Raw genomic sequence first — 55778 nt, 5'->3', positions numbered from 1 at the left:
ATTTCGACGGCGTGCACCGGGGGCATCAGCATCTTCTGAGCATGGCTCTGGCCTCGGGCCGGCCTGCGGCCGTCGTCACCTTCGAGCCGCATCCCCGCACCTTCTTTCAGCCCGACAGGCCGCTGTTTCGCCTCACCCCTGAACCCGTCAAGCTGGCGATCTTCGCGCGGCTCGGCCTCGCCGGCGTCTTCCTCAGACGCTTCGATGGGGATCTCGCCAGGCTGACGGCGGCCGGCTTCGTCGATCTTCTGGCGCGGGAGCTGCAGCTCTCCGGCGTCGTCATCGGCCACGACTTCCATTTCGGCCGCGGCCGCGAGGGCAACCCCGAGCGCATGGCGGAGCTGTGCCGGGGGCGGGGGCTCGATTGCCTCGTTGCCCCGGCGGTCGTGGAGGGCACGGAGCCGGTATCCTCCAGCGCCATCAGGGCGGCCCTGGAAGCAGGCGAGATCGGCACCGCCAACAGGCTTCTCGGCTACTGCTGGTTCGTTCGCTCGCCCGTTCTCCACGGGGACAAGCGCGGCCGGGTGCTGGGCTATCCCACGGCCAACATGCGCCTGCCCGACGACAGCCGGCTCCGGCACGGCATCTATGCGGTTCGGGCATCGGTCGGCGGCAGGCTCGTCGACGGCGTCGCCAGCTTCGGCCGCCGGCCGACCTTCGACAACGGGGCTCCGCTGCTCGAGGTGCATCTCTTCGATTTTGCGGGCGATCTCTACGGCCGGACCCTCGACGTGGAGTTCGTCGGCTGGATCCGGGGTGAGGAGCGCTTCGACGGAATCGAGGCGCTGGTCGCCCAGATGGACCGAGATTCTTTGGAAGCGAAGCTGATGCTAAGCGAGGATCGCACGGTTTCGATGATCGGTTAACGCGTTGGTGTCATTCCAGGGCCGCGAAGCGGAGCCCGACCCGAAGGGCCGCGCCGAAGGCGTGGAAATCCATAACCACGACGATGCTTCATCCTGGCGCTGTCAGCGGTTATGGATTCCCGCCTGCGCGGGAATGACACTGTGGAGGATCTTCGGCTCTAGCCTGCACACGATCCCGGATCTAAGCCGCGCTTCATCCGGGATGACGTCAATCCTAGACAACCGGCTTCAACGACCGCGCCGCCATGGCATAGCCGCCCATGGCGCCGTCGACGAAGTGGATGTGGTCGCTCCGGGTCGGCGAGGGCACGAAGCAGGTCATGAGCGCGGCTTCCTGCCGGTGCAGGCCGAAGCGGGCGACGCCTGTTTTCTCCGCGTCCGACAGCAGGGCTTCCAGCCGGCCGGCGAGGGCGGGGGTGCAGTCCAGGGTCATCCGCAGGCCGTCGTCGAACTTGCGGAAGTCGGTGTTCTCCACAAGCTGGTGCCGGTACTTTCCCGGATCGAAGCTGCCGATGGGCCGTCCGAGCCGGAAGATCAGGAAGGCAGCAAGGCGGTTTCCCGCCAGGCGCGCCAGCGCCGTCAGGCCCCCGCGGTCGCGCTTCAAGGTTTTCGCCTCGATCCCGAAGCCCTTGAAAGGAGATGCCAGCGCAGGTCCGCCTTCGGGCAAGGGGCGCCCGGCCTCCGGACCCTCCGCAAGGGCGAGCACCCGGCCCACGAGGGCGTTGAAGGATTCCGCACTCGTCTCAGGATCCGGAAGGACGATCAGGGAGAGGATGACGCCCCGCTGCGGGGTGATCTCGTCGAAGCGGCAGCTGAGGCCCGTCAGGTCGGGCAGGGTACCGGGCGGTGCCGGCTGAAGGGTAAAGGCTCCGGCCTTCATCTGCCGCTCCGCATAGGCCAGGCCCCCGCCCGAGAACATGGCATAGGCCACGTCCGGCGAGGCCGCGAAGCGGGCGATGCGCACGTCGTAGCCATGCGCCCGGATCTGCGCGACCGGCACGAGCGCGATGCGAAGCTCGAAGCCGAACGCGTCCCGCACCCAGGCGGCGACGGCGGCCAGCGCTTCCCGGGCAAGGTCCGCCTGCGAGGCCGGCAGGGCGAAGCTGGCCCCGTCGCCGCCGAACACGAAGGGAAAATCGCTCGTCCCCAGGGTGTTGGCGATGGCGGCGATCACGGAAGCCGCCGCCGTGTTGACCTCCTTGTACCGCCCCGCCTCGATGGCCGAGGTGGAGCGCACGATGTCGCTGAGGCCGAGAACCCAGTCCTCGGGAAGCGGAGCATAGAGCCCCGGATCCGTCAGCTGGGAAAAACGGCTGAAGACCGGCAGACGGGCGTAGAAATCCGCCTCGGCCTCCCTGGCCGGTTCATCTCGGCCCGCCATGGGCCTTCAGCCCGCCATCTCGCCCTCGGGCGCGCCCCGGCCCAGGTCGTCGGGCAGCGGATCGCCGTCGGCCACGAAGCGCATGGAGACGGAGTTCATGCAGTAGCGCTCCCCCGTGGGCGGCGGGCCGTCATTGAACACATGGCCGAGATGGCCCTCGCAGCGGGCGCAGCGGATCTCCGTGCGGACCATGCCGTAGCTGGTGTCGCGCACGAAGGCGATGTGCGAGCGGTCGATGGGATCGAAGAAGCTCGGCCAGCCGGTGCCGGATTCGAACTTGGTGCCCGCATGGAACAGGGGCAGGCCGCAAAGGCGGCAGCAATAGGTGCCCTTGTCCTTGGCCTCGTTGAAGATGCCGCAGAAGGGACGCTCCGTGCCGTGTTCGAGGAGAACGCGGCGCTCCTCGTCGTCGAGATCGGCGACGAGCCTGCGCATCTCCTCCGGGTTCGGGGGGGTGAGGTCGAAGCCTGCGCGGGAGCGTTGTCCTGCCGTGATGGTCGAGTCTGCCATGGTGCGATCCTTCCTGCCCGTCCGTGCCGGTGCGGGACTATAAGGCTGGTTCCTGGCGTTTAAATAGGGAGCGGCCGTTGGAAGCGGTAGTGACCCGGGTTGCCGTTCGCTGTCATCCCCTGCGCACGAAGTGCGGGAAGGGCGCCATGGGTTAGGTGCCTGTATGGATTCCCTTCCCCTCCGCTGTGGCTCGCCGGGAATGACACCCAGGGCAGCGCCACCGCTGTCATCCCCGGCGAGCCGCAGGCGAGGGAAGGGGATCCACTCACAGCCTCAGCCCTATGGATTCCCTCCTCCGCGATGGCTTGCGCCGTCTCCGGCCGGGAATGGACACCGGGGGCAGGGATCGCCCAAATTGAGTCGATGCCCCGGTATCACCACGCTTTATTATCCGGCCCGGCGCTGCTAAAAGGCTCCCCATGTCCAAGGTTTTTCAGGCTTGCCGTGCTGCCCGCATAGGCGCGGCGCGAATTATCGGCCCGGCTTTCGCATAGCCTGCGAAGGTCCGGGATCTTAGCCGTTCGCCCCTGAGACAAGCCTGATGCGCCTGCCTGCCCGCGGGCCACACAAGACCGATTGACCCACATGACCGACAAGACCCAGAGCGCCGCCCGCGACTATTCCGAAACCCTGTTCCTGCCCCAGACCGAGTTCCCCATGCGGGCCGGCCTGCCGCAGCGGGAGCCGCAGTTCCTGCAGCGCTGGAACGAGCACAGGCTCTACGAGCGCCTGCGCGAGGTCCAGAAGGGGCGTCCGCGCTTCGTGCTACACGACGGCCCTCCCTATGCCAACGGCAACATCCATATCGGCCATGCCCTCAACAAGATCCTGAAGGACATGGTGGTCCGCTCGCAGGGCATGCTGGGCTTCGACTCCAACTACGTTCCGGGCTGGGACTGCCACGGCCTGCCGATCGAGTGGAAGATCGAGGAGGAGTACCGCGCCAAGGGCAAGAACAAGGACGACGTGGACATCGTCGAGTTCCGCCGCGAGTGCCGGGCCTTTGCCGAGAAGTGGATCGACGTCCAGCGCGAGGAGTTCAAGCGCCTCGGCGTCGAAGGCGACTGGGCGAATCCGTACCAGACCATGAGCTACGACGCGGAAGCGCAGATCGCCCGCGAAATCATGAAGTTCGCGGTGAGCGACCAGCTTTATCGCGGCTCCAAGCCCGTCATGTGGTCCGCCGTCGAGAAGACGGCGCTGGCCGAGGCCGAGGTCGAATATCACGAGAAGACCTCAACCACGATCTGGGTGAAGTTCAAGGTCACCGACACCCTCGACGGCGATCTCGACGGCGCGTCCGTGGTGATCTGGACCACCACCCCCTGGACGATCCCCGCCAACCGCGCCATCGCCTATGGCGAGACCATCGCCTACGGCCTCTACAAGGTCACGGACGCCGCCGACGACAACTGGGCCAAGGTGGGCGACCGGCTCGTCATCGCCGACAAGCTGGCGGCCGACGTGTTCGCCGCCGCGCGCGTGGCCGGTTACGAGCGCGTGAAGGACGTGCTGCCGGTGATGCTCGAGCGCTGCGCGCATCCGTTCCGCGGCCTCGAGGGCGCGAACGGTTACTGGGATTTCGGCGTTCCGGTGCTGCCGGCCGACTACGTCACCGACGATGCCGGCACGGGCTTCGTGCACACGGCGCCGGGCCACGGCGCGGACGACTACAACACTTACGTGAAGCACCGCGACGTGTTCGCCGCCTGCGGCACGAAAGAGGTGCCGCACACCGTATCGCCGGACTCGTCCTACTTCCCCGACGTGCCGTTCTTCGCGGGCGAGCGCATCTATGACGACAAGGGCAAGGATGCGGGCGCCAACGAGGCGGTGATCAAGAAGCTTGTCGAGGTCGGCGCGCTCATCGCGCGCGGCCGCCTCAAGCACCAGTATCCGCACTCCTGGCGCTCCAAGGGCCCGCTGATCTTCCGCAACACGCCGCAATGGTTCATCTCCATGGACAAGCCGCTCGGCGGCAAGGGCGGCGCTCAAGGGGCGGCTCCCCTGGTGCTTCAGCCGCAGCCTGACGAGACCGCGCGCGATACGCTGCGCACCCGTGCGCTCGATGCCATCAAGACCGTCGAGTGGGTGCCGCAGGCGGGCGAGAACCGCATCAACGGCATGATCGAGAACCGGCCCGACTGGGTGGTGTCGCGCCAGCGCGCCTGGGGCGTGCCGATCGCGGTGTTCGTGCGCAAGGGCAGCAACGAGATCCTCAAGGACGAACGCGTGAACAACGCCATCGCGCAGGCCTTCGAGCAGGAGGGCGCGGATGCGTGGTATGCCGATGACGGCTCGCGCTTCCTGAAAGCGGGCGGCTACGATCTCGGCGATTTCGACAAGGTCAATGACATCCTCGACGTGTGGTTCGATTCAGGCTGCACGCATGCCTTCGCGCTTGAAAAGCGCGAGGACCTGCAGGTTCGGCGCAAGGTGGACGGCGGGCCCGATCAGGTGATGTATCTGGAAGGGTCGGACCAGCATCGCGGCTGGTTCCACTCGTCGCTCTTGGAGAGCTGCGGCACCCGTGGGCGCGCGCCCTACGACATCGTCGTCACCCACGGCTTCACGCTCGACGAGCAGGGCCGCAAGATGTCGAAGTCGCTCGGCAACACGGTCGCGCCTCAGACCATCATCAAGGAATACGGCGCCGACATCCTGCGCCTCTGGACGGCTTCCGTGGATTACTGGGACGATCAGCGCATCGGTCCGGAGATCATCAAGACCACGGCCGAAACCTATCGCAAGCTGCGCAACACGATCCGCTGGATGCTGGGCTCGCTGGCGCATTTCCGCGAGGCCGACAAGGTAGCCTTCGGCGAGATGCCGGAGCTGGAGCGCTTCGTGCTGCACCGCCTCGTGGAGCTCGACGGCGAGATGCGCGAGGCCTATGGCAGCTACGACTACAAGCGGGTGGTGGCGCTCCTCAACTCGTTCATGACCACGGACCTGTCGGCCTTCTATTTCGACGTCCGCAAGGATGCGCTCTACTGCGATCCGATCTCCGGCAAGGTGCGCAAAAGCGCGCTCACCGTTATCGATCAGGTCTTCCGCTGCGTGGCCACCTGGATCGCGCCGATCCTCGCCTTCACGGCCGAGGAAGCCTGGCTCGCGCGTTACCCGCAGGCCGAGTCGGTGCATCTGGAAACCTTCCCGCAGGTGCCGGCGGAGTGGCGCGACAATGCCTTGGCCGAGCGCTGGTCGAAGGTTCGCCGCGTCCGCCGCGCGGTGACCGGCGCCCTGGAGATCGAGCGCGCGCAAAAGCGCATCGGCGCGAGCCTGGAGGCTGCTCCCGTCGTGCACATCTCAGACGAGAGCCTGCTGAAGGCCGTGCAGGGCCTCGACCTCGCGGAGATCTGCATCACGTCCGCCATCCAGGTGGTGCCCGGCGAAGGACCGGCCGAGGCGTTCCGGCTCGAGGACGTGAAGGGCGTGTCCGTGGTGCCGGCGCTCGCGCAAGGCCGCAAATGCGCCCGCTCGTGGAAGGTGACGCCGGACGTCGGCACCGATCCCGATTACCCGGACGTGACGCCCCGCGATGCGGCGGCCTTGCGTGAGTGGGACCAGCTGAAGGCAGCCGCCGAATGAGCAACGCTGACGAGCCGGGAGCGCCGATGACGGGCGCTTCTCCTCAAAACGGTTCGCCGCGCCCGCGTGCCGCGAACCGCCCTCGAGCCGCCAAGGCGGCGGGAAAGCCCCGCGCCCGGCACACGGGCCTGTCGACGGCGGCGATCCTCGGCTTCTCCGCCGCTCTGATCACGCTCGTCCTCGATCAGGCGTCGAAGCTCTACACCCTGTTCGTTTATGACCTGCCGGTAAAGGAGCCGGCGGAGATCGGGCCCTTCATCAACCTGATCGTGGTCTGGAACCGAGGCATATCCTATGGGCTGTTCCAGCAGAACTCGGAGCTCGGCCGCTGGGCGCTGGTGGCGATCTCCATCCTCGCCTCGATCTGCCTGGGTATCTGGATCCGCCGCACCACGGCCAAGCTTCTGGCGACATCCCTGGGCCTGATCGTCGGCGGGGCCATCGGCAACGCCATCGACCGGATGGCCTATGGGGCCGTGTTCGATTTCATCCAGTTCCACGTGGGGTCGTGGTCCTGGTACGTGTTCAACGTGGCGGATGCGGCCATCGTTGCGGGGGTGGCCGGTTTGCTTTATGACTCCTTCGTCCTGGAGGGACGGCGGGCCAAGTCATAGTTATCGGACGATAGATATCATGTAGCGCCCGGCTGCCATATGTTCGCCAGAATGAGCGATCAGGCCTTCCGGCTACAACGAGAAACAATGGTGGGTGCCATGAAGGGAATGAACATCTTAGGCTGCGCGGGGGCTTTGGCTCTTCTGGTCGCCGCCACCGGCGCTTCGGCGCAGGAGGGCGAAGCGGTGAAGAGCCTTCTCGGCAGCATCGGCATCATTCCCAAGGAAAAGGCGCCCATCGTCTATAACGAGCGCGCGCCGCTCGTGCTCCCGCCCAAGATGGAGCTGCGCGCTCCTGCCGCGGGCGGCGGCCAAGCCCGCAACGGCAACTGGCCCAAGGACCCGGACGCGGAGGCCCGCCGCAAGGCCGCCGTCGAGGCGCGTACGCCCTGGACCAGCTCCGAGCTCTACAAGACCTCCGAGGGCAAGCGGCTCTCCATCGAAGAGATGCGGGCTGGGCGCAACCCGAACAACATCGCCACGACCGCTCCGGCGCGCGTGGGCTCGCAGGCGGACATGAGCCGCATGACCCCCGACGAGCTGCGCTCCTATGGCCGGGACGAGAAGGTGGAGCTGGCAGGCGACGGCATCGAGCGCCGCTATCTCAGCGATCCTCCGGGCCCCTTGCTCAAGGCCCAGGGCGGCGGCCGCATCAAGGCCTCCGTCGATCCGGTGCCGCTGGGCAACGATCCGGACAACCCGCAGGTCTATCTCCGCCAGCAACAAGAGCGCAGGCAGTAAGGCTTGCCCTTCTCTTCCTTCTTCAGGCGAACGGGATCCCCCGCTTCGCCTGAAAACGTTATAGGGGCCTCGAAAGGCCAAGCATGGACCCGCCCTCCGGCGCAGACCATGCCGCATCGGAAAGATGCGCCGCCTCGCTTGCATGCCCTCCCGATTTGACTATCCCCGTAGGAAATCTCCTGCGAAACGCATTCGATGTCGCCAAGGTTGAAACGTCATGGACACTGCCTCAAAGCCCATTCTTCGCGCCGATGCCGCCTCCTTCGGGCGGACGGAGGGCAGTGGCCCGAACCTGTCCGCGTTCACCCTCGACAACGGCCTCGATGTGGTGGTGATCCCGGATCGCCGGGTTCCCGTCGCCACCCACATGATGTGGTACCGCAACGGGTCGGCGGATGACCCGATCGGCCAGTCCGGCATCGCGCACTTCCTCGAGCACCTGATGTTCAAGGGCACCGAGAAGCACCCGGCCGGCGAGTTCTCGAAGGTGGTCTCAGGGTTGGGCGGCCAGGAGAACGCCTTCACGTCCTTCGACTACACGGCCTATTTCCAGCGCGTCGCCCGCGAAAACCTCAAGACCATGATGGAGTTCGAGGCCGACCGCATGACGAACCTCCTCCTGGAGGAATCCGTCATCGGCCCGGAGCGGGACGTGGTGCTGGAGGAGCGCCGCATGCGCGTCGAGACCGACCCGTCGGCCCAGCTCTCCGAGGCTATGGCCGCATCGCTGTTCGTGCATCACCCCTACGGCATCCCGATCATCGGCTGGATGCATGAGATCGAGACCCTCAACCGCGAGCACGCCCTCGACTACTACCGCCGCTTCTACACCCCTGAGAACGGCATCCTGGTGGTGGCCGGCGACGTCTCCGAGGACGAGGTGCGCCGCCTCGCCGATGCCACCTACGGCCGCATCGCCCCGCAGGGCAAGCGCCCGGTGCGCGTCCGCCCGCGCGAGCCGGAGCCCGTGGCCGCCCGCCACATCACGGTCGCCGACCCCAAGGTCGAGCAGCCGACCATGCAGCGGCTCTACCTGGTGCCCTCCTGCCGCACGGCCACGGAGCGCGACTGCTACGCGCTCGAGCTGCTCGCCGAGGTGATCGGCGGCGGCCCGACCTCCTACCTCTACCGCAAGCTCGTCATGGAGCGCGGCATCGCCGTGAACGCCGGCGCCTGGTACATGTCCTCCGCCATGGAGGATACCCGCTTCTGCGTTTATGCGGTGCCCGCCGAAGGCGTCTCGCTCCAGGCGCTTGAGGAGGCGGTCGACGGCGTGCTCAAGACCATCGCGGCCGAGGCGCTGGATGCGGATTCCATCGAACGCGCCAAGACGCGCCTCATGGCCGAGACGATCTATTCCACCGACAGCCAATCCTCGCTCGCCCGCATCTACGGCTCGGCGCTCGCCATCGGCGAGACCATCGAGGAGGTGCGCCGCTGGCCGACCGAGATCGAGACCGTTCTCAAGGACGACCTGGCCTCCGCCGCCGAGCGCTATCTTGTCACCCGTCGTTCCGTGACGGGCTATCTGCAGAAGTCGGCATCCTGACCGCCTGCTCAAATCCTGAGGTAAAGATGACCGCTTCCGTCGAAACCCTGTCCTCGTCCCCCACCCAGGTAAAGGCGCTGACCTCGGCCGGCGGGGTCGAGGCCTGGCACGTGGAGTCCGACGTGGTGCCGCTGATCGCCGTCTCGTTCATCTTCGAGGGCGGCTCGGCGCATGATCCCGAGGCCAAGCCCGGCGTGGCGCAGATGCTCGCCCGCCTGCTCGACGAGGGCGCGGGGGACTACGATTCCGATGCGTTTCAGGAGCGTCTCGCGGCCCGAGCCATCGAGCTGTCCTTCAATGCGGGCAACGATGCCCTAGGCGGCTCGCTGAAGACGCTGGTCAAGCACGCGGACGAAGCCTTCGACCTGCTGCGCCTGGCGCTCGCCGAGCCGCGCTTCGATCAGGACTCCATCGAGCGCGTGCGCGCCCAGACCATCGCGGGCCTGAAGTACCAGCAAAACGATCCGGGCGTCATGGCCACCCGCCGCTTCTTCGAGGAGGGTTTTGCGGGCCACGCTTACGGCCGTCCGACCTCCGGCACCCCCGAGAGCGTGGCGGCGATCACGCGGGACGATCTCGTGGCCATGCACCGGGCGATCATCGCCCGCGGCCGCGTCAAGGTCGCGGTGGTGGGCGCCATCGGGTCCGACAGCCTTGCGGGCTTGCTCGACAAGGTGTTCGGCTCCCTGCCGGAGGCCAAGGCTCTGGGCATCGTCGAGCCGGCCTCGCTCCAGAAGATCGGATCGCGCATCGTGGTCGATATCGACGTGCCGCAATCGGTGATCCGCTTCGGCACGCCGGGCATCGCCTGGCGCGACCCGGGCTTCATCCCGGCCTACGTGCTCAACCACATCCTGGGCGGCGGCGCCTTCACGTCGCGCCTGTTCCAGGAGGTTCGCGAGAAGCGCGGCCTTGCCTACAGCGTCGGCACGTCGCTCGTGAGCTACCGCTCGGCGGCCATGACCTGGGGCTACACCGCCACCAAGAACGAGCGCGTGGTCGAGGCCCTCGACGTGATCGCCGAGGAGATGGCGAAGCTGACGAGCGAAGGACCGAGCGACGAGGAGCTGCAGAAGGCCAAGGACTACCTGGTCGGCTCCTATGCGCTGGGCTTCGACACCTCGACGAAGATCGCCCACACCCTGGCGCAGATCGCCTTCGAAGGCCTTGGCATCGACTATATCGGCCGCCGCAACGCGCTTGTGGGCGCGGTCACCCAGGCCGACATCCGCAAGGCCGCGGAGCGCATCTTCGGCGACGGCAAAATGCTCACCGTGATCGCAGGACGCCCGACGGGCGTGTGACGCCGCGTCGATGGCAGGAAACGCTCCCGCCATCGACCACAATAACCAATGTCCGGCGCAGGCTTAACAACCGTGGCATCGCGCGCGACCCTAGCCTCGGACCCCGCTCTGTCCTAATCTTGGCTCCCTCTTTGACCGAGTCGGAGTACAGTGATGGCCCTGCAGCAATCGATCGATCTTGCCCTTGAGTCCAATATCGGGGGAGGTGGTCTGCCGCAGGCGGCGCTGGATGCAGCACTTGGACTGGTGGGCGATGCCATGAAGCGGCTCGCCGAGGACGATGCCTCGGGCCGCCTGCCGCTGCTCCACATGCCCCGCACCTCGGACGATCTGGCGAGCACCCGCGAGGCGGCGGCCTTCCTGCGCGACGATGCCACCGACGTGGTGTTTCTCGGCACCGGCGGATCGAGCCTCGGCGGGCAGACCCTGGCCCAGCTCAAGGATTTCGCTGTGCCCGGCGCCGGCCGCTTCACCGAGAGCCCGCGCGTCCACTTCCTCGACAATCTCGATCCGGTCACCTTCGACCGCGTCCTGCACAAGCTGCCGCTCTCCTCGACGCGGTTCGTGTCGATCTCGAAATCGGGCGGCACCGGCGAGACCCTGATGCAGACCATCGCGGTGCTCTCCGCCCTCGACAAGGCCGGCCTCAAGGCCCTCCCGAAAGACATGTTCCTCGGCCTGTCGGAGCCGCGAAAGGAGGGCGGCCGAAATGCCCTGCGCGATCTCCTGGAGCCGGAGGGCGTGCGCTTCCTCGATCATCACACCGGCATCGGCGGGCGCTATTCGGTGCTCACCGATGTGGGCCTGCTGCCGGCGGCCGTGCTCGGGCTCGACATCGCGGCCATCCGTCAGGGCGCGGCGGACGCCTATGAGCCGTTCCGCAGCGGCGCCGCCACCAAGGACGCGCCGGCCGCGCTGGGCGCCGCGCTCAATGTCGCCATGGCCAGGGAGGGCAAGGGCATCACCGTTGCCATGGCCTATGCGGACCGGCTGGAGCGCTTCACCCGCTGGTGGGTGCAGCTCTGGGCCGAGAGCGTGGGCAAGGACGGGCACGGCACCCAGCCCGTGGCCGCCATCGGCCCGGTCGATCAGCACAGCCAGCTTCAGCTTTATCTCGCAGGCCCTAACGACAAGCTCTTCACCGTCATGACCACGGGCGTCGAAGGGCAGGGGCCGCTCATGGACGAGAAGCTCGCCAAGCGGGCCGGCGAGCCCGGCTTTGCCGGCAAGCGCATCGGCGATCTTGTGGCGGCCCAGGGCCGCGCTACCGCCGACACGCTCGCCAAGAACGGCCGCCCGACCCGGCAGATCCATGTGGAGAAGCTCAACGAGCGCGCGGTGGGCGAGCTGCTGATGCATTTCATGCTGGAGACGATCCTGGCCGGCTACGCGCTCGGCGTCGACCCGTTCGACCAGCCCGCGGTGGAAGAGGGCAAGATCCTGGCCAAGCAGTATCTGGCGCAGGGATAGCTCCCTAGGCCATCCTAGGCCTGCGGAACAGCACCCAAGAACGCTGGGCGAGCGTGGCGCAACTAACTCTCCTCCCCCTTGTGGGGAGGAGTTGGAGGTGGGGGTGTTGGCGCCAGTGCCTCACAGGCTATCGCTCACACCCCCACCCTGGCCCTCCCCACAAGGGGGAGGGGAACCAGCGTTCTACGCGTCAGGCGATCCCGCATCGACTTACGCTGCCCAGGATGACGAATCGAGTACGGGAACAACGTCGCGCATTCTGGTTTCCGTCGCCTTGAACCCCTATCTTCCTTTCATCGAATCCTGAACAGAAGGCCCGCATGCACGTTCGCCGCCTCGATCCCATCCTCGTCGACCGCATCGCTGCGGGCGAGGTTGTCGAGCGCCCGGCGGCGGCCGTGAAGGAGCTGGTGGAGAACGCGGTCGATGCGGGCGCCACCTCCATCGAGATCGCGGTCGAGGCGGGGGGGCGCCGCCTGATCCGCATCGTCGATGACGGCCGGGGCATGACGCCCGAGGATCTGGAGCTGGCGGTGGAGCGCCATGCCACCTCGAAGCTGCCGGACGGGGATCTGTTTTCCATCAACACCCTGGGCTTTCGCGGCGAGGCCCTGCCGTCCATCGGGGCGGTCGCGCGTCTGTCCATCGTCACGCGCACGGCAGAGGCCGAGACCGGCTCCTCCATCGTGGTCGAGGCGGGGGTGAAAGGCCCGGTGCGGCCCGCGCCTGCGCCGAAGGGAACGCGCGTCGAGGTGACGAATCTGTTTGCCGCCACGCCCGCGCGCCTGAAGTTCCTGAAGAGCGACCGCTCGGAGGCGCAGGCCGTGGCCGAGATCGTCAAGCGGCTTGCCATCGCGCACCCGACGATCCGCTTCACCCTGTCGGGCGAGCACATCACCGCCTTCACCTATCCGCGGGAGGAGCCCGGCGAGCACGGCTTCCTGCGCCGCCTGTCGCGGGTGCTGGGGCCTGAGTTCCACGAGAACGCCATGTCCATCGGCGTCGAACGCGAGGGCGTGCGGCTTGCCGGTTTCGCCAGCCTGCCCACCTTCCATCGCGGCACCGGAGCCTCGATCCATTTCGTGGTCAACGGCCGTCCCGTGCGCGACAAGCTGCTGCTCGGCGCCGTGCGCGGCGCCTATGCGGACGTGATGGCCTCCGACCGGCATCCGGTGCTCGCCGTCATGATCGATCTCGATCCCCGCGCCGTCGACGTGAACGTGCATCCGGCCAAAACCGAGGTGCGCTTTCGCGACCCCGCCTTCATGCGCGGCTTCGTGGTGGCGGCCCTGAAGGAGGCGATCACCCGCCACGCCTTCCGGGCCTCATCCACCGGCGGCACCCGCACGCTCGAGAGCCTGCGCCCGCAAGGCGCGTTGCCCTCCCGCCCGGCCTATCCGCACCGCGCGCACGCGATCAGGCCCACGAGCGCCTTTGCGGGCTGGCAGGCGCCTCTCGATCCGCCGGAGCGCGCTTACGCGTCAGGTCTTTCCGAGATGCAGGCGAGCCTGCCGGATCTTGCACATCCCTCCGCCGACAGCCGCGCGGCGCTCCACGAGGGCGAGCCTGAAGCCGACGAGGCGCCCCTGGGGGCCGCCCGCGCACAGCTCCACGGCACCTACATCGTCGCGCAGACCACAGACGGCATCGTCATCGTCGATCAGCATGCGGCGCACGAGCGCCTCGTCTATGAGCGCCTGAAACGCGAGCGAAATGCATCCGGCATCGCGCGGCAACTGCTGCTGATCCCCGAGGTGGTGGAGCTCGATCCCGTGGATGCGGACCGCGTGCTGGCGGAGGCGTCGGCGCTCGAGAGCCTCGGCCTTGCGGTCGAGCCCTTCGGCCATGGCGCGCTGCTCGTGCGCGAGGTGCCGTCGGCGCTGGCGGGCGGGCGCATCAAGGCGCTGGTGCAGGATGTGGCCGATGCGCTCGCCGAATGGGAGCAGGGGGCTGCCCATCCGCTGGAGGAGCGCCTCGACGCGGTGCTCTCCCGCATGTCCTGCCACGGCTCGATCCGCGCCGGGCGGCGCATGCGGCCGGAGGAGATGAATGCGTTGCTGCGAGAAATGGAAGCGACGCCGCTTTCCGGCCAGTGCAATCACGGGCGGCCCACTTACGTGGAGCTCAAGCTCACGGATATCGAGCGGCTGTTCGGACGGCGCTGATTTTCTGTCGAGTGAGGCGCCGGCTCAGGCGCTGTTGCGCAGCGCCGATCCCCGCCGGCCCCAACCATGACGGTCCACTTCCACCGCAACTTTCGCGGCCTCGTCCGACGCCGGAGCCTCGCGGCTCGCCACGAGGCGCACATGCGATTGATGATCCGCGATCAGGAATGGCTGCGCCGCGCCTTCGCCGGCCGTGTCCACGTCGAATGCTACGCCGGCGCAATCGCCCTTGCGCCAGCATACGCGGGCGCGGCGGACCTGGAGGTCGTGGGCTGCGATGAACAGCTCGAAGTTCTCGGGCAGGGGCATGTGCGGCGTGACCGCGATCCTTGCCCCGCCCGTCGAAATGTCCCTGACCATGCAGGAGATCATCGACTCCGGCCCGAACACGATCTTCGCCGGATGATGGGCGCGAAAGCGCCTGGCGTTGCGGCGATTGTCGGTGGCGATGACGGGGAGCATGACGTCGGCCTAGGTCAAATGGTCTATGAACCTTAGCATTAACCATTTGTTAACCGGCTTCTCAAGGGCCCCGAAGAGGTATTCACCGAAAAGGATGAAACCGTGGAAGGGCGCTCAGCGCCCCGGCCCCTTCCGCTCCGCCGAGGCCGCCCAGATGTTCAGGTTGCCTTCGCCGGCAAACCGGTCGATCTCGGCGAGCTCGTCCGCCGTGAAGGAGGGGTTCTTGAGGGCGCCCACGCAGTCGATCACCTGTTCGGGGCGGCTTGCGCCGATGAGCGCCGAGGTGACGCGCCCGCCGCGCAGAACCCAGGCCAGCGCCATCTGCGCCAGGGTCTGGCCACGGCTCTCCGCGATGCCGTTGAGGCCGCGGATGCGGGACAGGTTGTCCTCGGTGAGGAAGGAGGTGCGCAGGGACTTGCCTTGCGCGGCGCGGCTCTCCTCGGGGATGCCGTTCAGGTATTTCGTCGTCAGCATGCCCTGGGCGAGCGGCGAGAACACGATGGAGCCCATGCCGACATCGTCGAGGGTGTCGAGCAGGCCGTCATCCTCGATCCAGCGGTTGAGCATGGAATAGCTCGGCTGATGGATGATGCAGGGGGTCTTGAGCTCGCGCAGGATCGCGACGGCCTCGCGGGTGCGTTGGCTGTTGTAGGAGGAGAGGCCCACATACAGCGCCTTGCCCTGCCGCACCGCCGAATCCAGGGCCAGCATGGTCTCCTCCAGCGGCGTGTCGGGATCGAAGCGGTGGGAATAGAAGATGTCCACATAGTCGAGCCCCATGCGCTTGAGGCTCTGGTCGAGGCTGGAGAGCACATATTTGCGGCTGCCCCACTCGCCGTAAGGGCCCGGCCACATGCGGTAGCCCGCCTTGGTGGAGATCACCAGCTCGTCGCGCAGGCCGTGGAACTCGCTGCGCAGGATCTCGCCGAACAGGGTTTCGGCCGAGCCCGGGGGAGGGCCGTAGTTGTTGGCGAGATCGAAATGCGTGATGCCGAGATCGAAGGCCGTGCGGCAGATCTCCCGCGCGGTCGCGGCCGACTTGTCCTCGCCGAAATTGTGCCAGAGCCCGAGGGAGATCGCCGGGAGCATCAGCCCGCTGCGGCCGCACCGATTGTAGATCATCTCGTCATAGCGGTTCTCGGCGGGCAGGTAGGCCATTGTCGTCTCCCGGGCATGCTTTTGCAGAACGCTTACATAGCGCCTCTCGACCGTTCAGCAACGGCGAATGCGGAGCGGTCCCGGGTCGTTCCCGGGAGGGCGCGAAAGCGGGGTAGAATCCGTATGCCGAGGGTGAACATGGATCCCCATCCCGCACTTCGTGCGCCGGGGATGACAGGGGCGTGCTGCCCCCGGTGTCATTCCCGGACGGAGCGGAAGCGGAGGGGAATCCATAGCGCCAAGCCTGGAACCAAGCGCGTCAGAACCGCGTGACGACGCTGATGCCGAGTCCTTCGAATCGGTCCATGGCCATGAGGGCGGCGGGCGCCTCGTCGAGGCTCAGATGCTTGCCGACCAGCTTCTCGGGCGTGAGCTTGCCCGTGCGGATCATGTTCATCATGTCCCGGTAGCGGAAGGCCTGCATGCCGTGGCTGCCGTAGATCTCCAGCTCATGGGCGATCACCTGAGCCATCGGCACGGGCGCGTGGGCATGTTCCCCCACCATCAGGCCGATCTGCACGTGCCGTCCGCGGCGGCGCAGGTTGGCGATGGAGTTGAAGCAGGTGGCAGGATGCCCCAGCGCGTCGACCGACACATGCGCGCCGCCCCCGGTGATTTCCTTCACCGCGCCCACCACGTCGGCGGCGGCCCGCGCATTGACGGTCGCCACCGCGCCCATCTGCCTGGCAAAGGCAAGCTTCTCGTCCGTGAGATCGACGGCGATCACGTTCGCCCCCATGGCGCTTGCGATCATGATGGCGGACAGGCCGACGCCGCCGCAGCCGTGCACCGCCACCCACTCGCCGGGCTTCACCCGGCCCTGATCGACGATGGCGCGAAACGACGTGACGAAGCGGCAGCCGAGGCTGGCGGCCGTGGCGAAATCGAGCTCTTCCGGCAGCGCCACGAGGTTGGTGTCCGCATAGTCGACCGCCACATATTCGGCGAACGATCCCCAGGCCGTGAAGCCCGGCTGGAACTGCTGCTCGCATACCTGATGGTTGCCGGAGTTGCATTCATGGCAATGCCCGCATCCGCCGACGAACGGCACCGTGACGCGATCACCCTTCTTCCAGCGCGTGACCTGGCTCCCGGTGGCGAGAACCGTGCCGGCCAGCTCGTGTCCGGGCACATGCGGCAGCACCACGTCGGGATCATGCCCCATCCAGCCATGCCAGTCGCTCCGGCAGAGCCCCGTCGCCTCCACCTTGATCACGACGCCCTCGGTCGAGGGTGCCGGATCCGGCACGTTCTGCACCCGGGGCGGCTGGCCGAACTGCTCGAAGAGAACCGCTTTCATGATGAGCCTTTCCTCCGCAACAGGTGACGGGGAGCGGTATACCGGTTGGGGAAGGAGAGGGCAAACGCGAGAGCTGCCGGCACCGTGCGCAGGCTCAGCCGGTGAACCGCCCGAACACCACCTTGGTCTCCCCATAGTCACGCCGCTCGATCTCGTCGAAGCGCTCCGGCAGCGTGACCTCGACGCCCTGCGCCTCTTCCACGATCACCAGGGCATCCGGCACGAGCCAGCCGCCTTCGGCGCAGGAGCGCAGGGCCTTGGGCGCGAGGTCCTTGCCGTAGGGAGGGTCGCAGAACACCACGGAGAAAGGCGCGTTGGGCGCGGCCTCGCCCATCCGGGTCGCGTCGCGGCGGAAGAGGCGGGTGGCGCCGCCGGCGCCGAGCGCTTCCACGTTCTCGCGGATGATGCCGCGGGCCTGCGCGCCGTCGTCGACGAAGAGCGCGAAGGCGGCGCCCCGCGAGAGCGCCTCCAGCCCCAGGGCGCCGGTGCCGGCGAACAGGTCGAGCACGCGCGCGCCTTCGAGGGGGTCGTCGTAGGAATGCTGGAGGATGTTGAAGAGCGTCTCGCGCAGGCGGTCCGAGGTCGGGCGGATGGCGTCCGAGCTCGGCCCCTTGAGCGAGCGGCCGCGCCAGCGCCCGCCCACGATTCTCATGGCTTAACCCCTATCAGCGGCGGCCGCGGGGGCCGCCCTTGGCACCGCCCTTCGGGGCGCCGCCCTTGGACGCGCCACGGGGGCCGCTCTTGAAGCCGCCGCCGGCACCGCCTCTCGGCCCGCCGCGCGAGGGTCCATCGCCTCGCGGAGGGCCGCGACGGGGACGCTCGTCGTCGCCACGGGTGCGGAACGGCCGGTCCCCCTCGGCGCGGCGAGGGCGATCGTCGCCTCCCTCGCGGGCGCGGAACGGGCGATCGCCTTGGCTAGCGCGCGGACGGTCATCGCCTCCTTCGCGGGACCGGAAGGGACGATCCCCTTGCGGCCTGCGCGGACGATCCTCGGCTCCTTCGTCCCTGGAGCGGAACGGCCTGTCGCCAGCCGGGCGGCGGGGACGATCCTCGCCTTCGCTGCTACGGGCACGGAATGGCTTGTCGCCAGCGGAGCGGCGCGAACGGTCGTCGTCGCGGCCTGGACGGGCTGCACCCTCACGCCCGCGACGGGCGGGGGCGGCATCGCGGTCGTCGCGGCGGCGGGGGCGATCTTCGCCCGAGGCGGCGCCGCGGCTCCTGCGCGGCGGGGCCGCTTCCTCTTCCTGGGGCTGACGCACCAGGCGTTCCACCACCACCTTGCGGCCTTCGCCGGACGAAATGGCGCCGACGCGCTCGCGGGCGCGGGCGCCGGTCGCCGCGCGGGCTTCCTTCGGGTCTGCGCCACGGCGGGGCGCCCGCTTGCGCGGCGCGTCCTCGTCGGTCTCGCCGGCGCGCCAGACGCTCGTCTTCGCTTCGAGGCGCGAGGGGCGCTTCTTGGGCTCCTCCTCCTCGTCGCGGCCCCGGCGTTCGCCATCGCGGCCGCGCATGGGCCTGTCGTCGTCCCGGCCGCGCCGCGGGCGCTCGTCGTCCCGGTCCCGGCCAAAGCGCGAGGGGCGCTCGCCGCGCTCTTCACGCTCCTGCTTCTTCGGGGAGCCGAAGGGGGCGATGGGCTCGCGCACGGGGCTTTCGAAATCGACGCCCGCTTCCGCCGCAAGGGCCGCGCCGAGCTGATCCTTGAGCACCTTGGTCTTTACCTCTTCCACGAGGCCGACCTCGAGGTCTCCGAGCTGGAAGGGGCCGAAGGACATGCGGATCAGGCGGTTCACCTGCAGGCCCATATGCTCCAGGATGCGCTTGATCTCGCGGTTCTTGCCCTCGCGCAGGCCCATGGTGATCCAGGCGTTGTCGCCCTGCAGCCGGTCGAGGCGCGCCTCGATGGGGCCGTAGTCGATGCCGTCGATGGAGATGCCGTCGCGCAACTTGTCCAGATCGGCCTGGTTCACCTCACCGTGGGCGCGCACCTTGTAGCGGCGCAGCCAGCCCGTGTCCGGATGGGCGATGACGCGGGCGAGGCCGCCGTCATTGGTGAGGAGCAGGAGCCCTTCCGTGTTGATGTCGAGCCGTCCGATGGCCACCACGCGGGGCAGGTCTTCCGGCAGGTTCTCGAACACGGTGGGGCGCCCTTCCGGGTCCTTGGCCGTAGTCACGAGGCCGCGGGGCTTATGGAAGAGCCACAGGCGGGTGCGCTCCTTGGTGGGCAGGGGCTCGCCGTCCACGGTGATCGCATCGGCCGCCGTCACGTTGACGGCCGGGGATTCCAGAACCTTGCCGTTGAGGGTGACGCGGCCTTCCGCGATCATCGCCTCCACGTCGCGGCGGGAGGCGATGCCGGCGCGGGCGATCACCTTGGCGATGCGATCCTCCACCGGCTCCTGGGGCTCGGCCTGGACAGTGGGCTGCTCCTCGCGGGCGCGGCGGGGGCGATCCTCAGCCGTTTGGTCGAAGCGGCGCGGGCGGTCGTCGCCGCTCCGGCCCCGGAAGGGCCGGTCGCCCTCGTCGCGGCGGGGGCGGAAAGGCTTGTCGCCGCCTTCGCCACGGGGGCGGAACGGCTTGTCCCCGGTGCTGCGCGCACGGAACGGCTTGTCGCCTTCGGAACGGCGCGGGCGGTCGTCGCTGTCACGGCTGCGGAAAGGCCGGTCGCCTCCCTCGGCCCGGGGGCGGAACGGCTTGTCCCCGTCGCGGCTGCGGAAGGGCTTGTCTCCGGCGTCGCGGGGCTTGCGCGGCCTGTCGTCGTCGCCACGGGCCCGGAAGGGGCGCTCGCCGCCTTCGCGTGGCTTGCGGGGGCGGTCACTGGCGGAGGGGCGGCCACGGTCGGAGCGTCCCGGCGGACGGCCCTTGCGATTATCGTCGTTGCTGTCGGTCATGGGAGCCTGATAGCAGAGGTGCTCAAGAGAAGCGAGGGCCAAGGGAACTGCGATAAAGATGGACAACGCCGATCACAACCCGCTTGATCCGGTAAAGGCCGATCCCATGAGCGCGGCCTTCGACGAGGCCCGCGCCGCCGCAGCCCGAGGGGAGGTGCCTGTGGGCGCGGCAATCGTCAAGGACGGGCGCATCGTTGCCGCCGCCGGCAACCGCCCGCGCGAGCTGCGCGATCCGTCGGCCCATGCGGAGATGCTCGCCATCCGCCGGGCCTGCGAGGCGCTGGACGACGAGCGGCTCTCCGGCTGCGATCTCTACGTGACGCTCGAGCCCTGCACCATGTGCGCGGCCGCCATTTCGTTTGCCCGCATCCGGCGCGTCTATTACGCGGCCCACGATCCGAAGGGCGGCGCGGTGGACAGCGGCGTCCGCTTCTTCCAGCAGCCCACCTGCCACCACGCGCCGGAAGTCTATGGCGGCATCAGGGAAAGCGAGGCGGCCGCATTGCTGCGGGCGTTTTTCGAGGGGCGGCGGTGAGGCACGCCCCTCCCTTTAGATGACGAAGAAATCCCAGTGGGCGAGCATGCTGCCTTTTTTCACCGTGGCGATCTCCACGGCCTTCTTCGATCCGGAGCCGTCGGCATCGTAATAGATCGTGGCCTTCTTCTTGCTGTAGATGATGTAGTCGTCCTTGTCCTTGGCCTTCTCGGAGGCGAAGAAGGACTTCTTGATCATCGCGGGCTTTTTCTCGGAGCCCTTCTTGCCGAGCTTGGTGAACACCTTGTTGTCGAGCCAGATGCTGTCGAACAGATTGCTGAAATCGACAATGGTGTCCTTGTTCGTGCTCTTGTTCGGCTTGGTGTCGAGGACGAAGACGTCGAACCCGTCGCGGCCCATCAGAACGTCGTTGCCCGTGCCGCCCCAGATCTTGTCGTTGCCGCTACCGCCATCGATTGTGTCGTTCCCGCCGAGGCCACGGATGCTGTCCCGGCCGCCAAGGCCGTTGAAGGCTTCGGACGCGGCACTGCCGGTGTGAACGTCATTGCCCTCCGTGCCGGTCCAGGTGGTGGCGGGTGGACGATGCGGCTCGCCGGGTCTCCCAGGATCGCCGGGGCCAGTTGGCCCGCCGCCAGCGGGCGTGATCGGCGTCGTGACATCCGTTCCTTCCCGGCCGATCACCTCAACGATATATTGCGGGCCGCCAGCTTCACCCGAACTCTGCCAACTCACCGCATAATCAGTGCCGGAAAGGTTTGAGATAGACGGGTCCCACTGGTCGCCGCTCGAGCTGATCCCGACAAGGGTCCTGCTGACAAGAGGCTGACCTGTTGAGGTCACGGCCTCCGTATACAAGTTGTAGTCGCCACCTGCATCCACGACGTAAGCGATGGCGAGGCCGCCGCTATCAAGCTGCTCGATGACAGGATTCCCTACAATCGATCCATTCGCCTTCGTGAAAGTGATTGGCGTGGTGGTGGTCGGTTCGCCGCTGCTATCGAATGTTTGCGCGCGGATTACATGAACGTCATTCTCAGCAACGTCCTCCCAGGCCACGACAAATCCGCCATTCGCCAGCGCACTGATCGCGGGCTTGATCCCGCTGGAAACGCCCGGAACGCCATCGGTGAAGACCGTGATCCAGGTTCCGTTAGGTCCTAGAATGGCAACGCCAACATTGGTGCCACCCTGAGCCGCAACGGAAAAAGCAACTACGCATGTTCCATCTTTCAGTACCGTTGTGGAATTGCTTCCGTCATTAGGAAGATCATTCAAACCACCGTGATAGTCCGATTGCCAGCCTGCTCCTTGGGGGCTGAAGGAATTTGCGATCACTCCTGTAAAGGCCTCACCGTCGAAAGTGCCCGATCCTCTGTAGAGCACCGCGAATTCTCCATCCGCCATGGCATGAATCTGAGGTGCTTCCTCTGCTTGCGCGCCGGGGCTGAATGTCAGAAGTGCATTGGGGGGCACGAAGCTGGTGCTCAAGACCTTGCCGACGACCGAAGCACCCGAGCCATCGCTCTTGACCCAGGCCACAACGGTCCTTCCATCGGTCAAGGTTTCGGCCGTGATCTCGCGGTAGCTTGCCTTTGCCGAGTAGTCGATCAGGAAGTGGCTGCCTGCGGCTGTGCCATCAGCATTGAAGACCTTGCCATAGACATAAGCCCCGCCGCTTCGGTCGAAGTCCGTCCAGACTGACAGGAAGCGACCATCGTCATAATGGGTAAGATAGCCGCTGTTTCCCGTAGATCTGAGATTGATGAAACTTGGAGCCGTCGATGCCATTGCCGTAAACCCATACTAGCTTCATTTTATATAATTACATTTCGTATGGGTTTTTTGAAGCTATCACAAGGGAAAAGCTGTGCGGCAACGCACCAATCAAGCGTGATCTTGGCTTGGAACGAGTCTCCGATTTCCGTTGCGGAATAGGCGATCCCGCTGGTTCCCGAAAATCCATACAAAAAGCCCGGAGCGAAGCGCTCCGGGCTTTGTTTTGAGCTTATGCGGCCAAGTTTAGCGGTTGGTGTCCGTGGTGCCGGTGCGGGAGACGGTGCTGCCGCGCTCGTCGTCCACCTCGACCTCGGTCTTGCGCACCGTGTCGGAGATTGTCTCCGTGCGCTGGTCGGCTTCCTTGCGCACGACCACTTCCTCGACTACGCGGGCCTCCTTGGACACGACCGCTTCCTCGGAGCGCTCCTCCATCTCCACGGTGCGCTCGCGGAAGAGGTCGCCATCGTTGACGGAGCCGGTGCGCATGGTGCCGTCCACGGGACGGCGCTCGACGGATACATGCTCCTCACGCAGGGTGACCTGCTCCTGAACCGGGCGCTCCACCACGTGCGAGCGGATGCGAACGCGGCCGCCGCCAACTTCGCGCTTGCCCACATGCAGCTCTTCCTCGGCCACGGGGATGACCTCATCGCCCTGAGCTGTGGTGCTGCCCTGAGCATGCATGCGGTCGCCCTGCATGCTGGTGCGCTCGGTCATGTCGCTGCCGGTAAGAGCGCTGCCGCTCGCCCCGCCCATCATGCCGGCCGAGGTGGTTGCCGTGCCGCCGAGATCCGCAACGCCCGAGCCCTGGTGGCTCCAGCCCTCGGAGCGCCAGGTATCCTGCTGCTCGTCGAGATCCAGCACATCGTCATCGTCGAGAATGTCGACCACGCGATCCACCTCGTCGTCATCGCAGCGAACCGCGATGAGAGCGTGGCCGCGGCGCACGCCTTCCGCATAAGCGCGAGCGTCGTCATGGGGCACGCCGTTGTTGGTCAGGTAGTGCTCGACGCGATCGTGATGCGAGCCGCTCGAGCTCTCGTCGAAGCTGCTGGTGCCTTCCCAGAAGCGATTGTTGCCCGAGTTGCTGAACAGGCAGATCTTTCCCTGCGAAATGCCGGACTGCTCCAGCTCGCGAACGATCGAGGACGCTTGAGAGTCGCTGCCGAAGAGGCAGGTCACGGTTTTGGCCATTGCTGTAATCTCCAAAGTACCGCCCACGCATGACGGCGGTGTTTTCAAGTGTTCGGATGTCTCAAGAAAGACCGTTGCCCATTGTTCGAATATCCCTGCGACAACGGGCACACTGACCTACCAATTGTTGCTCGGCGACTTCGTTCCCAAAACCATTGGAAACAACGGCAGGAATTCACTCGTGGCCGTTTGTTCCATTCTCGTCGGCGGGAATGCGCTCGACAACAGCGCTCTGCTTGCGAAGCTGAACGGGAGCTTCGAACTCCTGCGCTGTGGTTCGCTTGCGCACATGCAGTTCTTCCTTGAGGACGAGGCGCTTCTCGACCACAAGAACTTCTTCCAGAATGGGAATGATCGTCACGTCGTTCTCGGTGCGGATGCTTGGCGCTTCATCCACCATCCTGTCGACGGGAACGCGCATAACCTCGACGGTTTCCGTATCGAGCGTGGCCCTGGCCAGTTCCTCGACGACATCGACCTTCGTGCTGACGCGAACCTTGCCCGTCGTGATCTGCCGCTTGCCGACGCGCAGCTCCTCCTCCGCAAGCGGAATGACCTCCGTCTCGGCAATGGCGTCCTGCGCGGCTGGCGAGTCTGGGCTGTGCTTTGTCATGAAAGGAAATCCCGTCTGCAGCTGTGAACGTGCCGCTTGCAACACGGGTTCCTCCCGGGCGCGGGCGGAAGCGTGAATGCTTCGACCCGGCGGGCCTTTGCGGCCAATGCTTCAGGCGCGCAGAAACGCCTGCAGCGCTTCAAGCGTTGCGCTGGGGTTCTCCTCAGCCACGAAATGTCCGGACGCCACTCCAAGTCCTCTTGCGTCCGGTGCGAAACTTTGGCGCCAGACTTCAAGGGGCTGCTTGCTCTCGCCGGCGGGCCCGCTGACGAGATAGAAATCGCTCCAGATCAGATAGGTGGGGCACCCGATCGTCTTGGCTGCGGCGAGATCCGCCTCGTCGGCTTCGATGTCGCGCGTGGCGCCTGCGCGGTAATCTTCGCAGAAGGCGTGAATGCGCGTCGGCTCGTTGCAGCTCTGCCAATAAGCCTCCAACGCGCGGCGGTCGAAGGCGTCGAGGTTTCCCGCCGCCGACCACTTCCTCATCAGGCCCTCGAAATAAGGGATCGGATCGCGCACGATCTCCTCCTCGGGCATGGGATGGGCTTGTGAAAGATAACCCCAGTGAGCCTCGGGGATCCGGCCGGACCTCATCTGCTCCCACACATGGTAGGTGGGGAGAATGTCGAGAAGCGCGAGGCGCTCCACCCGACCCGGATGGTCGAGCGCCAGCCGATAGGCGACCCGCGCGCCCCGGTCATGTCCCGCCACGGCGAAGTGAACATGGCCCAGGGCCTCCATGACGCGGATCACGTCCCGTCCCATGGCGCGCTTGGAATAGGTCTCGTGCTTCGGGTCCCCCTTGGGGGCGGTGGACCAGCCGTAGCCGCGCAGGTCCATGCACACCACCCTGTGGGTCTCGGCAAGCGCCGGGGCGAGGTGGTGCCACATGGCGTGGGTCTGCGGAAAGCCGTGCAGCAGAACCAACGGCGGGCCGTTGCCCTTCGAGCGCGCGAAGATGCGCCCGACCTCCGTATCGATCCAGTGGCTCTGGAAACCGGGAAAGAGATCGTCGCTCATGGGTAGCCGCTCGCTGGTTGTAACAGAGGCCTTCTCATAAGCTAGAGCGTCCTCAGGTAAAGAGGATCAGGAGTTTATAGGAAAATAAGTTGCAACCCTAAGGAGAGTCATTCCCCTGCGTCATCACCCTGTAGGGTTAACCGGGTTCAGGCCTGCTCCCGCTCCACGGCGCGCCAGCCGATATCCCGGCGGCAGAAGCCTTCGGGCCAGTCGATCCGGGAGACGGCCTCGTAGGCCTTGGCCTGGGCGTCGGAGATCGTGGGCCCGAGCGCCGTGACGTTGAGCACGCGCCCGCCATTGGCGAGGATGCGGTCGCCGTCCTGCTTCGTGCCCGCATGGAACACGATCACGTCGTCCGGCCTCTCGGCTTCCCCGATGCCCCGGATCTGCGAGCCTTTCTCGACCGCGCCGGGATAGCCCTGCGCCGCCATCACGACGGTAAGCGCCGCCTCGTCCGACCATTGCAGGGAGACGCCGTTCAGGGCGCCGTCGCAGGCGGCGAGCAGGGCGGTCACGAGATCGGATCTCAGGCGCGGCAGGAGCGCCTGGGTTTCCGGATCTCCGAGCCTCGCGTTGTATTCGATGAGCTGCGGCCCGTCCTTTGTCAGCATCAGGCCCGCGTAGAGGATGCCCGTATAGGGCGTGCCCCGCGCCCTCATGCCGGCGAGCGTGGGCTCGATGATCTCCCGCATGGCGCGTGCCTGGAGTTCCGGCGTCAGCACGGCTGCGGGCGAGTAGGCCCCCATGCCGCCGGTGTTCGGGCCCTTGTCGCCGTCGAACACGCGCTTGTGATCCTGCGCGGTGCCGAAGGGGATCGCATGGGTGCCGTCGCACAGGGCAAAAAAGCTTGCCTCCTCGCCTTCGAGAAAAGCCTCGATCACCACCTCGGCACCGGCAGCGCCCAAGCCCCCGCCGATCATCATGTCGATGGCCTCTTCCGCCTCCTCGAAGGAGGCGGCCACCACCACGCCCTTGCCGGCCGCAAGGCCATCGGCCTTCACGACGATGGGCACGCCGTAGCTGCGCAGGTAGGTTTTCGCGCTTTCCGCATCCGTGAAGCGCCGATAGGCGGCGGTGGGGATGCCGAACTCGGCGCAAAGGTCCTTGGTGAAGGCTTTCGAGCCTTCGAGCTGGGCCGCCGCCTTGCTCGGCCCGAAGGCCTTGATGCCGGCCGCCGTCAGGTCGTCCACGAGGCCCGCCACAAGGGGCGCCTCCGGCCCGACCACCACGAAATCGACCTTCATGACCCGGCAGAAATCGATCACCGCCCGATGATCGGTGACGTCGAGCACCACATTGGTGCCGTGCTGCGCCGTCCCGGGGTTGCCGGGGGCGATCAGAAGCTTGCTGCACAAGGCGCTCGCCGAGAGACTCCGGGCCAGGGCATGCTCCCGTCCGCCGGAACCGATGAGAAGAATGTTCATGGCAAGGCCCTCCTGTGCTGGCTGCGCTCTTAGCGGCTGAGGGCTCTCTCGCCTACCCTGAAATTGCGCGGCTGAGGCTTTGGCCGAGGGCGCGGCGAAATGCACAGGGGATAGCTTGCGCGATCCCGGGCTTCTGTTGCGCCGCTGCCCTTGGCAGGCCTGGGGTGGGCGGATTAGGTTCACCTCATGTTCGCAGACAAAGCCCCCTCGAATGCTCCCGAATGGTCGGTGTCCGATCTGGCGGGCGCTCTCAAGCGCACCCTCGAGGATGCGTTCGGTCATGTGCGCCTGCGCGGCGAGGTGTCGGGCTATCGCGGGCCGCATTCGTCGGGCCATGCCTATTTCTGCATCAAGGACCAGAACGCCCGCATCGACGCGGTGATCTGGAAGGGCGCCTTCGCCAAGCTGAGGATCCGCCCCGAGGAGGGGATGGAGGTCATCGCCACCGGGCGCATCACCACCTTTCCGGGCTCGTCCAAATACCAGATCGTGGTCGAGACCCTGGAGCCTGCCGGCATCGGCGCGCTCATGGCGCTTCTCGAGGAGCGCCGCCGCAAGCTGAACGCGGAGGGGCTGTTCGCGCCCGAGCGCAAGCGGCGGCTGCCTTTCCTGCCCCGCGTCATCGGCGTCGTCACTTCGCCCACGGGCGCGGTGATCCGTGACATCCTCCACCGGCTGGAGGACCGTTTCCCGCGTCAGGTGCTGGTATGGCCCGTGCGCGTGCAGGGCGACACCTGCGCGGCGGAGGTGGCGGCGGCCATCCGGGGCTTCAACGCGCTCGAGCCCGGCGGCAGGATCCCCCGTCCCGACGTGCTCATCGTCGCCCGCGGCGGCGGGTCCATCGAGGATCTGTGGGGCTTCAACGAGGAGGCCGTGGTGCGCGCCGCCGCCGAGAGCGGCATCCCGCTCGTCTCGGCGGTCGGCCACGAGACCGACTGGACCCTGATCGATCATGCGGCGGACGTTCGCGCGCCGACGCCCACGGGCGCGGCCGAGATGGTGGTGCCGGTGCGCGTCGAGCTCATGGCCGGCGTGAACGACCTGTCCCGCCGCCATGTGGAGGCGACCTTGCGGCTCGTGGAGCGGCGGCGCTCCGACCTGCGCGCCACGGCCCGCGCCCTGCCGAGCCCCGAGGCCCTGTTCTCGCCCAAGCGGCAGCGGCTCGATCTTGCGGCCACCAAGCTTTATCCGGCGCTGGCCCGCAACGCTCGCGGCCACGAGGAGCGCCTGCTCAAGGTGTCCCGCCAGCTCGCCCTCGTGTCGCCGGTGGCCAATGTGGCCCGCATGCGCGCCCGGCTCGATGCCGTGGGGCCGCGCCCCTACAATGCGGCATGCCGCTCCATCGTCCTGCGCACCGAGACCCTGAAGCAGATCGGGACCCGGCTGGTGGTGTCCCGCGAGGCGCTGCTGCGCGCCGAGCGGCTCCGCATCGCCCGGGCGGGCGACGCGACGAAGAGCGTCGCCGAGCGCCTCGGCCCCGCCCTTGACGGCCAGATCGCCCGCAAGGCCAAGCAGCTCGAGGCGGTGTCCAAGCTGTTCGACAGCCTGAACTACAAATCCGTGCTCAAGCGCGGCTTCGCCCTCGTGCGCGACACGGACGGGCAGCCCCTGCGGTCCGCCGATGCGGTGCTGGACGGCCGGTCCCTCGTGCTCGAATTCGCTGACGGCAAGGCGGACGCAACCGGCGGGCGCATCGGAACCAGGCCCAGGATCGCCAAGCCCAAGCTCGTCGCCGTGGAGGAGCAGGGGGCCCTGTTCTGATCCCGGATTGGCAATTCCCGCCAGGATCTCCTATGTGAAGAACGGCGCAGCGATTTTGATGTTTTTCCATGATGAACAAGTTCGAACGCAGCGGCGGTGAAGCCGTCGTGCAATATCTCGACAGCAACCTGCGGGTCGTAAAGCCCGGTGCTTTCGTGCGCTGCGCCGTCACAGGCGCCGAGATTCCCCTGGACGAACTGAAGTACTGGAGCGTCGAGCGGCAGGAGGCTTACGCCTCGCCCGAGGCGGTGATGATGCGCCTTACCGGGCAGGCCGCGCCCGGGCGCTGACGCCGCCTTCGATGCCATGACGCCCGCCTCCGGAGAGCCGGTCAGGCGGTGCGCAGCCGCCGATCGTTGATGCGCCGCAGGAGCAGGTTGCGAAGGGCCACCTCATTCTCGATCTGGAGCCGGACCGGCAGCGCCATCAGGTCCGGCCAGGAATGCAGGTCCGCGATCCCGGCAATCCGCGCCAGATCCTTTTCCGTCGTGACGGCCTGAAGGCCACGGGCTTCGGCTTCCTGCCTCAAGGCTGCAAGGTCGCCGGCCTTGTAGCGGTGGTGGTCCGGGAAGGGGCGGGCCGATTCGACGATGGCGCCGCAGCCCCGCAGGGTGTCGAAAAACTTGTCGGGCCGCCCGATGCCCGCAAAGGCCAGCACCTTTTTCCCCTCGAGGACCTTGGCCATATCCGGCGCCGGCACGATCCGCGCCTCGAACACGCGCTTGTCGCGCCGCTTCGCCTCCTCCGCAACCTGCCGGCCCGGCTCGCCGTCGCCGATCAGCAGAACGGCGTCGATCAGCGGCCATTGGGTTTCCATGGGGGCGCGCAGGGGCCCAGCGGGCAGGGTCAGCCCATTGCCGATCCCGGTTGCGCCGTCCACCACCGCGATGGTGCAGTCCTTGAGCAGCGACGGGTTCTGGAGGCCGTCATCCATGATGACGACGGTCGAGCCCATCTCGTAGGACAGGCGGGCTCCGGCCGGACGGTCGCGCGATACGATGGTCCGGGCCAGGGCTGCGAGAAGGATGGGCTCGTCGCCCACATCGAGAGCCGTGTGCTTGCGCCGGACCTGGACGGGACCGCGCAGGCGCCCGCCATAGCCCCGCGACAGGAAGGACGGGCTCTCGCCCGACGCGTCGAGGAGGTGGGCGACCACGAGGGCGGTCGGCGTCTTGCCGGCTCCGCCGACCGTGAAATTGCCGATGCAGATGACCGGCAGGTCCGCCTTCTCGCCCTGCCGGAGCATCCGCCGCGTGGCAAGGGAGGAATAGACCAGGCCGGCCGGCCGGAGCAGGCTCGCGGGCAAGGACCTGAAGGGTTGCCACCAGAAGCGCGGCGCGCGCATCAGCGGCGCGCTCCCAGCTTCGCCTGCACGATGAAGGGCTCGATGGACTGCATGGTGCGGTCGACCGCGCCGCCGAGGGCCTGCACGGCCTCTCCGGCCGCCCGGGCCATGTCGCGGGTGAGCGCCGGGTTGCCGAGCAGCTCGCTCACCGCCCGCGCGAGGGCGGCGCTGTCATTCACCATCACGGCGCCCCGCGCCTGATCGATGGCGTCGTAGATTTCGGTGGCCGTATGAACATGCGGGCCATGCAGGATGGCCGCGCCGAGCTTCGCCGGCTCGATGGGGTTGTGGCCCCCGATGGGAACCAGGGTGCCGCCCATGAGCACGATGGGCGACAGGCGGTAGAACAGGCCCATCTCGCCCACGGTGTCGACCACATAGATGTCGGTGGCCCGGTCGGGATGCATGCCGTCCGAGCGCCGCCCGGCACGCAGGCCCGCCTGCTCGACGAGGCCCGCGACCTCCGGCCCGCGATGCGGGTGGCGCGGCGCGATGATGGTGAGCAGGTGAGGGTGGCGCTTCGCCAAGGCGCGATGCACGGTGACCACGGCGCTTTCCTCACCCGGATGGGTGCTGGCGGCAAGCCAGACCGGGCGCCCGGCGATCAGCCCCGAGAGATGGGCCACCACCCGCGGATCGGCCGGCGGGGGAGGGGCGTCGAACTTGATGTTGCCCGTTGCGAGCACCCGGGGGGCGCCGAGCCGGGCGAGGCGCTCCGCATCGTCCGACGTTTGGGCCAGGCACAGGGCGAAGCGCTCCAGGAGCCCCCTGATGATGCCGGGCATCTTCTGCCAGCGCTGGAACGACCGGTCGGACATGCGCCCGTTGACCATGACCAGCGGGATATGGCGCTCGTCGAGAGCCATGATCGTGTTGGGCCAGATCTCCGATTCCGCGATCAGGGCCAGGTCGGGCTGCCAGTGGTCCAGGAAGCGCTTTATATAACGTGGCACGTCGAGCGGGACAAATTGGTGGGCCGCCCCTGGCGGGAGCCGCCTCGCGATGAGGGTTGCCGATGTGCGGGTGCCCGACGTGACCAGCACGGCAAGGCCGCGCTGGGTCAGCCGCTCCACCACGGGGAGCAGGGACAGGGTCTCGCCGATGCTGGCGCCATGCACCCAAATCAGGTGGCCATTGGGCCGCTGGCGGCTGGGATAGCCCTGCCGCTCGCCGAGGCGGGTCCGGTCCTCGCGCCCTTTCCTCTGGCGCCAGTAGAGGAGGCCGAGCACGGCGGGCTCCAGAACGGACACGAGCGCGCGGTAGGTCTTGAAGACGACGGGAAGGCTCATGCTCGGGACCCTCCCATGAGAACCGGACTGGGCTTGGCGCCCGGATCCCGGGAGCCCACGAGCTCATAGGCGCGCTCGTGAACCCGGTCGAGCTCCCGCTCGACGGTTTTTCTGAGGCTTTCCAAGGCTTGCTCGTCCGCTTCCCGGGGCACATGGACGGGATGGCCGAGCACCATGGCCCCGCGCCCGAAGGGCAGGCCGATGCTGGCCCGGTCCCAGCTGTCGAAATCGATCCGGCGGCTCGTCACCACCGCAACGGGCACGATGGGCTGTCCGGACAGCTGGGCGAGCGTGACGATTCCCTGGCCGCAGACCCGCGAAATCTTCGGGACGTCGGCGGTCATCACCACCATCTCGCCGTCGGCGAGCGCCCGCAGCATGGCGCGCATGGCCTGGATGCCGCCCTTCTTGCGAATGTCGCGCCCGCGGGCGCCGGAGCCGCGAATGGCGCGCACGCCCAGATGGCGCAGCGCGATGGCGTTGAACTCCCCGTCGCCGGAGCGGGACACGAGGCTGGCCGCCCGGTCCTGCGGTCGCTTGGCGAAGTGGATCATGAAATGCTGCCCGTGCCACATGGCCGCGATCACGGGCATCTCGATCCGGTCGTAGGCATCCGCCGGCTCCATGACGAACCGGTTCGTGCGGTGCACGAACTTCAAGTAGCTCGCGACGAGGAAGCCCAAGGCCTCCTGAACCGCGCGCGAGCGGGTGATGCGCTTGACGAGATCCATCGTGGTCTGAAAATCAGCCCTGCTGCGGATCGAGCAGACGGTGAAGATGGACGATGAAGTAGCGCATCTGCGCGTTGTCCACGGTCGCCTGCGCCCTGGCCTTCCAGGCGGCATGGGCGGCGGCGTAGTTCGGGAACACTCCGACGATGTCGAGCTTGGAAAGGTCCTTGAAGTCGACGAATTCGAGGCTGGTGAGCTCGCCGCCGAAAACCAGATGAAGGAGTTGCTTGCCAGGCTGGTCGCTCATGGTGATAGGGCTCTTCTGAAGAGGGTTGCAAGGGTGGTTTGGCCGAGGGCCGAAACGTTCAGGCTCTCATGGCCTCAATAGCACGAGGATGCAACCGTGACGCAACGGCAATCATCTCGTCGTGACGGGGCTGCGGCCTGTTGTAGACCGGGACTGCGCCATCCAGGCCGGTGAGGCGGGCGCCGGCCTCCCGCAGGATGAGGTCCGCTGCGGCGATGTCCCAGTCCTGGGCGTTGGCGGAAACCAAACCCACATCGATGGAGCCGTCGGCCACGCGCGCCAGCCTCAGCGCCAGGGAGGGCACCTTGGGCAGGCGCTCGACGGCGCCCATGCGGCGCTCGAGGCGGTCCATCAGGGGCTTGGGGCCCGTAACCCTGGCGAGGTCGAGCGCTTCGGCCTCGGACACCTGCAGCCGTTCGCCGTTGCACCAGGCGCCTTCGCCGGGCCTTGCCTCATAAAGGCGGTCGTGGGCGGGCGCATAAAGAACGCCCAGAACGGGCTTGCCGTCGCGGACCAGGGCAATGGACACCGCCCAGTCCGGATGGCCCGAGGCGAAGGCCCGGGTTCCGTCGATGGGATCGACGATCCAGACATGGCTCCGCTCCAGTCGAGCCGGATCGTCGGCGGTTTCCTCGGACAGCCAGCCCGCTTCGGGGAAGAGGCCGGTGAGATGGCCCTTCAGGAAGGTGTCGAGGGCGATGTCCGCCTCCGTCACCGGGGAGCTTTGCCCCTTGTACCAGAGCCGCGCCGCGGTCTGCCCGCCGGAGCGGAAATAGGGCAGGGCCATGGCCCCGGCCCGACGGGCGGCTTCGCACACGGCCGATGCAAGGGAGGAGGGGGGTATGGAGGACAGCATCGGACCTGAAATGGGGGTGTTTGCCAGGAGATACCATAGCCGTTCGGCTTCGGCCCTGCCTTTTCTGTCGCATGGAAAAGGGAATCCGAGCCGGGCCTTCGAACAGGCGCGCCGACGCTTAAAGGAGGCCGTCGAGGGTCATGGCAGCAAACAGGACAAGGCCCGCATCCCGGTTGGACCGGAAGAGCCGGAGCGCGCCGGCGCCGTCGGACCGGTCGATCCGCGCGACCTGCCAGCCCAGGTGGAGGGCGAAGAGCCCCAGCCCCGCGAACGAGGCCGGACCAGCGCCTGCCAGGACGAAGGCCGCGCCCATGAACGCAAGGGTCAGGCCATAGCAGATCCCGACCCCGAGCTTCACCCGCTCGCCGAAGAAGCGGGCCGAGGACTTGATGCCGGCGATCTCGTCGTCCTCGATGTCCTGCAGGGCGTAGATGGTGTCGTAGCCCACCACCCAACTGATGCTGCCGAGATAAAGAAGCACCGCGGTCCCGTCCAACGAGCCGAAGGCGGCGGCCCAGCCCATGAGGGCGCCCCAGGCGAAGGCGAACCCCAGGACGATCTGCGGCATCCAGAAGAAGCGCTTCATGAACGGATAGAGCGCAACGACGCCAAGGGACGCGAAGCCCGTCGCGACGGCGAAGCCGTTGAACTGCAGCAGCACCAGAAGGCCCACGAGGCCCTGGAGCGCCAGAAAGGCCAGCGCGGCCTTGACGGTTACCTGACCGGACGGGATGGGCCGCTGGCGGGTGCGCTCGACCCGGGTGTCGAGATCCCGGTCGACGATGTCGTTATAGGTGCAGCCTGCCCCGCGCATGGCCACGGCGCCGATCAGGAAAAGAAGGCAGTGAAGCGGATCGGGCCAGGGCTGCCCGGCATGGATGGCGGCCAGCGCCGCCGACCACCAGCAGGGCAGGAGCAGCAGCCACCAGCCGATGGGCCGCTCGATCCGGGCGAGGCGCAGGTAGGGCCTCAAGCCCGCGGGCGCGAGCCGGTCCGCCCAATGGCCCCTGACGGCATCGGGAAGGGACGGCGCTGCGGGGCGCTGCATCGGCCGGCGTGTCCGGTTTTAGAGGGCGCCCTTGGGAACGCTCAAGGTGCCGGTCAGGCCGCCGCCCATCTTGCCGCCGAGGCCGCCGCCCTGCTGGGCCTGCTGCGCCTGCTGCTTGGCACGCTTTTCCATCTCGGCCATCTTGGCGGCAGCCCCGCAGGCCTGCCCCTTGATCTCCTGGGAGCGCTTGTGGTCCTTGCTGAAGCCTTCGACCACCTGATCGGGGATCTGGCACCAGTCCTTGTTGTCCGTCATCCACTTCTGGCCGGCATTGCCGTTCACCACGAGCTTGGAGAAGACGGTGCATGCCGCACGCGGATCGACCTGCTTCTTCTTGCCGGCGCTGAGCTTGTTGATCTGCTGGATGAGGCTCTGCCGCTCCTGCAGGATCTTCTGCCCTTCCTGGCAGGCGCTCGACTGCGCAAAGGCAGGAGCTGTCGCGAGAATGCCGGCAACGGCCAACGCAGCCATGAGGTGAGAACGAATGTGCGCCATGCCCAAAATTCCTTCAGAAAAGCCCGCGACGTCTCGCGTGCCTGCGCTCTGTTAACAGGTAACGGGCCGTCAGGCCAAGAGGCGAATGGTCGCCTTGGCCTTAAGGGGTGCCATTCCGAACCTGAATTTCACGTGACCAAGCCCGAGGCTCCTCTCCCTTCGGGCCGGAGAACTTGGTAAGGCTTGGATCTCCAAGCCCCCGGGATCCCATGGCCGATTACGACTTCAACGCTCCCCGCCTCTTCGTCGACGCGCCCCTTCAAGGGGGAGCGCGGATCGCGCTCGAACGCAGTCAGGCCAACTACCTGCTCAACGTCCTGCGGCTGAAGGCGGGCGAGGCGGTTCTGATCTTCAACGGGCGGGACGGCGAGTGGCGGGCCGAGGTCTCGGTCGAGGGGCGCAAGGCTGCCGATCTCGTCTGCATGGAGCAGACCCGCCAGCAGGGGGCCGCCCCCGACATCGTCTACGCTTTCGCGCCCCTCAAGCACGCCCGCCTCGACTATATGGTCCAGAAGGCGGTGGAGATGGGCGCGGGCGTTCTCCAGCCCGTCCTGACGCGCCGGACCCAGAGCACCCGGGTCAACCTCGAACGCATGCGCAGCAACGCCATCGAGGCGGCCGAGCAATGCGGGATCCTGTCCATCCCGGAGGTGCGCGAGGAGGAGAATTTAGAGCGTTTCATCAAAGGGTTGGACAAGGACCGGCTGGTGGTCTTCTGCGACGAGGACGCGCCGGTTTCCAATCCGGTCCAGGCTCTGGCCAAGCTTGGGAACAAACAGCCTAGGCTTGTTGTTATTGTGGGACCCGAAGGAGGGTTCACCGATCAGGAGAGAGCGCTTGTCGCCGCCCACGAAAGATGTGTTTGCGTATCGTTGGGACCGCGAATCCTGCGTGCTGACACAGCCGCGGTGGCAGCCTTGGCGATCGTGCAATCCGTGCTTGGCGATTGGAACTGACCTCATCGCCCGACGACGGCTCAAGCCCATTAGCCTCTAGCTTCAAAAGCTTAGCAGCTTCCTGCCGATCCGCCCCACTCCTGCCCTATTGGGGGTGAGTTTGGGGCCGCGACTGCAGGCCGGGTTACATGTGCAGCAAGGTCATTCCTAAAATAATAAGATAGAGGATACCGAGGAAATGAGCTGGGATTTCAGGGTCGGCATCGAGGAAGAGTACTTCGTCAACGATGCCCCGAAGCGCGACATCGCCAAGGCGAAGATCAGGGAGTTCTTCGCCGCCTGCCGCGAGGGCGTGTCCGGCGACATCCAGCCCGAGATGCTGGAGCCTCAGCTCGAGGTCGCCACCAAGCCCTCCCTGGATTTTGCCGATGCCCGGGCGCAGCTCGCCGGCCTGAGGTCCTCGGTGGGAGCCGTCGCGCGCGACTTCAACCTGTCCATCATGGCCTCGGGCACCCATCCGCTCGCCGTCTGGGCGCGGGTGCGCCCCAACGCTCAGCCGCGCTACGGCAAGGTCATGCACGACCTGCAGATGCTCGGCAGCCGCACCGTCCTGTGCGGCATGCACGTGCATGTGGAGGTGCCGGATCTGGGGATGCGCGTGGACATCATGAACCGGATCCAGCCCTACCTGCCGCTGCTCCTGGCGCTCTCGACCTCCTCGCCCTTCTGGCAGGCTCAGCGCACGGGCCTTCTCGGCTATCGGCTCGCGGCCTACCGGGAACTGCCGCGCACTGGCCTGCCGGATCTCTTCGAAAGCGCGGCCGACTACCAGCGCTACATCGACACCCTCGTGGCCGCCCGCGCCATCGAGAATTCCACCTATGTGTGGTGGGTGATCCGGCCGTCCTTGAAGCACCCGACCCTGGAGCTGCGCGTGGCCGACAGCTGCACGCGCCTCGACGACACCATCGCGATCGCCGCCCTCTACCGCTGCCTCGTGCGGCACCTGAGCCTGGACACCCAGCTCAACGCCGGCCAGACGGGCGCCTCCCGCGCCATCAACGACGAGAACGGATGGCGGGCGCAGCGCTACGGCATTCACGGCAGCTTCGTCGACGAGAAGACCCGGACCGCCAAGCCCGTGCGGGAAATCCTGGAAGAAACCCTGGACATGGTCGCCGAGGACGCGAAGGAGCTCGGCTGCCAGCGGGAGCTCGACCTCGCCCGCTGGATCGTGGCGCGCGGCACCAGCGCCGACCAGCAGCTCACCCTGTTCACGGAAGCCGTCGGCCGCGGCCTGTCGAACCGGGATGCGCTCGCCGGCGTGGTCGATTGGCTCAGCGCGGAAACGATGGGGGAGACGGCGATCCGGCATTGACCAGGGAGCATGGCTCCCCGTCGTTTTGTCCCCTCGTCCCTCATTGCAGCTTGGCGTTTAGCCCCTTATTGAGTCCCGACCTGAGTCGGCGCGCCTTGAACGCGCTTATTGGATGAGGTGATGCATGGCGCGGGACGTATCCGATACGACCCCCATTGGTGCGCGGTCGGAGCTCGTGGAATGGATCGCCTCGGGCGAGAAGCCGCGCGAGACATGGCGGCTCGGCACCGAGCACGAGAAGGTTCCGTTCTACAAGGCCGATTCCACCCCGGTGCCCTATGAGGGCGGCCGGGGCATCCGCGCCCTTCTGGAGGGGATGCAGGAGCGCACCGGCTGGGCGCCGATCATCGAGGACGACCACCCCATCGGCCTTGCCGATGAGGAGGGCGGCGGGGCGATCTCGCTCGAGCCCGGCGGGCAGTTCGAACTCTCGGGGGCTCCGCTGGCCACCCTGCACGACACGGCTCGCGAAACGGCGCAGCACCTGGCCGACGCGAAGGCCGTGGGCGACAGGCTCGGCATTGCCTTTCTGACGCTCGGCATGAGCCCGCTCTGGACGCGGGGCGAGACGCCGGTGATGCCGAAGGCGCGCTACGGCATCATGACGAACTACATGCCCAAGGTCGGCACCCTCGGCCTCGACATGATGTACCGCACGTCCACCGTGCAGGTGAACATGGACTATGCGTCGGAAGCCGACATGGTGAAGAAGCTGCGCGTGTCGCTGGCGCTGCAGCCCATCGCCACCGCGATCTTCGCCAACTCGCCTTTCACGGACGGCAAGCCCAACGGGTATCTCTCCATGCGGTCGAACATCTGGCTCGACACGGATCGCGACCGCACGGGCATGATGGCCTTCGCCTTCGAGGACGGCTTCGGCTACGAGCGCTATGTGGATTGGGCGCTCGACGTGCCGATGTATTTCGTCAAGCGCGATTCCACCTATCACGACGTGGCGGGCGCCTCGTTCCACGATCTGTTCGCCGGCAAGCTCGCGCAATTGCCGGGCGAGCGCGCCACGCGCTCCGACTGGGCCAACCACGTCTCGACCCTGTTCCCGGAGGTGCGCCTCAAGCGCTATCTCGAAATGCGCGGCGCCGATGTGGGCAACCTCGAGCACATCGTGGCCCTTTCGGCCTTCTGGACCGGCATTCTCTACGACGAGGCGGCTCTCGACGGGGCGTGGGAGCTCGTGAAGAACTGGAGCGCGGAGGAACGCGAACAGTTGCGCGCCGACGTGCCGACGCTCGCCCTCAAGGCCACCATCGCCGGACGCACCGTGCAGGACATCGCCCGCGATGCCCTGGCGCTCTCACGCGCCGGCCTCGCCCGCCGCGCCTGCCTCGACGAGGCGGGCCGCGACGAGACCCGTCATCTCGCCTATGCGGAGGAGATCGTGGATTCGGGCCGCACCGCGGCGGAGCGCCTGCTGGAGCGCTATCACGGCGCATGGGGCGGCTCGGTGCTGCCGGCCTTCAAGGAATACGTGTTCTAGAGGCTTTTCAGGTGAACCGGATCCGGTTCACCTGAGAATGCGATACAGCCAAGAAGAGAGCTGATTTCATGTAAACGGCATCGGCTCCGGAAGCGGCTTCGAGCGCAGCTCCGCTCAGGCGGCTTTCGCCACCGAGACGCGGTTGCGGCCGTCCTGCTTGGCCCGGTAGAGGGCGGCATCGGCCAAGGCGATCAGGTCCTTCGGGGCGATGCGGGACCGGTCCAGGCTCGGCACGCGGGTGGCGCTGCCGATGCTGACCGTCAGGATGCTGCAGGGAACGTTGGCCTCATGCCGCAGGGCCAGGGCCTCGACCCGCGCGCGGATGCTCTCGGCCACGGCTGCCGCACCGGCATCGTCCAGGCCGGGGAGCAGAACGGCGATCTCCTCGCCGCCGTAGCGCGCCACCAGATCGCCGGGCCTGCGGGCGGCGCCGACGATCGCCTTTGCGATGGTCCGCAGGCATTCGTCACCGGCTTGATGCCCGTAGATGTCGTTGTAAGCCTTGAACTGATCCACATCGATCAGCAGCAGGGAGACGGGCGCCTTCTCCCGGGCGGCCCGAAGCCACTCCGTCTCGAGCTGCCTGTCGAACATGCGACGGTTGGCGAGGCTCGTCAGGCCGTCCGTCGTGGCAAGGACCGCAAGCTCGGTCTCCGCTTCCTCCCGTCGGCGCAGCGCCCCTGCAAGGCTCCAGCCGAGGGACCCGATGGTGACGACCAGCAGGCCGATGATGGTGCTGCGGAAAACGAATTCCTCGTTCCAGCGCGCCAGCGCCTCGTCCCGTCCGACGGATGAAAGCACGCCGACGGGAAAGACGTGGTTGCGCTGATGCCCGCCCAGGCGCCTGACCCCGTCGATGGGAGAAACGTACTCATAGGTGCCTGGACGGCTTATATCCCGCAGCCGGGGCTCGCTCGATATGTTGGCCCCGAGCGCACGCTCGATGTAAGGATAGCGCGACAGGATCGTCCCATTGGCATGGATCAGGGTAATGGAGCCCTGCGACCCGACATCGAAACGGCCGAAGAAGTTGCCGAAATAGCGGGGCGGTATGCTGGCCTGCACGACGCCGCCGAAGCTGCCGTCGGGCTTGTCGATGCGGCGGGAGAGGGTGAGAACCCAGTCGCTCCCGAGGGGATCGCGGATCAGGGGACCTAGGAACCATTCGCCGCTGGTCGACGTGCCGTGATGCTGGAAGAAAGCCGTATCGCGGGCGCTCACCCTGGCGCGGTGACCGGGCAGGGAGCTGCTCAGAAGAAAGCCGTCCGGCCCGTAGATCGTCAGGGACTTGATGCGCTGCAGGGACTGGACCCGCTCGACCAGGAAAGTGTCCAACCGTGCAATGGCGTTGGGGAGAACGCCGCCCGTTTCGACCCGGTCGACCACGTCCACCAGGAGGGCGTCCGCCAGTTCGAAGGTGTCCTGGGCGTGCTGGGTCAGGGATTTGGCCAGGTTCAGCGTATCCGCGCTGATCCTGGCGATCTCATGCCCTCGCTCATGCCAGTCGCGCCACGCCTCCAGGCCCAGGATCACAAGGCAGACCACGAGCACGAAGGCTCTGAGCCCTCGCGCCGAGGATGCTGGCCTTATGCTGGAAAATGCAGACATGATGCCCTTAGCCATATCAGCCGAAGCTAGCCCGAGGCTAACTTCAGCCCGAGGATCCCGGACACGATCAGGCCGATGCAGACCAGGCGCATCGCCGTTGCGGGCTCGCCGAAAAGGTAGATGCCCAAAAGCGCCGTTCCCACGGTGCCGATGCCGGTCCACACCGCATAGCCGGTGCCCACCGGAAGGGTCTTGAGGGCCAAGCCCAGGAGCAGAACGCTCACGACCATGCTCAAGCCGGTGAAAATCGAGGGAACAAGGCGCGTGAAGCCGTCGGTGTATTTCAGGCCGATTGCCCAGCCGATCTCGAACAGGCCCGCGAGCCCAAGCCAAGTCCATGCCATGACAGGACCTCCGTCATTGGCAGGGCCGTCCCCACCGGATGTCATGAAGGCGCGAGGTCGTCCTCGCACGCCTTTGTGTATACAGGGTCGGGAATAGCTTCTCAATAGAACGGGGTCGCGGCCAAAAGGCTGCCCTGCCCAAATGGTGGGCATCAGGGAAAAATCGCGCAACTGGCTTAATCCTCGGGCGGTTCCGGTTCCGGTGGCGGAGCCGAGCGCCCGAGCGAGGCGAGCGGGTTGAACGGCGTGTAGATCTGGTGCTTCCATTCGTCGCCGCAATTGACGCAGATCGAGCGCATCATGTGGGTGCTCTGCTCCAGGCGCCTGAGAAGCTTCTGCTGCCGCTTCAGTGCCTCGTTGGCCTCGGCCTCGTAGCCTGAGGGACGAACGGTCAGCTGGAGAGGCTTCTCTTCCGGTGAGCCCTGGGCGAGGCCCAGTCCCGTAAGGAGAAGAAAGCTGGCGGTCAGTGCGAAGCGGCTCATCGGTATCCTGCGGCTGATTTGGCCCGGTCCGACTGGACTCCACCGGACAGTGTTTCGTCAAGGCGCGGTGCCTCGCCTGAGACCTTTGGCAGCGGCGGTCCCTCCAAAGAACAGCGCCGCGGCAGAGGCCCCTGCCGCGGCGCTGTTCTTGGCTTCAAACCGGAACCGGCCGGATCAGATCTGCCGCACGGCGCCCTTGGCGGCGCTGGTGGCCAGCATGGCATAGGCCTTGAGGGCCGCCGACACCTTGCGCTTGCGGGGAGCCGCCGGCTGCCAGCCCTTGGCCTGCTGCGCGGCGCGGCGGCGCTCCAGCTCCGCGTCGTCCACGGCGAGGCGGATGCCGCGGTTCGGGATGTCGATCTCGATCCGGTCGCCGTCCTGCACGAGGCCGATGGTGCCGCCCTCGGCCGCTTCCGGCGAGACGTGGCCGATGGACAGGCCCGAGGTGCCGCCGGAGAAGCGCCCGTCGGTGATGAGCGCGCAGGCTTTGCCGAGGCCCTTCGATTTCAGGTAGCTCGTGGGGTAGAGCATCTCCTGCATGCCGGGTCCGCCGCGCGGCCCCTCGTAGCGGATCACCACCACGTCGCCGGCCTTGACCTTGCCGTTGAGGATGCCGCTCACCCCATCGTCCTGGCTCTCGAACACGACCGCTGGGCCGGAGAAGACCAGGATGCTCTCGTCGACGCCGGCCGTCTTCACGATGCAGCCGTCGAGCGCCAGGTTGCCGGAGAGAACCGCAAGGCCCCCGTCCTTGGAGAAGGCATGCTCCGCATTGCGGATCACGCCGCCCGCCCGGTCCGTGTCCACGCTGTCGTAGCGGCTCGCCTGGCTGAAGGCGGTCTGCGTGGGCACGCCGCCGGGCGCTGCGGCGAAGAATTCATGCACTGCCGGGCTGTTCGAGCGCGTCACGTCCCAGCGGTCGAGCGCCGCCTTCATGCTCTCCGCATGAACCGTGGGCACCGAGGTGTCGAGAAGGCCCGCCCGGTCGAGCTCGCCAAGGATGCCCATGATGCCGCCGGCCCGGTGCACGTCCTCCATGTGGACGTTGGCGATGGCGGGCGCGACCTTGCACAGCACCGGCACGCGCCGCGACAGGCGGTCGATGTCGGCCATGGTGAAGGGAACCTCGGCCTCGTGGGCCGCGGCCAGCAGGTGCAGCACCGTGTTGCTCGATCCGCCCATGGCGATGTCGAGGGTCATGGCGTTCTCGAAGGCCGCGAACGAGGCGATGGAACGCGGCAGAACGCTCGCGTCGTCCTGCTCGTAGTAGCGGCGGGCGAGATCGACGATCAGGTGGCCGGCTTCCACGAAGAGGCGCTTGCGGTCGGCATGCGTTGCCAGCGTCGAGCCGTTGCCCGGGAGCGACAGACCCAGCGCCTCCGTGAGGCAGTTCATGGAATTGGCCGTGAACATGCCTGAGCACGAGCCGCAGGTGGGGCAGGCGGAGCGCTCGATCGCCTTGATGTCCTCTTCGGCGACGTTCTCGTCGGCAGCGGCCACCATGGCGTCCACGAGGTCGAGCTTCTTGGTCACGCCGTTGAGCACGACCTTGCCGGCTTCCATCGGCCCGCCGGACACGAAGACGACCGGGATGTTGATGCGCAGGGCCGCCATCAGCATGCCGGGGGTGATCTTGTCGCAGTTGGAGATGCACACCATGGCGTCGGCGCAGTGGGCATTGACCATGTACTCGACCGAGTCCGCGATCAGCTCCCGGGACGGCAGGGAGTAGAGCATGCCGTCATGGCCCATGGCGATGCCGTCGTCGACCGCGATGGTGTTGAACTCCTTGGCGACGCCGCCGGCCTTCTCGATCTCCCGCGCCACGAGCTGGCCCAGGTCCTTGAGGTGGACATGGCCCGGCACGAACTGGGTGAAGGAGTTCACCACGGCGATGATCGGCTTGCCGAAGTCGGAATCCTTCATGCCCGTGGCCCGCCAGAGGCCGCGAGCGCCCGCCATGTTGCGGCCGTGGGTGGTGGTGCGAGAACGATAGGCTGGCATGGTTTCCCCTACAAATCCGAGGCCTTGTTCGACTGAAATTGCGTAACTTGCAAGAAAAATTGCCATTCCTTGTGGTCGCGCCTGCTTTGCCGCAATGGAATTGCCGAGGCACGCCCCGGGCTGTCATCCCCAGTGGTCCGCAGCCCGGGAAGGCGCTTCATGGCTTTGCGCGCGTGAGTGGATTCCCTTCCCCTCCGCTTTCGCTCCGGCCGGGAATGACACTGAGGTCAGGTAAGCGCCACGCTGTCATCCCCGGCGAGCCGCAGGCGAGGGAAGGGGATCCACGATCAAGCGCTGCTTTATGGATTCCCTCCCCGCCGTGCGCACTCCCGGAAACGACGGCGAAGGACAACGCTCTTGCGGAGGAACGCCTCTGTCGCTAGGCCCCGCCATGTTTGCCGCGTGAGAACCTCATGACCGTCGATCCATCCAGCCAGGCCTTGCGCCGCACCGTCGCCCTCGTGGCGGTCCTCAACCTCGGCTATTTCGGGGTCGAGTTCGCGGTGGCGCTCGCCATCGGATCGGTGTCGCTGTTTGCCGACAGCGTCGATTTCCTGGAGGACGCCTCGGTCAACCTCCTCATCCTCCTGGCCTTGGGCTTTACTGCCCTGATGCGGGCGCGGGTCGGCATGGTGCTGGCCGGCATCCTGCTGGTGCCGGGGCTTGCCACCCTCTGGATGGCCTGGGAGAAGTTTTCCGTGCCCGTTCCGCCCGAGCCCGTGCCCCTGTCGCTTGCAGGCGCGGGGGCGCTCGCGGTCAATCTGGTCTGCGCCGCGCTTCTCGCCCGCTATCGCCACCACAGCGGCAGCCTCACGACGGCGGCCTTCCTGTCCGCCCGCAACGACGCCATCGCCAACGTGGCCATCGTGGCGGCGGGCCTGGTGACCGCGGCGACCCTGTCCGCCTGGCCGGATCTCATCGTCGGCCTCGCCATTGCGGCCATGAATGCCGATGCCGCCCGGGAGGTGTGGGAGGCGGCCCGCGAGGAGCACAGGACGGCCTGAGGTTGCCTAGTTTCGGCCAAGCTGAAACGGCCGAGCCTCGATGAACGTTGTCCCGCCTGAACCCTCTGGACAAGAGCAGGACGGCGACATGGTGATGCAAACCGATTTGAATGCTCCGGCCCATCTGCAATTCGAGCCCATGGGCCCGCAGGGCGGCAGCCAAGGCGCTCCGAGCGACGTGGTGGAATTTCCCTCCCTGCGCGAGGCCGTCCACTGGGCCATGACCAACGAGGCGCCCGCCGGCATGCACGCGGTCATCCGCACCGCATCCGGCGACGTGATCGACCCGGGTCATCTGGAAGAGATCTGGTCGAGCCTCCAGGGGCCGTAAGGCCAGCCTCCACTGTCATTCCGGGGCGGCTCGCATGAGCCGAGCCCGGAATCCATAAACACCACATCGACCTTTGTGATGCTGTGATAGTCGCTGTGTTCTACTGCGTAACGTTAGTGGTTATGGATTCCGGGCTCCGCTGCGCGGCCCCGGAATGACAGCGAAAGCGTTTATTCACATCCACCCCAAGCTCAACCCACCCACGGCGAGATAGCGGCCCGTCTTGGCAAGCGCCACGAGCGGGATGAAGACCCGCAAGGGTTCGCGCAGCACGCCGGCCACGATGGTCAGCGGATCGCCGATGATCGGCGTCCAGCTCAGGAGCAGCGTCCAGCGCCCGTAGCGGTGATACCAGCCCTCGGCCCGCGCCATCTGATCGCGCTTCACCGGAAACCAGGGACGGTCCTGGAAGCGAACCAGGAAGCGGCCCAGGAACCAGTTGACGATGGAGCCGAGGATGTTGCCGACGCTCGCCGCGAGAATGAGCGCCCACCACGCATAATGCTCCGCCACCAGCATGGCGAAGAGCACGGCTTCCGACTGGAACGGGAAGATGGTGGCGGACAGGAAGGAGGCGGCGAACAAGGCGCCGTATTCGGCAAGGTGAGGCATGAGGCTGGATCGCATCCGGGGCGCGAGGGCGCAAGCCCGCTCGTGGCGCCCCGGCATGACGCGGCTGGAAAACGCCTGAGTTCAGATGATGGTCGAGCCGTCCGATCTCACCCGCGCGTCGCCGATCTGGCGCACGAGCTTGTCGGCCTCCTCATTGCTCACGCGGATGCGCACCAGGGTCCAGGCGTTCTCCGATTTCCAGAGCCGGAAGGAGAGCATGAAGCCGTCGCCGTCCTTGTGGGCATCCGCATAGGTGGCGTCGGGCAGGTCGTAGGGCCCGAGGCCGTCGAAGGTGAGATGTCCCACGCTGCGTCTCCCATTATAGGCTTGCCTGATCCAAACGGTCTCGGCTCGCCTGGGTTCACGGCCAGCCCCATCATCCCGCCCTCCCTGCGTCAGGCCGCGTCTTGCGCCGCCTGCCTCCCTTGGATTACGAACGGCCTCCCGCCGCGCCCCTCATGGCAGATGCGCGGCGATATCCGTTGAGGAAAGCATCCCTTGGATCAGTTCGACGTTGTGGTGATCGGCGCAGGCGCTGCCGGCATGATGTGCGCGGCCGAAGCCGGCAAGCGCGGGCGCTCCGTGCTGGTCATCGACCATGCGGCCAAGCCCGGCGAGAAGATCCGCATCTCCGGTGGCGGACGGTGCAATTTCACCAACCTCAACGCGGGGCCGTCGAACTTCATCTCGCAGAACCCGAGCTTCGCCATCTCGGCCCTGCGCCGCTACACGCAACGGGACTTCATCGCCCTCGTGGAGCGCTACGGCATCGCCTATCACGAGAAGACCCTGGGCCAGCTCTTCTGCGACGGCTCGTCGAGGCAGATCGTCGATCTGCTGCTGAACGAGATGCGCCAGGCGCAGGTGACGCTTCGCCTGTCGACTTCCGTTGAGGCGGTGGAGAAAACCCCCGAAGGCTTCGAGCTGCGGCTCCAGCAAGGTGCCGTGCGATGCCAGTCCCTCGTGGTGGCCACAGGCGGCAAATCAATCCCGAAGATGGGCGCCACCGGCTTCGGCTATGATCTGGCGGGGCAGTTTGGCCTCAAGCTCGTCGAGACCCGGCCGGCCCTGGTGCCGCTCACCCTGGAGCCCACCCTGCTGGAGCGCCTCACGCCGCTCGCGGGCGTGGCCGTCGATGCGGTGGCGGGCTGCGGGAAGACGGCGTTCTCGGAGGCGATGCTGTTCACCCACCGGGGCTTGAGCGGCCCGGCCATCCTGCAGATCTCGTCCTACTGGCGCGAGGGCGACGAGATCGTGCTCTCCATGCTGCCGGGGGTGAGCCTGTTCGAGGAGCTGCGGAAGGCCCGGGCCCAGAACGGCCGGCAGGCGCTGCAGACGGCCCTTTCCGGGTTTTTGCCCAAGCGGCTGGCGCAGCTCGTGGCCGAGACCGAGAAGGGCCCCGCCAACCTGGCGGATTATTCCGACAAGCGGCTGCGCGCCATCGACGAGGCCGTGAACCGGTGGCGCTTCAAGCCTGCGGGCTCGGAGGGCTACCGCACCGCCGAGGTCACCCTCGGCGGGGTCGATACCCGCGAGCTCGATTCCAGGACCATGGAGGCGAAGGCGGTGCCGGGCCTCTACTTCATCGGCGAGGTGGTGGACGTGACCGGCTGGCTCGGGGGCTACAATTTCCAGTGGGCCTGGTCGTCGGGCTGGTGCGCCGGGCAGGCGGCCTGAGGGCTGCGCCGATCAGCGCGATGCGGGCGCAACCGCGATGTCGAAATGCAGCACCTCCTCGCGCACCCCGAGCTTGTCGTAGAGCGCGATGGCCGGATCGTCGCCATGATCGGCCTGAACGTAGATCACCCAGGCGCCCCGGCGGGCTGCGATCCCGCGCAGGTGCGCGATGAGGGCGGTCGCGATGCCCTGCCGCCGGTGCGCCGCGCCTACGGCCAGATCGTAGATATATACCTCGCGCCGTGCCTGCTCGAACTTGTCGAGCTCATAGGCCACGAGCCCGCCCAGGACCTCGTCGCCCGAAAGCGCCACGACCGCGAAGACATGTTCCTTGGCGAGCAGGCCCTCCAGGTAGGCGTCGTCAGGCTGGTCTCCCGTGTAGGTCTGGGGATCGCCGAAGGCCTCGCCGAACAAGGCGTTCAGCCCCCGCATGACCGGAACGTCGGCGGGCCCGAGGCGGCGGAGGGTTACGGGCGAGAGGAGCATGGCCGGAGGATAGCACGGTTCGGGCGCCCGTTAAGGCCCCGAAGCACCATGGTGAGCCTTGCGTGAGGGGAGGGCCTTGCGAGCCGCACTCACCGCCATCGCACGACCCAGGGCTGGAAACCGGATGGCTCAGGGCTAGTTCATGCCCTGCCGGCCGCGCGTTCGCGGCGCCACTTGCCCCTCACATCCGGAGATCGTCCATGCAGCAGCGTCAGCTCGGTCAACTGCAAGTATCCGCCCTTGGCCTCGGCTGCATGGGCATGTCGGAGTTCTACGGCACCCGCGACGAGGATGAGGCCATCGCCACGATCCATCGGGCGGTCGAGCTCGGCGTCACCTTTCTCGACACCGCGGACATGTACGGGGTCGGGCGCAACGAGGAGCTCGTCGGCCGCGCCATCGCGGACCGGCGCGACAGGGTGGTGCTGGCCACCAAGTTCGGCAACGTGCGGGGCCCCAACGGCGAGCGCCTCGGGGTCAGCGGCAAGCCGGACTATGTGCGCCAGGCCTGCGAGGCGAGCCTGAAGCGGCTCAAGCTCGATCACATCGATCTCTACTACCAGCACCGGGTGGATCCCAGCACGCCCATCGAGGATACGGTGGGGGCGATGGCCGATCTCGTGCGCGAGGGCAAGGTGCGGTATCTCGGCCTCTCGGAGGCGGGACCGCAGACCATCCGCCGTGCCCATGCGGTTCATCCCATCACCGCCCTGCAGACGGAGTATTCCCTCTGGAGCCGCGATCCGGAGGATGAGCTTCTTCCCACCGTGCGCGAGCTCGGCATCGGCTTCGTGCCTTACTCACCGCTCGGACGTGGATTCCTCACAGGGCAGATCAAGAGCATCGACGATCTGGAGCCGGACGATTTCCGCCGCAGCTCGCCGCGCTTCCAGGGCGAGAACTTCCAGAAGAACCTCGACCTCGTGCGCGAGATCGAAGCCATGGCCGGAGAGAAGGGCTGCACGGCCTCGCAGCTCGCGCTCGCCTGGGTGCTGGCGCAGGGCAACGACATCGTGCCGATCCCCGGCACCAAGCGCCGCCGCTACCTGGAAGAGAATGTCGGCGCCCTCGACGTGACGCTTAACGCCGATGAGCTTCAGCGCATCGACCGCATCATCCCGCCGGGCGCCGCCGCCGGCACGCGCTACCCGGAGCCGGGCATGAAGATGCTGGGGCTCTAGAACAGCGGATGTATCGCGGCGGGCGCAGGCCGGGAAGGGGATCCACTCACATGCTCAGCGGAATGGATTCCCTTCCCCTCCGCTACGCTCCGGCCGGGAATGACACTGAAGGTGTGTCGCTGTCATCCCCGGCGAGCCGCAGGCCGGGAAGGGGATCCAGTCACACGCCCAGCGCCATGAATTCCCTTCCCGCACTGCGGCCGGGAATGGCATGGGCGTCGCCCAAGGGTCCGCACGATGCGCTAGGCCGCCGATGACGTATCCGCCGCCATGGATTCGATCGCCCCGGCCTCGTCGATGCGCCGGACCAGGTCGTCCACTTCCTCTTCCGTCTGGTAGATGCCGAAGCCCAGGCGCAGGCGGTGGCCGCGCACGTCGGTGACCACCCGCAGGTCCTTCAGGTCGCGGTGGATGGCCTGCGCCTGCGGGGTCTCGAAGGTGAGGAAGTTGCCGCGCCGGGTTTCGTCGGCCGGCACCACGAGGGAGGCCTGCTCGAACAAGGCGGAATCGGAGATGCGCCGCAGGAAGTGCTGCTGCAGCGCCTTCGCGTGGGCGTGAATGATGCCCGGCGTGATGCCTTCTTCCGCGAGCCAGCGCATCACCGCGTTGAAGCGGTAGAGGCCCGACGGGTCGAAGGTCGCGCCCATGAAGCGCCAGCCGTCCTGGCTGTAGCCCACCTGTCCGCTCTGCGCGCCCATCAGGTTGCCGAAGGCGGCGTACCAGCCGGTATCGCGCGGGCGCGGGCCCCAGCCGGGCGGGCAGTGCATGAAGCACGCGCCTTCGCCCGCCATGGCGTATTTGTAGCCGCCCGCCATGTAGAACACGCGCTCGGCGATGGCGCTCAGGTCGGTGGGACGCGCCATGAAGCCGTGATAGCCGTCGATCACGATCATGGCCCCGTCGCTGGCGCATTCGGCGACCCTGCGCCCGTCCGGCGCAAAGCCCGAATTGAAGAAGACCTGGCTCACGAAGACGAGATCGTAGCCGTCCTGGGCGGCCGAAAAGAAGCGATCCTCGAAGGTCGTGAAGGGCTCGACCGGCACCCGCGTCACCGACACGGCTCGCTCCTCCTCCAGGCGCGCCATCTGGCGAGTGAAGGAGTGGAACTCGCCGTCCGAGGTAAGGATGCGGATCAGTCGATCCGCCGGGAAGCACGACAGGATGCGCTTGAGAAGCTCATGGGTGTTGGGCGCCACCGCGATGGTGGACGGATCGGGCAGGCCGAGATGCTCCGCCGCATGGCCGCGAAACTCGTCGAGGACGGGGCCGAGCACGTGCTCCCACTTGTCGTCCATCAGGCGGGCGGCATCGTCCCAGGCCCGCAGTTGCGCCTCGCGGGTCACATCGGGCCAGGGGTGATGGCTGTGGGCTGCGAAGTGCAGGCGGTCCGGCTCGGTGTTGAGGAAGCGGGAGAATTGGGAACGCAGGTCAAGCATGATGATCCTACCTGATTAGATCTTGCCGCGCACGGACCAGAGCTCGGGGAAGAAGTACTTTTCCAGCGCCTTGCGCAGGTAGCTCACGCCGGTGCTGCCCCCCGTGCCGCTGCGCATGCCGATGATGCGCTCCACGGTCTTCATGTGCCGGAAGCGCCATTGCTGGAAGGCGTCCTCAAGATCCACCAGTTCCTCGGCAAGCTCGTAGAGGTCGAAATGCTCGCCGGAATGGCGGTAGATCTCCTCCCACACGGCCTCGACGCCCGGATGCGCCGCATAGGGCTGCGTCAGGTCGCGCTCCAGCACCTCGACCGGCACGGCGTATCCGCGCCGGGCCAGCAGGCGTAGGGATTCGTCATAGAGGCTCGGCGCCCGGTAGGCGGCCTCCAACTGTTCCGCAAGATCGCTCCGGTGCCGGTGCGGCGCCATCTTGCCCGCATCCTTGGCCCCGAGCTTGAACTCCACGAGCCGGTACTGCCAGGACTGGAAGCCCGAGGATTTGCCGAGCGCCGGGCGGAAGCTCAGGTAGTCGGACGGCGTCATGGTGGACAGCACCGTCCAGGCCTGGATCAGCTGCTCCTGAATCCGGTTGATGCGGGCCGTGCACTTGAAGGCGGGCTGCAGCTCGTCCGCCCTGATATGGGCGAGCGCCGTGTCGAGCTCCCGGTTCAGAAGCTTGAGCCACAGCTCCATCACCTGGTGGATGGTGATGAAGAGAAGCTCGTCGTGCTCGCCCGTGAGAGGGGTTTGGGCGGACAGGAGGGTGTCGAGCCGGAGATAGTCCCCATAGCTCATGCCGTCGGAAAAATCGGTGTGGATCCCGTCTGTCGCAGCCGACAAATCTCTCTCCCTGTCTGCTTCCGCTTGTGGCGCGGATTATGGTCTCCCGGCCCGGGAGTTCAACGAAAGTAGGGTATCGCGGGGCTCTTGTCACGGGGAGGGAGCCGCAATTGGCTTTCAGGGCACAAGAGGATAGGTTGCCGGCCGACCCCATACCCACGATTGGAGAATTCTTCGCATGACCGACACGCTTCCCGACCGCCTGTCCTCGAACCCGAACAGCCCCTATTTCAACGAGGAGCTGATCGCGAAGGGCGTGGGCATCCGCTTCAACGGGGCCGAGAAGACCAATGTGGACGAGTATTGCGTCAGCGAAGGCTGGGTGCGCGTGACCGCCGGCAATGCCAAGGATCGCCACGGCAATCCCATGACCATCAAGCTCAGGGGCAAGGTCGAGCCCTACTTCCACACCAAGGAATAGAGCATTCCAGGTGAATAAGGCTCTGCCCTAACGCTGGGGCAGGGCTGGACGCGCCGCTCGGCGCGTCCCAAGATCGGGACCAGGCTTGTCAGTCGAGGCTTTGCCTCCCGCAAGAGGTTTGTCCTGAATGGCCGTTGGTTGCGGACGGATGATATTTGTGGCGGCCTGGCTCTGCGCCGGCCAGGCTCTGGCCCATAGCTGGTATCCGGCCTGGTGCTGCGACGAACACGATTGCCGGGAGCTTGTCGAGGCCCGGGGTGAGACCGTGACCGAGACCGCCGAGGGATGGCGGCTCTGGGATGGACGCCTCGTCGGGCGGGAATACGCCAAGATGTCCCCGGATGCCAAATTCCACCTCTGCGAGGAACCCAGGACCCGGGCCATCATCTGCTTTTTCGCCCCTCAGGGAGCGTCCTGAGTTCTTGGCTATATGCCATGAGGCGCTTGCGGGGGGGCGATTTCCCAAAAAGAAAGCGCCCGCTTTTCAGAGGGCGCTATAAGGTCCGACCCGTAGGGGCAAATAAAAGGTCGAGAACCTATCTATTCATGGAGTATTCTGTCGAAAATGTGTCGAATCATGAGATTGATTGCGCATGTCAATAGATTAACTGCGCCATTCTGACGCTCTATGTAGTTTATTTGTAAACTATTTTGCTTGCTGAGGCGGAATGTTTGTTTTATGCAGCGTTAACCGTAGGGGCAAAATACGGTCTTAAGGGTCACGAACACAGTCATAAATGGCTGGTCGTGGCCCTTTTTCTTATGTGCTGGGAAATCTATTCTATCGAAGTTCCCGTTCGTCCTAGTTTTTGAATATTTGCTCTTCCGCCGGGCGCTTTGACGGGTGGGCGCTGCCTGGACTTCCTGGTTTCCGCTGCGGCCCGCAAGGTGCGGATGCTAAGGGGGCGTTCCTTTCGGCTCTCGCCCTGTTGCGCCTTAGGGATCCTTTAAGACGGCCGGGTCTTCAATCCCGCTCCGACCGTCCTCGGCGCGGTTGCCGAGGATCGTGCGCTTGCAGAAGGCGGCGGGGTTGCGGGAATAGGGCGGCTGGCTCGACGCGCAAGTGGCATAGGGCCGGAACCACCCAAATTGCCGTTCGTTTACCTCTTGTGAGGTAGGTTTGTTACTCTGGGTGCCTGAACCTGGCGCGACTGCAACACGCGTGTTCAACAACGTGAGATGTAGGCCATGACAGAACTGGAAGAGTTCAAGACCGTCATCGTAGACACCATACGCGATGAAGAGCTGGCGACGTCCGCCTGCCACGAGGCTGAGGCCTATGCCAAGCTCTGGCCTGTTGTGTTCATGGTCAACGACTGGGATGTCTGGAACGAGGGCCGGCGCGCCCTCAGGCTTCAGGTTGTCCGCTGGCTGGAAGAGGAGGGGGCCTCCTACGACTTCCATCAGTTCGGCCGCGGCTTGGGCCTCGTCGGCTTCAAGGACCGGGAGGCCGCCAGACAATTCAAGCGCCGCTGGTCCGGGGAGCGGAGGGTGCTATCGGCCTCACGCCAGGATTGGAACCCGCACCCCATGAAGAGCACCTTCGAGCCGTACTACCCCAACTGACGCGGTCCGGCAGGGGCGGTCCGGGCGGACCGCGCCATCGGCGCGAAGCCCTCATGCCAGACGATGCCATGAAGGATGAAGGGAGGAGCGCTATGCCTCCTCCCCACCCCCTCAAGCCCAACCCTATGAGGGCCAGCGTTCTCACATGATGTAGAAGTCGTCGGCGGTAATGCCCTTCGGCTTGTTCGTCAGCGTCGCGAACTTGACCTGAGCCACCTTGCCGGTGCCGTCCGGATCGTAATACAGCGCGCCGGTCTTCTTGTCGTAGATGATCCTGTCGTCCTTATCGTGGGCCTTCTTGCCCTCGTAAAAAGCGCTCTTCTTCAGGTCTCCGGCCTTTCCGGCCTTGGCGAAGACGCTGAACTTGCCGCCCAGATCGTCATAGCCATACTTGGACAGCACGATCTTATCGGTCTTATGCTTGAAATCCGTGACTTTATCGACGTTCGTCTTCTTATCCAGCTTGTCGCCGAAAATGAAGTAATCGGTGCCGTTTCCGCCGGTCACAGTGTCGTTGCCGGAGCCGGCGAGGATGAAGTCGCGTCCGTCGCCGGCTTCGATCTTGTCGTCTCCATGGTATGTCATGAAAACGTTGTCGCTGGCGTTGCCGATGATCGCGTCCTGACCCGGGAGTTCCAGGCGGTTCGAGGTCACGATACCTTCGATGCTGCTGATCGTGTGAGTGCCGTAGCCGGTATTCTGCGCAGCCGTCTGGTTCATGTCGAACGTGATGGATCCCTCGTTGAACAGGATCCAGTCGCTGCCGTCGCTTCCATTGATGGTCAGGCTGAACTCGCTTGACATGATCATGAAAACATCGCCGGACGCGCCGCCTTGGAGGATATGGTCCCCTGAATCGATGATCGGCAGCGAGGCGGGCACGGAGGGAGTGACGATTTTGGCCATGGGATAATCCTTCAGGGGAGGGGCCGCAGCAGGGACCGCTATCGGCTCAGGAAAGGCTTTGGATTTTATAACATGGCGATACGGCAGGTTCAACCGGCTGTTACGGGATTGGAGACCTGCTCCCGAGGCCGAAAGGGCGAGACCGCACCGGCAGACGTGTAGACTTCCCTAAAGGAATAAAAGGAAATATAACTTATAATGTAAGTATAATCCTAATGCGTCAGTGTAGCGACATCGGAAACGTATGAAGTTCAGGAGCCCGCCACTGGGGCCTCAAAGTTGCCTGGATTGTTCATGTATGAACCCGAGCCGTGTCGGAAGTGATTTGCGGATCGGATTATCGAACTAATGAGTGGCCTGTCTCAACCTCGGAGCAACTTCAACTTCCCCTGGCATGTCGACGACGAACCGAAGAGCGGCCTCCTTCAGAGGCTGGAGCTATTCTACAAACTCTGTCATCTCCAGTGGCGGCTGGCCGGGAAATGCGGCGACGCGGTGCGCCCGGCCCTCAGCCGGGTGAGCGGAACGCTCGACCAGACCGTTCTGGCCACTGCGCTGATCGTTTTTCCCAAGGTGTTCGCCGGGTGGGATGCGGCCCGCCCGACCATCCTGGCGCACACGCGCACGCTGCTTCCCTTCATCCCCCTCGCCACCCCGGAGGAGGAGGCGCTGGAGCGCGATCCGGTCTGGGAGCTCCTTGCCGAGTTCCAGGCGCTCGATCCGCATCAGCAGGACAAGGCCGCAAAAAACGTCACTCTCCTGTGGGGGCATTTCGAGGACAGCTTCGGCGGCCTGAGCGGCTTCCTGGCCGAGCCGCAGAGCGAGCAGCTGCAGTATCTCGACAAGCTCATGACCGCCTCTTTGCGCATGAGGCCGGCCCGCGGCTCGGACGTGGCCTTCCACTATGTGACCGTGGAGCTGATGCGCCAGTATGTGAGCTGCCTGCGTTTGGAAAGATCCGACCGGGCGGCCCTGTCCCTGGCGGCCTGCGTGGCGGGTTTGATCAACCGCGGACGCATGCTGACGCCGGCGCTCACGGACCGGACAGGCACGCCCTGAACGGACGGCTCCCTCGGGCTCACGCGCGCCCGAGCGGTCCGTCGATGATCACGTGCGGGCACAGGCGCGAGCAGCGCTCGATGCGGCCTTCCACCTTGTAGATGTTCTGCAGCAGCGTCGGCGTGATCACCGTGTCCACCGCCCCGCAGCTCACCATGGTGCCGGCGTCGATCACCATCACCCGGTCGGCCACGCGCAGCACCTGGTTGAGATCGTGGATGGCCAGCACCACGCAGATCTCCCGCTCCCGCGCCAGCGAGCGGATGAGCGCCAGCACCTCCACCTGCCGGTGAAGGTCGAGCGCGCTCGTCGGCTCGTCGAGGAGCAGGATCCTCGGGTCGCGCACCAGCACCTGGGCGAGCGACACCAGCTGCCGCTGGCCGCCGCTGAGCTCCGAGAGGCCCTTGAACGCGATCGCCTCGATCTGCAGGCGGAACAGGACGCGGTCGACCTCTTCGAGATCCTCGTCGGTGACCTTGCGCGCCGTGCCCTGCTTGCGGGCAAGCAGCACCGACTCGTAGACGGTGAGCACCGTGTTCACGGAGGTGTCCTGCGGCATGTAGCAGACGCTGCTCGCGCTCGCCTTGAGCGGGGCGTCGTCGATGCGGATGTCGCCGGGTCCGTCGAGGAGGCCGGCGATGCGCCGGAACAGGCTCGACTTGCCGGCAGCATTGGGGCCGATCACCGCCGTGACCTCGCCGCCCTTCAGCACCGGCGTGGTGACGCCCGAGAGCACCTCCTGCTTGCCGTAGCGAACGCCGACTTGGTTGAGTTGCAGGGTCGCTACCATGCGCGCCTCCGGCTGGACATGATGAGACTGAAGAGGAACGGAACGCCCACGAGCGCCGTGATGATGCCGATGGGAAAGATCGTTCCGGGCACGATGGACTTGCTGATCACCGAAGTGAGCGACAGGATGGCTGCGCCCGACAACACGGAAGCCGGCAGGAAGTAGCGCTGATCCTCGCCCACCAGCATGCGGGCGATGTGCGGGCCGACCAGCCCGATGAACCCGATGGTGCCGACGAACGCCACCGGCACGGCGGCGAGCAGGCTGATGATCATCATGGTCTCGAGCCTGAGCCAGCGCACGTTGATGCCGAAGCTCGCGGCCTTGTCCTCGCCCAGGCGCAGCGCCGTGAGCGCCCAGGCGCGGCGCACGAAGAGCGGGAGCGAGACGGCCAGCACCGCCGTGGTGATGGCAAGCTTCGGCCACGTGGCGCGGGTGAGGCTGCCCATGGTCCAGAACACGACCGCCGACAGCGCCTGCTCCGACGCGAGATACTGCACCAGCGCGAGCAGCGCGTTGAAGGTGAAGACCAGGGTGATGCCGAGCAGCACGATGGTCTCGACGGTGACGCCGCGCCGCTGGCTCATGAAATGGATGAACAGGGCCGCGAGCATCGCCATCAGAAGCGCGTTGATCGACACGATGTAGTCGATGGCCCAGGGTAGGAAGCCGATGCCGAACACCAGCGCCACCGATGCGCCGAAGCTGGCCGCCGCCGAGATGCCGAGCGTGAAGGGGCTCGCGAGCGGATTGTTCAGGATGGTCTGCATCTGCGCGCCCGCCGCCGACAGGGCGGCGCCGACCACGACCGCCATGAGCGCCACCGGCATGCGGATGTCCCAGATCACCACGCTGATCTGCAGCGAGACCTCGGGCGATCCCATCAGTGCCAGCACGACCTCGCGCATGGAGTAGCGGGCAGGACCCAATCCGAGATCGGCGATCACGGACAGGATCAGGACGAGCGTCAG

Annotated in this window: 53 protein-coding genes (1 of these 53 running past the window's edge); 22 read left to right on the top strand and 31 right to left on the bottom strand. The window is 66.5% G+C overall.

What is annotated here, in order from left to right; genetic code table 11:
* Nucleotides 1–866 carry the 3' portion of a bifunctional riboflavin kinase/FAD synthetase gene (locus JKG68_RS12680; protein WP_202060036.1) on the top strand. It extends 79 nt beyond the left edge of the window, so 866 of the gene's 945 nt are visible here — the last part of the coding sequence; its start codon lies off the left edge, out of view; it ends in the stop codon at nucleotides 864–866.
* A 214-nt stretch (nucleotides 867–1080) separates the two neighbouring features.
* Here the strand turns inward: JKG68_RS12680 and JKG68_RS12675 are convergent, their stop codons facing one another.
* Nucleotides 1081–2247 (bottom strand): DUF3095 domain-containing protein, encoded by a 1167-nt coding sequence (locus JKG68_RS12675; RefSeq protein WP_202059899.1) that lies wholly within the window; start codon nucleotides 2245–2247, stop codon nucleotides 1081–1083.
* A gap of 6 nt (nucleotides 2248–2253) precedes the next feature.
* Nucleotides 2254–2757, bottom strand: coding sequence for a peptide-methionine (R)-S-oxide reductase MsrB (gene msrB, locus JKG68_RS12670; protein ID WP_202059897.1), 504 nt, complete (start codon nucleotides 2755–2757; stop codon nucleotides 2254–2256).
* Between the two features lie 585 nt (nucleotides 2758–3342).
* Between msrB and ileS the strand changes: the two genes are divergently transcribed.
* The 7 genes from ileS (at nucleotide 3343) to mutL (ending at nucleotide 14191) form a co-directional block, all read left to right on the top strand.
* Nucleotides 3343–6348 carry an isoleucine--tRNA ligase gene (ileS, locus tag JKG68_RS12665; RefSeq protein WP_202059895.1) on the top strand — a complete coding sequence of 1002 codons (3006 nt, stop codon included), beginning with the start codon at nucleotides 3343–3345 and terminating at the stop codon, nucleotides 6346–6348.
* Nucleotides 6349–6476: 128 nt separating this feature from the next.
* A complete protein-coding gene (lspA, locus tag JKG68_RS12660; RefSeq protein WP_246515387.1) occupies nucleotides 6477–6962 on the top strand; it encodes a signal peptidase II in 486 nt (161 codons plus the stop codon).
* 99 nt (nucleotides 6963–7061) lie between these two features.
* Nucleotides 7062–7703, top strand: a complete 642-nt coding sequence (locus tag JKG68_RS12655) for a hypothetical protein (RefSeq protein WP_202059893.1) — start codon at nucleotides 7062–7064, stop codon at nucleotides 7701–7703.
* A 217-nt stretch (nucleotides 7704–7920) separates the two neighbouring features.
* Nucleotides 7921–9252 (top strand): M16 family metallopeptidase, encoded by a 1332-nt coding sequence (locus JKG68_RS12650; protein ID WP_202059891.1) that lies wholly within the window; start codon nucleotides 7921–7923, stop codon nucleotides 9250–9252.
* A 26-nt stretch (nucleotides 9253–9278) separates the two neighbouring features.
* On the top strand, nucleotides 9279–10556 hold the full coding sequence (locus JKG68_RS12645; protein ID WP_202059889.1) for a M16 family metallopeptidase: 1278 nt from the start codon (nucleotides 9279–9281) through the stop codon (nucleotides 10554–10556).
* Between the two features lie 153 nt (nucleotides 10557–10709).
* On the top strand, nucleotides 10710–12026 hold the full coding sequence (locus JKG68_RS12640) for a phosphoglucose isomerase-related protein (protein WP_202059887.1): 1317 nt from the start codon (nucleotides 10710–10712) through the stop codon (nucleotides 12024–12026).
* A gap of 320 nt (nucleotides 12027–12346) precedes the next feature.
* Nucleotides 12347–14191: a DNA mismatch repair endonuclease MutL gene (gene mutL / locus JKG68_RS12635; RefSeq protein ID WP_202059885.1), complete on the top strand. Its 1845-nt coding sequence runs from the start codon at nucleotides 12347–12349 to the stop codon at nucleotides 14189–14191.
* A gap of 24 nt (nucleotides 14192–14215) precedes the next feature.
* Here the strand turns inward: mutL and JKG68_RS12630 are convergent, their stop codons facing one another.
* From JKG68_RS12630 to JKG68_RS12610, 5 genes are all read right to left on the bottom strand, one after another.
* Entirely contained in the window at nucleotides 14216–14653 is a 438-nt protein-coding gene (locus JKG68_RS12630; protein WP_202059883.1) for a PilZ domain-containing protein, read from the bottom strand.
* A gap of 114 nt (nucleotides 14654–14767) precedes the next feature.
* Complete coding sequence (gene mgrA, locus JKG68_RS12625; protein WP_202059881.1) at nucleotides 14768–15811, bottom strand: L-glyceraldehyde 3-phosphate reductase; 1044 nt, start codon at nucleotides 15809–15811, stop codon at nucleotides 14768–14770.
* Between the two features lie 259 nt (nucleotides 15812–16070).
* Nucleotides 16071–17111, bottom strand: a complete 1041-nt coding sequence (locus tag JKG68_RS12620) for a zinc-dependent alcohol dehydrogenase family protein (RefSeq protein ID WP_202059879.1) — start codon at nucleotides 17109–17111, stop codon at nucleotides 16071–16073.
* A 94-nt stretch (nucleotides 17112–17205) separates the two neighbouring features.
* Nucleotides 17206–17763, bottom strand: a complete 558-nt coding sequence (gene rsmD / locus JKG68_RS12615) for a 16S rRNA (guanine(966)-N(2))-methyltransferase RsmD (RefSeq protein WP_202059877.1) — start codon at nucleotides 17761–17763, stop codon at nucleotides 17206–17208.
* Nucleotides 17764–17776: 13 nt separating this feature from the next.
* Nucleotides 17777–19996: a pseudouridine synthase gene (locus JKG68_RS12610; protein ID WP_202059875.1), complete on the bottom strand. Its 2220-nt coding sequence runs from the start codon at nucleotides 19994–19996 to the stop codon at nucleotides 17777–17779.
* Nucleotides 19997–20054: 58 nt separating this feature from the next.
* On the opposite strand from JKG68_RS12610, the gene JKG68_RS12605 reads away from it, so the two are divergent.
* The gene (locus JKG68_RS12605) at nucleotides 20055–20531 is read left to right on the top strand and encodes a nucleoside deaminase (RefSeq protein ID WP_246515379.1); all 477 of its coding nucleotides are present in this window, start codon (nucleotides 20055–20057) and stop codon (nucleotides 20529–20531) included.
* A gap of 15 nt (nucleotides 20532–20546) precedes the next feature.
* Here JKG68_RS12605 and JKG68_RS34245 read toward each other — a convergent pair whose 3' ends face one another.
* From JKG68_RS34245 to purD, 5 genes are all read right to left on the bottom strand, one after another.
* A complete protein-coding gene (locus JKG68_RS34245) occupies nucleotides 20547–22280 on the bottom strand; it encodes a calcium-binding protein (RefSeq protein ID WP_281399119.1) in 1734 nt (577 codons plus the stop codon).
* A gap of 231 nt (nucleotides 22281–22511) precedes the next feature.
* Nucleotides 22512–23462 (bottom strand): YsnF/AvaK domain-containing protein, encoded by a 951-nt coding sequence (locus JKG68_RS12595; protein ID WP_202059873.1) that lies wholly within the window; start codon nucleotides 23460–23462, stop codon nucleotides 22512–22514.
* 175 nt (nucleotides 23463–23637) lie between these two features.
* The gene (locus JKG68_RS12590; RefSeq protein WP_202059871.1) at nucleotides 23638–24075 is read right to left on the bottom strand and encodes a YsnF/AvaK domain-containing protein; all 438 of its coding nucleotides are present in this window, start codon (nucleotides 24073–24075) and stop codon (nucleotides 23638–23640) included.
* A 111-nt stretch (nucleotides 24076–24186) separates the two neighbouring features.
* Complete coding sequence (locus JKG68_RS12585; protein ID WP_202059869.1) at nucleotides 24187–25095, bottom strand: alpha/beta fold hydrolase; 909 nt, start codon at nucleotides 25093–25095, stop codon at nucleotides 24187–24189.
* Between the two features lie 146 nt (nucleotides 25096–25241).
* The gene (gene purD / locus JKG68_RS12580) at nucleotides 25242–26519 is read right to left on the bottom strand and encodes a phosphoribosylamine--glycine ligase (RefSeq protein ID WP_202059867.1); all 1278 of its coding nucleotides are present in this window, start codon (nucleotides 26517–26519) and stop codon (nucleotides 25242–25244) included.
* A gap of 186 nt (nucleotides 26520–26705) precedes the next feature.
* Here purD and xseA point away from each other — a divergent pair, with 186 nt between their 5' ends.
* Both xseA and JKG68_RS12570 read left to right on the top strand, forming a co-directional pair.
* The gene (xseA, locus tag JKG68_RS12575) at nucleotides 26706–28280 is read left to right on the top strand and encodes an exodeoxyribonuclease VII large subunit (RefSeq protein ID WP_202059865.1); all 1575 of its coding nucleotides are present in this window, start codon (nucleotides 26706–26708) and stop codon (nucleotides 28278–28280) included.
* 68 nt (nucleotides 28281–28348) lie between these two features.
* Nucleotides 28349–28570: a DUF2093 domain-containing protein gene (locus JKG68_RS12570; RefSeq protein ID WP_202059863.1), complete on the top strand. Its 222-nt coding sequence runs from the start codon at nucleotides 28349–28351 to the stop codon at nucleotides 28568–28570.
* A gap of 41 nt (nucleotides 28571–28611) precedes the next feature.
* On the opposite strand, the gene lpxK is transcribed toward JKG68_RS12570, so the two are convergent.
* The 7 genes from lpxK to JKG68_RS12535 form a co-directional block, all read right to left on the bottom strand.
* On the bottom strand, nucleotides 28612–29625 hold the full coding sequence (gene lpxK / locus JKG68_RS12565) for a tetraacyldisaccharide 4'-kinase (RefSeq protein ID WP_202059861.1): 1014 nt from the start codon (nucleotides 29623–29625) through the stop codon (nucleotides 28612–28614).
* Entirely contained in the window at nucleotides 29625–30914 is a 1290-nt protein-coding gene (locus JKG68_RS12560; protein WP_202059859.1) for a 3-deoxy-D-manno-octulosonic acid transferase, read from the bottom strand. Before JKG68_RS12560 ends, lpxK begins: the two co-directional genes overlap by 1 nt.
* The gene (locus JKG68_RS12555) at nucleotides 30911–31645 is read right to left on the bottom strand and encodes a lysophospholipid acyltransferase family protein (RefSeq protein WP_202059857.1); all 735 of its coding nucleotides are present in this window, start codon (nucleotides 31643–31645) and stop codon (nucleotides 30911–30913) included. The genes JKG68_RS12560 and JKG68_RS12555 overlap by 4 nt, the downstream gene beginning before the upstream one ends.
* 13 nt (nucleotides 31646–31658) lie before the next feature.
* Entirely contained in the window at nucleotides 31659–31892 is a 234-nt protein-coding gene (locus tag JKG68_RS12550) for a DUF4170 domain-containing protein (protein ID WP_202059855.1), read from the bottom strand.
* 58 nt (nucleotides 31893–31950) lie between these two features.
* Nucleotides 31951–32748 carry an inositol monophosphatase family protein gene (locus tag JKG68_RS12545; protein WP_202059853.1) on the bottom strand — a complete coding sequence of 266 codons (798 nt, stop codon included), beginning with the start codon at nucleotides 32746–32748 and terminating at the stop codon, nucleotides 31951–31953.
* Between the two features lie 118 nt (nucleotides 32749–32866).
* A complete protein-coding gene (gene ubiA, locus JKG68_RS12540; RefSeq protein ID WP_202059851.1) occupies nucleotides 32867–33796 on the bottom strand; it encodes a 4-hydroxybenzoate octaprenyltransferase in 930 nt (309 codons plus the stop codon).
* An 18-nt stretch (nucleotides 33797–33814) separates the two neighbouring features.
* Nucleotides 33815–34291 (bottom strand): hypothetical protein, encoded by a 477-nt coding sequence (locus JKG68_RS12535; protein ID WP_202059849.1) that lies wholly within the window; start codon nucleotides 34289–34291, stop codon nucleotides 33815–33817.
* Between the two features lie 209 nt (nucleotides 34292–34500).
* Here JKG68_RS12535 and JKG68_RS12530 point away from each other — a divergent pair, with 209 nt between their 5' ends.
* The 3 genes from JKG68_RS12530 (at nucleotide 34501) to JKG68_RS12520 (ending at nucleotide 38060) form a co-directional block, all read left to right on the top strand.
* Complete coding sequence (locus JKG68_RS12530; RefSeq protein ID WP_202059846.1) at nucleotides 34501–35247, top strand: 16S rRNA (uracil(1498)-N(3))-methyltransferase; 747 nt, start codon at nucleotides 34501–34503, stop codon at nucleotides 35245–35247.
* Nucleotides 35248–35425: 178 nt separating this feature from the next.
* Nucleotides 35426–36565 carry a carboxylate-amine ligase gene (locus JKG68_RS12525; RefSeq protein ID WP_202059844.1) on the top strand — a complete coding sequence of 380 codons (1140 nt, stop codon included), beginning with the start codon at nucleotides 35426–35428 and terminating at the stop codon, nucleotides 36563–36565.
* 124 nt (nucleotides 36566–36689) lie between these two features.
* Nucleotides 36690–38060: a glutamate--cysteine ligase gene (locus tag JKG68_RS12520; RefSeq protein WP_202059842.1), complete on the top strand. Its 1371-nt coding sequence runs from the start codon at nucleotides 36690–36692 to the stop codon at nucleotides 38058–38060.
* 114 nt (nucleotides 38061–38174) lie between these two features.
* Here the strand turns inward: JKG68_RS12520 and JKG68_RS12515 are convergent, their stop codons facing one another.
* The 4 genes from JKG68_RS12515 to ilvD all read right to left on the bottom strand — a co-directional run bounded on the left by JKG68_RS12515 (nucleotide 38175) and on the right by ilvD (nucleotide 42498).
* Nucleotides 38175–39668, bottom strand: a complete 1494-nt coding sequence (locus JKG68_RS12515; protein ID WP_202059840.1) for a sensor domain-containing diguanylate cyclase — start codon at nucleotides 39666–39668, stop codon at nucleotides 38175–38177.
* A 26-nt stretch (nucleotides 39669–39694) separates the two neighbouring features.
* Nucleotides 39695–40012 (bottom strand): quaternary ammonium compound efflux SMR transporter SugE, encoded by a 318-nt coding sequence (gene sugE / locus JKG68_RS12510; protein WP_202059838.1) that lies wholly within the window; start codon nucleotides 40010–40012, stop codon nucleotides 39695–39697.
* Between the two features lie 176 nt (nucleotides 40013–40188).
* A complete protein-coding gene (locus JKG68_RS12505) occupies nucleotides 40189–40494 on the bottom strand; it encodes a hypothetical protein (protein WP_202059836.1) in 306 nt (101 codons plus the stop codon).
* Nucleotides 40495–40668: 174 nt separating this feature from the next.
* Nucleotides 40669–42498, bottom strand: a complete 1830-nt coding sequence (gene ilvD / locus JKG68_RS12500; protein ID WP_202059834.1) for a dihydroxy-acid dehydratase — start codon at nucleotides 42496–42498, stop codon at nucleotides 40669–40671.
* A gap of 413 nt (nucleotides 42499–42911) precedes the next feature.
* On the opposite strand from ilvD, the gene JKG68_RS12495 reads away from it, so the two are divergent.
* The gene (locus JKG68_RS12495) at nucleotides 42912–43502 is read left to right on the top strand and encodes a cation efflux transmembrane domain-containing protein (protein WP_202059832.1); all 591 of its coding nucleotides are present in this window, start codon (nucleotides 42912–42914) and stop codon (nucleotides 43500–43502) included.
* A 40-nt stretch (nucleotides 43503–43542) separates the two neighbouring features.
* Nucleotides 43543–43833, top strand: a complete 291-nt coding sequence (locus JKG68_RS12490) for a hypothetical protein (protein ID WP_210346311.1) — start codon at nucleotides 43543–43545, stop codon at nucleotides 43831–43833.
* 174 nt (nucleotides 43834–44007) lie between these two features.
* Here the strand turns inward: JKG68_RS12490 and JKG68_RS12485 are convergent, their stop codons facing one another.
* Both JKG68_RS12485 and JKG68_RS12480 read right to left on the bottom strand, forming a co-directional pair.
* Nucleotides 44008–44445 (bottom strand): YqaA family protein, encoded by a 438-nt coding sequence (locus JKG68_RS12485; RefSeq protein ID WP_202059828.1) that lies wholly within the window; start codon nucleotides 44443–44445, stop codon nucleotides 44008–44010.
* 81 nt (nucleotides 44446–44526) lie between these two features.
* The gene (locus JKG68_RS12480) at nucleotides 44527–44751 is read right to left on the bottom strand and encodes a hypothetical protein (RefSeq protein WP_202059826.1); all 225 of its coding nucleotides are present in this window, start codon (nucleotides 44749–44751) and stop codon (nucleotides 44527–44529) included.
* Nucleotides 44752–44943: 192 nt separating this feature from the next.
* Between JKG68_RS12480 and JKG68_RS12475 the strand changes: the two genes are divergently transcribed.
* Nucleotides 44944–46122, top strand: a complete 1179-nt coding sequence (locus tag JKG68_RS12475; RefSeq protein WP_202059824.1) for a BaiN/RdsA family NAD(P)/FAD-dependent oxidoreductase — start codon at nucleotides 44944–44946, stop codon at nucleotides 46120–46122.
* 12 nt (nucleotides 46123–46134) lie between these two features.
* Here JKG68_RS12475 and JKG68_RS12470 read toward each other — a convergent pair whose 3' ends face one another.
* A complete protein-coding gene (locus JKG68_RS12470; protein ID WP_202059822.1) occupies nucleotides 46135–46608 on the bottom strand; it encodes an AAC(3)-I family aminoglycoside N-acetyltransferase in 474 nt (157 codons plus the stop codon).
* 200 nt (nucleotides 46609–46808) lie between these two features.
* Between JKG68_RS12470 and JKG68_RS12465 the strand changes: the two genes are divergently transcribed.
* Nucleotides 46809–47789 (top strand): aldo/keto reductase, encoded by a 981-nt coding sequence (locus JKG68_RS12465; RefSeq protein WP_202059820.1) that lies wholly within the window; start codon nucleotides 46809–46811, stop codon nucleotides 47787–47789.
* A 242-nt stretch (nucleotides 47790–48031) separates the two neighbouring features.
* Here JKG68_RS12465 and JKG68_RS12460 read toward each other — a convergent pair whose 3' ends face one another.
* Together JKG68_RS12460 and kynA are read right to left on the bottom strand one after the other, a co-directional pair.
* On the bottom strand, nucleotides 48032–49225 hold the full coding sequence (locus JKG68_RS12460; RefSeq protein ID WP_202059818.1) for an aminotransferase class V-fold PLP-dependent enzyme: 1194 nt from the start codon (nucleotides 49223–49225) through the stop codon (nucleotides 48032–48034).
* 15 nt (nucleotides 49226–49240) lie between these two features.
* Nucleotides 49241–50065 carry a tryptophan 2,3-dioxygenase gene (gene kynA, locus JKG68_RS12455; protein WP_202059816.1) on the bottom strand — a complete coding sequence of 275 codons (825 nt, stop codon included), beginning with the start codon at nucleotides 50063–50065 and terminating at the stop codon, nucleotides 49241–49243.
* Between the two features lie 178 nt (nucleotides 50066–50243).
* On the opposite strand from kynA, the gene JKG68_RS12450 reads away from it, so the two are divergent.
* From JKG68_RS12450 to JKG68_RS12440, 3 genes are all read left to right on the top strand, one after another.
* Nucleotides 50244–50486, top strand: a complete 243-nt coding sequence (locus tag JKG68_RS12450) for a DUF3297 family protein (RefSeq protein WP_202059814.1) — start codon at nucleotides 50244–50246, stop codon at nucleotides 50484–50486.
* A 127-nt stretch (nucleotides 50487–50613) separates the two neighbouring features.
* Complete coding sequence (locus JKG68_RS12445; protein ID WP_202059812.1) at nucleotides 50614–50904, top strand: hypothetical protein; 291 nt, start codon at nucleotides 50614–50616, stop codon at nucleotides 50902–50904.
* Nucleotides 50905–51674: 770 nt separating this feature from the next.
* On the top strand, nucleotides 51675–52052 hold the full coding sequence (locus tag JKG68_RS12440) for a hypothetical protein (RefSeq protein ID WP_202059810.1): 378 nt from the start codon (nucleotides 51675–51677) through the stop codon (nucleotides 52050–52052).
* A gap of 141 nt (nucleotides 52053–52193) precedes the next feature.
* Here JKG68_RS12440 and JKG68_RS12435 read toward each other — a convergent pair whose 3' ends face one another.
* Nucleotides 52194–52958, bottom strand: a complete 765-nt coding sequence (locus JKG68_RS12435; RefSeq protein ID WP_202059808.1) for a calcium-binding protein — start codon at nucleotides 52956–52958, stop codon at nucleotides 52194–52196.
* A gap of 348 nt (nucleotides 52959–53306) precedes the next feature.
* On the opposite strand from JKG68_RS12435, the gene JKG68_RS12430 reads away from it, so the two are divergent.
* A complete protein-coding gene (locus JKG68_RS12430) occupies nucleotides 53307–54017 on the top strand; it encodes a hypothetical protein (RefSeq protein WP_202059806.1) in 711 nt (236 codons plus the stop codon).
* Between the two features lie 19 nt (nucleotides 54018–54036).
* Here the strand turns inward: JKG68_RS12430 and JKG68_RS12425 are convergent, their stop codons facing one another.
* Together JKG68_RS12425 and JKG68_RS12420 are read right to left on the bottom strand one after the other, a co-directional pair.
* Nucleotides 54037–54807, bottom strand: coding sequence for an ABC transporter ATP-binding protein (locus tag JKG68_RS12425; RefSeq protein WP_202059804.1), 771 nt, complete (start codon nucleotides 54805–54807; stop codon nucleotides 54037–54039).
* The coding region (locus JKG68_RS12420) for a FecCD family ABC transporter permease (protein ID WP_202059802.1) at nucleotides 54801–55778 on the bottom strand (978 nt) is incomplete at its 5' end. The genes JKG68_RS12425 and JKG68_RS12420, both read right to left, overlap by 7 nt.

Source organism: Microvirga aerilata (genome assembly GCF_016743775.1).
Taxonomy (GTDB): Bacteria; Pseudomonadota; Alphaproteobacteria; order Rhizobiales; family Beijerinckiaceae; genus Microvirga; species Microvirga aerilata.
This window is presented reverse-complemented; position numbering and strand designations above follow the sequence as displayed.

Coding starts and splice junctions, on each gene's coding strand:
- JKG68_RS12560 (WP_202059859.1), bottom strand. CDS start 30,914: ATGAGCCTTCCCGTCGTCTTCAAGACCTACCGCGCGCTCGTGTCCGTT.
- JKG68_RS12620 (WP_202059879.1), bottom strand. CDS start 17,111: ATGAAAGCGGTTCTCTTCGAGCAGTTCGGCCAGCCGCCCCGGGTGCAG.
- JKG68_RS12450 (WP_202059814.1), top strand. CDS start 50,244: ATGACCGACACGCTTCCCGACCGCCTGTCCTCGAACCCGAACAGCCCC.
- sugE (WP_202059838.1), bottom strand. CDS start 40,012: ATGGCATGGACTTGGCTTGGGCTCGCGGGCCTGTTCGAGATCGGCTGG.
- JKG68_RS12430 (WP_202059806.1), top strand. CDS start 53,307: ATGAGTGGCCTGTCTCAACCTCGGAGCAACTTCAACTTCCCCTGGCAT.
- JKG68_RS12555 (WP_202059857.1), bottom strand. CDS start 31,645: ATGGATCTCGTCAAGCGCATCACCCGCTCGCGCGCGGTTCAGGAGGCC.
- JKG68_RS12535 (WP_202059849.1), bottom strand. CDS start 34,291: ATGGCGCACATTCGTTCTCACCTCATGGCTGCGTTGGCCGTTGCCGGC.
- JKG68_RS12610 (WP_202059875.1), bottom strand. CDS start 19,996: ATGACCGACAGCAACGACGATAATCGCAAGGGCCGTCCGCCGGGACGC.
- ubiA (WP_202059851.1), bottom strand. CDS start 33,796: ATGCAGCGCCCCGCAGCGCCGTCCCTTCCCGATGCCGTCAGGGGCCAT.
- JKG68_RS12605 (WP_246515379.1), top strand. CDS start 20,055: ATGGACAACGCCGATCACAACCCGCTTGATCCGGTAAAGGCCGATCCC.
- JKG68_RS12645 (WP_202059889.1), top strand. CDS start 9,279: ATGACCGCTTCCGTCGAAACCCTGTCCTCGTCCCCCACCCAGGTAAAG.
- JKG68_RS12505 (WP_202059836.1), bottom strand. CDS start 40,494: ATGAGCCGCTTCGCACTGACCGCCAGCTTTCTTCTCCTTACGGGACTG.
- JKG68_RS12470 (WP_202059822.1), bottom strand. CDS start 46,608: ATGCTCCTCTCGCCCGTAACCCTCCGCCGCCTCGGGCCCGCCGACGTT.
- JKG68_RS12545 (WP_202059853.1), bottom strand. CDS start 32,748: ATGCTGTCCTCCATACCCCCCTCCTCCCTTGCATCGGCCGTGTGCGAA.
- JKG68_RS12495 (WP_202059832.1), top strand. CDS start 42,912: ATGACCGTCGATCCATCCAGCCAGGCCTTGCGCCGCACCGTCGCCCTC.
- JKG68_RS12640 (WP_202059887.1), top strand. CDS start 10,710: ATGGCCCTGCAGCAATCGATCGATCTTGCCCTTGAGTCCAATATCGGG.
- JKG68_RS12440 (WP_202059810.1), top strand. CDS start 51,675: ATGACAGAACTGGAAGAGTTCAAGACCGTCATCGTAGACACCATACGC.
- JKG68_RS12675 (WP_202059899.1), bottom strand. CDS start 2,247: ATGGCGGGCCGAGATGAACCGGCCAGGGAGGCCGAGGCGGATTTCTAC.
- lpxK (WP_202059861.1), bottom strand. CDS start 29,625: ATGCGCGCGCCGCGCTTCTGGTGGCAACCCTTCAGGTCCTTGCCCGCG.
- ileS (WP_202059895.1), top strand. CDS start 3,343: ATGACCGACAAGACCCAGAGCGCCGCCCGCGACTATTCCGAAACCCTG.
- JKG68_RS12425 (WP_202059804.1), bottom strand. CDS start 54,807: ATGGTAGCGACCCTGCAACTCAACCAAGTCGGCGTTCGCTACGGCAAG.
- ilvD (WP_202059834.1), bottom strand. CDS start 42,498: ATGCCAGCCTATCGTTCTCGCACCACCACCCACGGCCGCAACATGGCG.
- JKG68_RS12530 (WP_202059846.1), top strand. CDS start 34,501: ATGGCCGATTACGACTTCAACGCTCCCCGCCTCTTCGTCGACGCGCCC.
- JKG68_RS34245 (WP_281399119.1), bottom strand. CDS start 22,280: ATGGCATCGACGGCTCCAAGTTTCATCAATCTCAGATCTACGGGAAAC.
- JKG68_RS12595 (WP_202059873.1), bottom strand. CDS start 23,462: ATGGCCAAAACCGTGACCTGCCTCTTCGGCAGCGACTCTCAAGCGTCC.
- JKG68_RS12630 (WP_202059883.1), bottom strand. CDS start 14,653: ATGCTCCCCGTCATCGCCACCGACAATCGCCGCAACGCCAGGCGCTTT.
- JKG68_RS12485 (WP_202059828.1), bottom strand. CDS start 44,445: ATGCCTCACCTTGCCGAATACGGCGCCTTGTTCGCCGCCTCCTTCCTG.
- JKG68_RS12520 (WP_202059842.1), top strand. CDS start 36,690: ATGGCGCGGGACGTATCCGATACGACCCCCATTGGTGCGCGGTCGGAG.
- JKG68_RS12590 (WP_202059871.1), bottom strand. CDS start 24,075: ATGACAAAGCACAGCCCAGACTCGCCAGCCGCGCAGGACGCCATTGCC.
- JKG68_RS12585 (WP_202059869.1), bottom strand. CDS start 25,095: ATGAGCGACGATCTCTTTCCCGGTTTCCAGAGCCACTGGATCGATACG.
- JKG68_RS12445 (WP_202059812.1), top strand. CDS start 50,614: ATGGCCGTTGGTTGCGGACGGATGATATTTGTGGCGGCCTGGCTCTGC.
- JKG68_RS12435 (WP_202059808.1), bottom strand. CDS start 52,958: ATGGCCAAAATCGTCACTCCCTCCGTGCCCGCCTCGCTGCCGATCATC.
- purD (WP_202059867.1), bottom strand. CDS start 26,519: ATGAACATTCTTCTCATCGGTTCCGGCGGACGGGAGCATGCCCTGGCC.
- rsmD (WP_202059877.1), bottom strand. CDS start 17,763: ATGAGAATCGTGGGCGGGCGCTGGCGCGGCCGCTCGCTCAAGGGGCCG.
- JKG68_RS12570 (WP_202059863.1), top strand. CDS start 28,349: ATGATGAACAAGTTCGAACGCAGCGGCGGTGAAGCCGTCGTGCAATAT.
- JKG68_RS12460 (WP_202059818.1), bottom strand. CDS start 49,225: ATGCTTGACCTGCGTTCCCAATTCTCCCGCTTCCTCAACACCGAGCCG.
- msrB (WP_202059897.1), bottom strand. CDS start 2,757: ATGGCAGACTCGACCATCACGGCAGGACAACGCTCCCGCGCAGGCTTC.
- xseA (WP_202059865.1), top strand. CDS start 26,706: ATGTTCGCAGACAAAGCCCCCTCGAATGCTCCCGAATGGTCGGTGTCC.
- JKG68_RS12525 (WP_202059844.1), top strand. CDS start 35,426: ATGAGCTGGGATTTCAGGGTCGGCATCGAGGAAGAGTACTTCGTCAAC.
- JKG68_RS12655 (WP_202059893.1), top strand. CDS start 7,062: ATGAAGGGAATGAACATCTTAGGCTGCGCGGGGGCTTTGGCTCTTCTG.
- mgrA (WP_202059881.1), bottom strand. CDS start 15,811: ATGGCCTACCTGCCCGCCGAGAACCGCTATGACGAGATGATCTACAAT.
- JKG68_RS12550 (WP_202059855.1), bottom strand. CDS start 31,892: ATGAGCGACCAGCCTGGCAAGCAACTCCTTCATCTGGTTTTCGGCGGC.
- JKG68_RS12515 (WP_202059840.1), bottom strand. CDS start 39,668: ATGTCTGCATTTTCCAGCATAAGGCCAGCATCCTCGGCGCGAGGGCTC.
- JKG68_RS12465 (WP_202059820.1), top strand. CDS start 46,809: ATGCAGCAGCGTCAGCTCGGTCAACTGCAAGTATCCGCCCTTGGCCTC.
- JKG68_RS12490 (WP_210346311.1), top strand. CDS start 43,543: ATGAACGTTGTCCCGCCTGAACCCTCTGGACAAGAGCAGGACGGCGAC.
- JKG68_RS12650 (WP_202059891.1), top strand. CDS start 7,921: ATGGACACTGCCTCAAAGCCCATTCTTCGCGCCGATGCCGCCTCCTTC.
- mutL (WP_202059885.1), top strand. CDS start 12,347: ATGCACGTTCGCCGCCTCGATCCCATCCTCGTCGACCGCATCGCTGCG.